This window comes from Micromonospora echinofusca (genome assembly GCF_900091445.1).
Taxonomy (GTDB): Bacteria; Actinomycetota; Actinomycetes; order Mycobacteriales; family Micromonosporaceae; genus Micromonospora; species Micromonospora echinofusca.
The window spans coordinates 3,235,629-3,292,308 of record NZ_LT607733.1; the positions used below are offsets into that span (position 1 = coordinate 3,235,629).

The 56,680-nt window shown below is 71.0% G+C and carries 51 protein-coding genes and 1 pseudogene (2 of these 52 only partly in view); 20 read left to right on the top strand and 32 right to left on the bottom strand.

The features are described 5' to 3' along the window. The 6 genes from GA0070610_RS14195 to GA0070610_RS14220 all read right to left on the bottom strand — a co-directional run. Positions 1 to 547, bottom strand: partial view of an aminopeptidase P family protein gene (locus GA0070610_RS14195; protein ID WP_089003494.1) — the 5' end (the start) only. Its footprint begins 803 nt before the window's first position; 547 of the gene's 1,350 nt are visible here — the first part of the coding sequence; its start codon is at positions 545 to 547; its stop codon lies off the left edge, out of view. Positions 548 to 646: 99 nt separating this feature from the next. After that, entirely contained in the window at positions 647 to 2,044 is a 1,398-nt protein-coding gene (locus GA0070610_RS14200; RefSeq protein ID WP_089000480.1) for an aldehyde dehydrogenase family protein, read from the bottom strand. A 5-nt stretch (positions 2,045 to 2,049) separates the two neighbouring features. Next, positions 2,050 to 3,051 (bottom strand): proline racemase family protein, encoded by a 1,002-nt coding sequence (locus GA0070610_RS14205; protein ID WP_089000481.1) that lies wholly within the window; start codon positions 3,049 to 3,051, stop codon positions 2,050 to 2,052. Then, entirely contained in the window at positions 3,051 to 3,944 is an 894-nt protein-coding gene (locus GA0070610_RS14210) for a dihydrodipicolinate synthase family protein (protein ID WP_089000482.1), read from the bottom strand. The genes GA0070610_RS14205 and GA0070610_RS14210 overlap by 1 nt, the downstream gene beginning before the upstream one ends. Before the next feature lie 142 nt (positions 3,945 to 4,086). Beyond that, positions 4,087 to 4,794: a GntR family transcriptional regulator gene (locus GA0070610_RS14215; RefSeq protein ID WP_197697851.1), complete on the bottom strand. Its 708-nt coding sequence runs from the start codon at positions 4,792 to 4,794 to the stop codon at positions 4,087 to 4,089. Positions 4,795 to 4,921: 127 nt separating this feature from the next. Further along, on the bottom strand, positions 4,922 to 6,247 hold the full coding sequence (locus tag GA0070610_RS14220; protein WP_089000483.1) for a flavin monoamine oxidase family protein: 1,326 nt from the start codon (positions 6,245 to 6,247) through the stop codon (positions 4,922 to 4,924). A gap of 167 nt (positions 6,248 to 6,414) precedes the next feature. Here GA0070610_RS14220 and GA0070610_RS14225 point away from each other — a divergent pair, with 167 nt between their 5' ends. Beyond that, the gene (locus GA0070610_RS14225; RefSeq protein WP_197697852.1) at positions 6,415 to 6,969 is read left to right on the top strand and encodes an SRPBCC family protein; all 555 of its coding nucleotides are present in this window, start codon (positions 6,415 to 6,417) and stop codon (positions 6,967 to 6,969) included. A gap of 138 nt (positions 6,970 to 7,107) precedes the next feature. Here GA0070610_RS14225 and GA0070610_RS14230 read toward each other — a convergent pair whose 3' ends face one another. Then, complete coding sequence (locus GA0070610_RS14230) at positions 7,108 to 8,331, bottom strand: multidrug effflux MFS transporter (RefSeq protein ID WP_089003496.1); 1,224 nt, start codon at positions 8,329 to 8,331, stop codon at positions 7,108 to 7,110. A 493-nt stretch (positions 8,332 to 8,824) separates the two neighbouring features. Here GA0070610_RS14230 and GA0070610_RS14235 point away from each other — a divergent pair, with 493 nt between their 5' ends. Further along, positions 8,825 to 14,278, top strand: coding sequence for an ATP-binding protein (locus GA0070610_RS14235; protein WP_089000485.1), 5,454 nt, complete (start codon positions 8,825 to 8,827; stop codon positions 14,276 to 14,278). A 141-nt stretch (positions 14,279 to 14,419) separates the two neighbouring features. On the opposite strand, the gene GA0070610_RS14240 is transcribed toward GA0070610_RS14235, so the two are convergent. The 4 genes from GA0070610_RS14240 to GA0070610_RS14255 form a co-directional block, all read right to left on the bottom strand. Further along, entirely contained in the window at positions 14,420 to 15,784 is a 1,365-nt protein-coding gene (locus GA0070610_RS14240; protein WP_157747154.1) for an outer membrane protein assembly factor BamB family protein, read from the bottom strand. 173 nt (positions 15,785 to 15,957) lie between these two features. After that, positions 15,958 to 17,367, bottom strand: a complete 1,410-nt coding sequence (locus GA0070610_RS14245; protein ID WP_089000487.1) for an ABC transporter substrate-binding protein — start codon at positions 17,365 to 17,367, stop codon at positions 15,958 to 15,960. A gap of 20 nt (positions 17,368 to 17,387) precedes the next feature. Then, a complete protein-coding gene (locus tag GA0070610_RS14250; protein ID WP_089000488.1) occupies positions 17,388 to 18,218 on the bottom strand; it encodes a carbohydrate ABC transporter permease in 831 nt (276 codons plus the stop codon). Further along, positions 18,215 to 19,180 (bottom strand): carbohydrate ABC transporter permease, encoded by a 966-nt coding sequence (locus GA0070610_RS14255; protein WP_197697853.1) that lies wholly within the window; start codon positions 19,178 to 19,180, stop codon positions 18,215 to 18,217. Before GA0070610_RS14255 ends, GA0070610_RS14250 begins: the two co-directional genes overlap by 4 nt. A 293-nt stretch (positions 19,181 to 19,473) precedes the next feature. Here GA0070610_RS14255 and GA0070610_RS14260 point away from each other — a divergent pair, with 293 nt between their 5' ends. The 6 genes from GA0070610_RS14260 (at position 19,474) to GA0070610_RS14285 (ending at position 24,927) form a co-directional block, all read left to right on the top strand. Further along, complete coding sequence (locus GA0070610_RS14260) at positions 19,474 to 20,223, top strand: hypothetical protein (RefSeq protein WP_197697854.1); 750 nt, start codon at positions 19,474 to 19,476, stop codon at positions 20,221 to 20,223. Positions 20,224 to 20,325: 102 nt separating this feature from the next. Beyond that, positions 20,326 to 20,892 carry an SDR family NAD(P)-dependent oxidoreductase gene (locus GA0070610_RS14265; RefSeq protein ID WP_197697855.1) on the top strand — a complete coding sequence of 189 codons (567 nt, stop codon included), beginning with the start codon at positions 20,326 to 20,328 and terminating at the stop codon, positions 20,890 to 20,892. Further along, positions 20,882 to 21,466 carry an RNA polymerase sigma factor gene (locus GA0070610_RS14270; protein WP_231926117.1) on the top strand — a complete coding sequence of 195 codons (585 nt, stop codon included), beginning with the start codon at positions 20,882 to 20,884 and terminating at the stop codon, positions 21,464 to 21,466. Before GA0070610_RS14265 ends, GA0070610_RS14270 begins: the two co-directional genes overlap by 11 nt. Beyond that, positions 21,463 to 22,395 carry a CU044_5270 family protein gene (locus tag GA0070610_RS14275; RefSeq protein WP_089000489.1) on the top strand — a complete coding sequence of 311 codons (933 nt, stop codon included), beginning with the start codon at positions 21,463 to 21,465 and terminating at the stop codon, positions 22,393 to 22,395. The genes GA0070610_RS14270 and GA0070610_RS14275 overlap by 4 nt, the downstream gene beginning before the upstream one ends. A 162-nt stretch (positions 22,396 to 22,557) precedes the next feature. Next, positions 22,558 to 23,313, top strand: a complete 756-nt coding sequence (locus tag GA0070610_RS14280) for a formylglycine-generating enzyme family protein (protein WP_089000490.1) — start codon at positions 22,558 to 22,560, stop codon at positions 23,311 to 23,313. 342 nt (positions 23,314 to 23,655) lie between these two features. Continuing rightward, entirely contained in the window at positions 23,656 to 24,927 is a 1,272-nt protein-coding gene (locus GA0070610_RS14285) for a hypothetical protein (RefSeq protein ID WP_089000491.1), read from the top strand. Between the two features lie 55 nt (positions 24,928 to 24,982). Here the strand turns inward: GA0070610_RS14285 and GA0070610_RS14290 are convergent, their stop codons facing one another. Next, positions 24,983 to 25,312, bottom strand: coding sequence for a hypothetical protein (locus GA0070610_RS14290; protein WP_089000492.1), 330 nt, complete (start codon positions 25,310 to 25,312; stop codon positions 24,983 to 24,985). A 279-nt stretch (positions 25,313 to 25,591) separates the two neighbouring features. Here GA0070610_RS14290 and GA0070610_RS14295 point away from each other — a divergent pair, with 279 nt between their 5' ends. Genes GA0070610_RS14295 through GA0070610_RS14310 form a run of 4 tightly spaced genes read left to right on the top strand, consistent with a single transcriptional unit; the run spans position 25,592 to position 27,767 of the window. Beyond that, positions 25,592 to 25,993 (top strand): hypothetical protein, encoded by a 402-nt coding sequence (locus tag GA0070610_RS14295; RefSeq protein WP_089000493.1) that lies wholly within the window; start codon positions 25,592 to 25,594, stop codon positions 25,991 to 25,993. Beyond that, entirely contained in the window at positions 25,980 to 26,300 is a 321-nt protein-coding gene (locus GA0070610_RS14300; protein ID WP_089000494.1) for a type VII secretion target, read from the top strand. The genes GA0070610_RS14295 and GA0070610_RS14300 overlap by 14 nt, the downstream gene beginning before the upstream one ends. Beyond that, a complete protein-coding gene (locus GA0070610_RS14305; protein WP_231926118.1) occupies positions 26,297 to 27,442 on the top strand; it encodes a WXG100-like domain-containing protein in 1,146 nt (381 codons plus the stop codon). Before GA0070610_RS14300 ends, GA0070610_RS14305 begins: the two co-directional genes overlap by 4 nt. Positions 27,443 to 27,461: 19 nt before the next feature. Continuing rightward, entirely contained in the window at positions 27,462 to 27,767 is a 306-nt protein-coding gene (locus GA0070610_RS14310) for a hypothetical protein (RefSeq protein WP_089000495.1), read from the top strand. 106 nt (positions 27,768 to 27,873) lie between these two features. On the opposite strand, the gene GA0070610_RS14315 is transcribed toward GA0070610_RS14310, so the two are convergent. Both GA0070610_RS14315 and GA0070610_RS14320 read right to left on the bottom strand, forming a co-directional pair. Then, the gene (locus GA0070610_RS14315; protein WP_089000496.1) at positions 27,874 to 28,125 is read right to left on the bottom strand and encodes a hypothetical protein; all 252 of its coding nucleotides are present in this window, start codon (positions 28,123 to 28,125) and stop codon (positions 27,874 to 27,876) included. After that, positions 28,122 to 28,409 (bottom strand): DivIVA domain-containing protein, encoded by a 288-nt coding sequence (locus GA0070610_RS14320; protein ID WP_089000497.1) that lies wholly within the window; start codon positions 28,407 to 28,409, stop codon positions 28,122 to 28,124. The genes GA0070610_RS14315 and GA0070610_RS14320 overlap by 4 nt, the downstream gene beginning before the upstream one ends. Before the next feature lie 262 nt (positions 28,410 to 28,671). Between GA0070610_RS14320 and GA0070610_RS14325 the strand changes: the two genes are divergently transcribed. Together GA0070610_RS14325 and GA0070610_RS14330 are read left to right on the top strand one after the other, a co-directional pair. Beyond that, a complete protein-coding gene (locus GA0070610_RS14325) occupies positions 28,672 to 29,559 on the top strand; it encodes a helix-turn-helix domain-containing protein (RefSeq protein ID WP_089000498.1) in 888 nt (295 codons plus the stop codon). Next, positions 29,552 to 29,755 carry a DUF397 domain-containing protein gene (locus tag GA0070610_RS14330; protein WP_089000499.1) on the top strand — a complete coding sequence of 68 codons (204 nt, stop codon included), beginning with the start codon at positions 29,552 to 29,554 and terminating at the stop codon, positions 29,753 to 29,755. Before GA0070610_RS14325 ends, GA0070610_RS14330 begins: the two co-directional genes overlap by 8 nt. Before the next feature lie 239 nt (positions 29,756 to 29,994). Here GA0070610_RS14330 and GA0070610_RS14335 read toward each other — a convergent pair whose 3' ends face one another. The 8 genes from GA0070610_RS14335 to GA0070610_RS14370 all read right to left on the bottom strand — a co-directional run bounded on the left by GA0070610_RS14335 (position 29,995) and on the right by GA0070610_RS14370 (position 42,642). Beyond that, positions 29,995 to 30,681, bottom strand: a complete 687-nt coding sequence (locus GA0070610_RS14335; protein WP_089000500.1) for a DUF6308 family protein — start codon at positions 30,679 to 30,681, stop codon at positions 29,995 to 29,997. Beyond that, entirely contained in the window at positions 30,678 to 31,835 is a 1,158-nt protein-coding gene (locus GA0070610_RS14340) for a restriction system modified-DNA reader domain-containing protein (protein WP_089003500.1), read from the bottom strand. The genes GA0070610_RS14335 and GA0070610_RS14340 overlap by 4 nt, the downstream gene beginning before the upstream one ends. Next, positions 31,835 to 33,445 carry a serine/threonine-protein kinase gene (locus GA0070610_RS14345; protein WP_089000501.1) on the bottom strand — a complete coding sequence of 537 codons (1,611 nt, stop codon included), beginning with the start codon at positions 33,443 to 33,445 and terminating at the stop codon, positions 31,835 to 31,837. Before GA0070610_RS14345 ends, GA0070610_RS14340 begins: the two co-directional genes overlap by 1 nt. Before the next feature lie 45 nt (positions 33,446 to 33,490). Continuing rightward, positions 33,491 to 34,381, bottom strand: a complete 891-nt coding sequence (locus GA0070610_RS14350; protein WP_089000502.1) for a hypothetical protein — start codon at positions 34,379 to 34,381, stop codon at positions 33,491 to 33,493. A gap of 58 nt (positions 34,382 to 34,439) precedes the next feature. Continuing rightward, positions 34,440 to 37,487 (bottom strand): type I restriction endonuclease subunit R, encoded by a 3,048-nt coding sequence (locus GA0070610_RS14355; protein ID WP_089000503.1) that lies wholly within the window; start codon positions 37,485 to 37,487, stop codon positions 34,440 to 34,442. Continuing rightward, the gene (locus tag GA0070610_RS14360; RefSeq protein ID WP_089000504.1) at positions 37,484 to 38,626 is read right to left on the bottom strand and encodes a restriction endonuclease subunit S; all 1,143 of its coding nucleotides are present in this window, start codon (positions 38,624 to 38,626) and stop codon (positions 37,484 to 37,486) included. Before GA0070610_RS14360 ends, GA0070610_RS14355 begins: the two co-directional genes overlap by 4 nt. After that, positions 38,626 to 40,587: a type I restriction-modification system subunit M gene (locus GA0070610_RS14365; protein WP_231926119.1), complete on the bottom strand. Its 1,962-nt coding sequence runs from the start codon at positions 40,585 to 40,587 to the stop codon at positions 38,626 to 38,628. The genes GA0070610_RS14360 and GA0070610_RS14365 overlap by 1 nt, the downstream gene beginning before the upstream one ends. A gap of 117 nt (positions 40,588 to 40,704) precedes the next feature. Then, positions 40,705 to 42,642, bottom strand: a complete 1,938-nt coding sequence (locus GA0070610_RS14370; protein ID WP_231926120.1) for an N-6 DNA methylase — start codon at positions 42,640 to 42,642, stop codon at positions 40,705 to 40,707. Between the two features lie 108 nt (positions 42,643 to 42,750). Here GA0070610_RS14370 and GA0070610_RS14375 point away from each other — a divergent pair, with 108 nt between their 5' ends. The 6 genes from GA0070610_RS14375 to GA0070610_RS14400 all read left to right on the top strand — a co-directional run bounded on the left by GA0070610_RS14375 (position 42,751) and on the right by GA0070610_RS14400 (position 49,907). Continuing rightward, entirely contained in the window at positions 42,751 to 43,281 is a 531-nt protein-coding gene (locus GA0070610_RS14375; protein WP_089000507.1) for a DUF4352 domain-containing protein, read from the top strand. Between the two features lie 96 nt (positions 43,282 to 43,377). After that, positions 43,378 to 45,138, top strand: coding sequence for a DUF6119 family protein (locus GA0070610_RS14380; protein WP_089000508.1), 1,761 nt, complete (start codon positions 43,378 to 43,380; stop codon positions 45,136 to 45,138). A 74-nt stretch (positions 45,139 to 45,212) separates the two neighbouring features. Further along, the gene (locus GA0070610_RS30540; RefSeq protein WP_157747155.1) at positions 45,213 to 45,827 is read left to right on the top strand and encodes a hypothetical protein; all 615 of its coding nucleotides are present in this window, start codon (positions 45,213 to 45,215) and stop codon (positions 45,825 to 45,827) included. Positions 45,828 to 45,836: 9 nt separating this feature from the next. Further along, positions 45,837 to 46,655, top strand: coding sequence for a ribonuclease HI (locus GA0070610_RS14390; RefSeq protein WP_089000510.1), 819 nt, complete (start codon positions 45,837 to 45,839; stop codon positions 46,653 to 46,655). 226 nt (positions 46,656 to 46,881) lie between these two features. Beyond that, positions 46,882 to 49,431: an AAA family ATPase gene (locus GA0070610_RS14395; RefSeq protein WP_089000511.1), complete on the top strand. Its 2,550-nt coding sequence runs from the start codon at positions 46,882 to 46,884 to the stop codon at positions 49,429 to 49,431. Between the two features lie 41 nt (positions 49,432 to 49,472). Beyond that, positions 49,473 to 49,907, top strand: coding sequence for a hypothetical protein (locus tag GA0070610_RS14400; RefSeq protein WP_089000512.1), 435 nt, complete (start codon positions 49,473 to 49,475; stop codon positions 49,905 to 49,907). Here GA0070610_RS14400 and GA0070610_RS14405 read toward each other — a convergent pair. The 10 genes and pseudogenes from GA0070610_RS14405 to GA0070610_RS14450 all read right to left on the bottom strand — a co-directional run. Next, positions 49,899 to 50,312, bottom strand: coding sequence for a RidA family protein (locus tag GA0070610_RS14405; RefSeq protein WP_089000513.1), 414 nt, complete (start codon positions 50,310 to 50,312; stop codon positions 49,899 to 49,901). The two genes, GA0070610_RS14400 and GA0070610_RS14405, sit on opposite strands and share 9 nt — an antisense overlap. Then, on the bottom strand, positions 50,309 to 51,082 hold the full coding sequence (locus GA0070610_RS14410) for a 2-keto-4-pentenoate hydratase (RefSeq protein ID WP_088998795.1): 774 nt from the start codon (positions 51,080 to 51,082) through the stop codon (positions 50,309 to 50,311). The genes GA0070610_RS14405 and GA0070610_RS14410 overlap by 4 nt, the downstream gene beginning before the upstream one ends. Continuing rightward, positions 51,079 to 52,140, bottom strand: a complete 1,062-nt coding sequence (gene dmpG / locus GA0070610_RS14415) for a 4-hydroxy-2-oxovalerate aldolase (protein WP_089000514.1) — start codon at positions 52,138 to 52,140, stop codon at positions 51,079 to 51,081. The genes GA0070610_RS14410 and dmpG overlap by 4 nt, the downstream gene beginning before the upstream one ends. 110 nt (positions 52,141 to 52,250) lie before the next feature. Continuing rightward, positions 52,251 to 53,165 (bottom strand): annotated as a pseudogene (locus tag GA0070610_RS14420) (acetaldehyde dehydrogenase (acetylating)); the annotation flags it as partial. Between the two features lie 52 nt (positions 53,166 to 53,217). Beyond that, the gene (locus tag GA0070610_RS14425; RefSeq protein ID WP_089000515.1) at positions 53,218 to 54,009 is read right to left on the bottom strand and encodes a 2-keto-4-pentenoate hydratase; all 792 of its coding nucleotides are present in this window, start codon (positions 54,007 to 54,009) and stop codon (positions 53,218 to 53,220) included. Continuing rightward, positions 54,006 to 55,517 (bottom strand): 2-hydroxymuconic semialdehyde dehydrogenase, encoded by a 1,512-nt coding sequence (locus GA0070610_RS14430; protein WP_231926121.1) that lies wholly within the window; start codon positions 55,515 to 55,517, stop codon positions 54,006 to 54,008. The genes GA0070610_RS14425 and GA0070610_RS14430 overlap by 4 nt, the downstream gene beginning before the upstream one ends. Before the next feature lie 20 nt (positions 55,518 to 55,537). Further along, complete coding sequence (locus tag GA0070610_RS14435) at positions 55,538 to 55,801, bottom strand: EutN/CcmL family microcompartment protein (RefSeq protein WP_089000516.1); 264 nt, start codon at positions 55,799 to 55,801, stop codon at positions 55,538 to 55,540. Continuing rightward, a complete protein-coding gene (locus GA0070610_RS14440; RefSeq protein WP_089000517.1) occupies positions 55,788 to 56,126 on the bottom strand; it encodes a BMC domain-containing protein in 339 nt (112 codons plus the stop codon). Before GA0070610_RS14440 ends, GA0070610_RS14435 begins: the two co-directional genes overlap by 14 nt. A gap of 23 nt (positions 56,127 to 56,149) precedes the next feature. After that, positions 56,150 to 56,440 (bottom strand): BMC domain-containing protein, encoded by a 291-nt coding sequence (locus GA0070610_RS14445; RefSeq protein ID WP_089000518.1) that lies wholly within the window; start codon positions 56,438 to 56,440, stop codon positions 56,150 to 56,152. 35 nt (positions 56,441 to 56,475) lie between these two features. Further along, a protein-coding gene (locus tag GA0070610_RS14450) for a DODA-type extradiol aromatic ring-opening family dioxygenase (protein WP_089000519.1) crosses the window boundary here: on the bottom strand, positions 56,476 to 56,680 show its 3' end. It continues 635 nt past the right edge of the window; the window shows 205 of its 840 coding nt (coding positions 636–840); its start codon lies off the right edge, out of view; it ends in the stop codon at positions 56,476 to 56,478.

Consider the following 56,680-nt stretch of genomic DNA (forward strand, 5'->3'; position numbering starts at 1 on the left):
CCCAGGGATCCTTCACCAGGCGCAGCTCGGCCAGCACGGCGGCGAACTCGGCGTCGCCGGCGGTGGCCCCGCCACCGAGCAGCGCGTCGACACCTGCGTCGACGCCGCGCAGCACCCGCGTCGGCGTGTGCGCCCCGGCCAACGCCGGCGCCAGCTCGGCGACGTGGCGGGTCGGCAGGGCCAGCCGGCGGCTGCTCTCGCCGAGGGTGGGACGCCGGCCGGCCCACAGCTCGCCGTAGACCCGGTCCTGGAAGAACTCGCCGTCCTTGCGTCCCGAGCGGGGACGCAGGAACAGCGTGGCGTCCCCGTCGGGTTCGACCACCAGGACGCCGTCGGAGGACTGGTCGCCGGTCAGCCAGGTGTACGCCGAGTGGGGCCGGAAGCGGTGGTTCTGGTCGTTGGAGCGCTGCTGGTAGCCGCCGGCCGGTACCACCAGTCGCTGGCCGGCGAACAGTTCGTGCAGCCGCGCGCGCCGCCGCGCGGCCCAGCCGGCGACCTCGTCGACCGGCAGGTCGTACTGCTCGGTGTCCGCCCAGCCGGACAGCATGAACTCCTCGAGCGCGGGGCTGACGGGCAGGTCGTGGCTGCCGGTACGCAGGTCGCGGGTCACAGCGGCTCCTTGCCGTGGAGGGGTGGGTGGCGTGGGTCAGTGGGGTCGCGGCGGTGCCGCGAAGGTGACGGTGCGGACCGAGGTGTAGAAGTGCAGGGCGGCGGTGCCCTGTTCGCGCGGGCCGTAGCTGGAAGCCTTCTCGCCGCCGAACGGGGCGTGGAAGTCCACTCCGGTCGTCGGCGCGTTGACCCGGATCAGGCCGGTGTCGATCCGCCGGGCGGCGTCGAGCAGCGCGCCGACGTCGTGGCCGTGCACCGAGGTGACGAGCCCGTACCGCACGTCGTTGACCAGGTCGACGGCGCCGGCCAGGTCCGGCACGGACAGGATCGCCGCCAGCGGCCCGAAGGTCTCCTCCCGGGCCACGGGGTGTGCCGGGTCGAGCCCGTCGATCAGCACCGGCGCGACGTAGTAGCCGTCGTCGGCGGCGGTCGGGCCGCCCGTACCGCCGGTGAGCAGCCGCGCCCCGCTGGCCCGCGCGGCCCCGGCGGCGTCGAGGACCCGCTCGCGCGCCGCCGCGTCGATCACCGGGCCGGCGACCACGCTCGTCTCGGCCGGATCGCCGAACCGCAGCGACGTCACGGCGGCCACCAGCGCCTCGGTGAACTCCCGGGCGTCGCCCACCACGACGATCCGCCTGGTCGCGGTGCACTTCTGTCCGGCGTACCCCATCGCGGCGTTGGCCAGCAGCGCGGCGGTCTGCCCGAGGTCCGCGTCGGGCAGCACGACGGCCGCGTTCTGGCCGCCCATCTCCGCCTGGACCGGCAGTCCGGCGCGGGCGGCCGCGACCGCGACCTGCGCGCCGACCGCCGCGGACCCGGTGAACGAGACGACGTCGCTCGCCTCGACGACCGCCTGGCCCGTCGCCGGTCCGCCCGGCACGACGTGCAGCAGCCCGCTCGGCAGCAGGCCCTCGAAGAGCCCGGCCACGGCCTCGCCGCAGGCGAGCGCTTCCGGGGAGGGCTTGAGCAGCACGGCGTTGCCGGTGGCGAGCGCCGGTGCGGCCTTCCACAGTGGGATGGCCAGCGGGAAGTTCCACGGCGTGACCAGCCCGGCGACGCCGCGCGGGCGGCGTTCGGTGAAGAGCAGGCCGGGCTGGTGCGCAGGTAGCGAGGGCGCCAGCACGTCACCGGTCGCGGCGTAGCAGGCCTGCGCGTAGTAGTCCAGGATGGCCGCCCCGCGGTCCACCTCGGCGCGGGCCTCCCCCGCCGGCTTGCCGACCTCGCGGACGATGAGGTCGGCGACCGCGTCGGCCCGCTCGCGCAGCCGGTCCGCCGCCGCGCGCAGGGCCGAGGCACGGCCGGCGGGCCCTTCCCGGCACCAGCCGGCCTGGGCGGTACGCGAGCGCGCGGCCAGTGCGCGCACCTCGTCGGGGGACACCGCGGCGCGCTCGGCGACCACGTCGCCGGGGCACTGCGGAGAACGACTCCGGATCATTTCGGTCACCACAGGAATCCTGCCGGGAAGGGGTCGTCGGGGTCGAGGAAGTGCTGGGCGGTGCCGGTCAGCCAGGCCCGCCCGGTGACCGTCGGCACCACGGCCGGGCGGCCCGCGACGGTGGTCGTGTCGACCAGCCGTCCGACGAACCGGGTGCCGAGCAGGGACTCGTTGACGAAGTCGCGGTCGAGCGGCAGCAGGCCCCGGGCGTGCAGCTGCGCCATCCGCGCCGACGTGCCCGTACCGCAGGGTGACCGGTCGAACCAGCCCGGGTGGATCACCATGGCGTGCCGGGAGTGGCGGGCGTCCGAGCCCTCGCCGGCCAGGTAGACGTGGTGGCAGCCGGAGATCTCCGGCTGCTCGGGATGCACGGGCCGGTCGGTGGCGTCGACCGCCGCCATGATGGCCAGCCCGGCCTCCAGCAGCCGCTGCTTGTGGGCCCGGTCGAGGGTCAGGCCCAACTCGGCGAGGTCCACCACCGCGTAGAAGTTCCCGCCGTAGGCCAGGTCGTAGCGGACCCGGCCCAGTCCGGGGACGTCGACCACGGCGTCCAGCGCGGCGACGAAGGACGGTACGTTGCGGATCGTGACGGCGGTGGCGCGGCCGTCGGCCACCGCGACCGACGCCACCACCAGTCCGGCGGGGGTGTCCAGGCGTACGGTGGTCACCGGCTCGGTGACCTCGACCATCCCGGTCTCGACGAGCACGGTCGCCACGCCGATGGTGCCGTGCCCGCACATCGGCAGGCAGCCGGACACCTCGATGTAGATCACGCCGAAGTCGGCGTCCGGCCGGGTCGGCGGTTGCAGGATCGCCCCCGACATCGCCGAGTGGCCCCGGGGCTCGTACATCAGGAAGGTGCGCAGGTGGTCGAGGTGGGTCATCAGGTGTTCGCGGCGCTGCGCCATGGTGGCGCCGGGGATCACCGGCACCCCGCCGGTCACCACCCGGGTGGGCATCCCCTCCGTGTGCGAGTCGACCACGTGGATGACGCGGTTGGTGCGCATCAGCGGTGACCCGCCGCGAGCAGCCGCTCGGTGGTCTCCCGGATCTCGGCGGCGACGGCCGGGGGCAGGGGCTGGCGCGGCTGGCGGGTGGGGCCGCCCGGCCGGCCGGCCACGTCCATGGAGAGCTTGATCGCCTGGACGAACTCCGAGCGGGAGTCCCAGCGCAGCAGCGGGTGCAGCGTCCGGTACAGCGGCACGGCGGTCGCCGGGTCCCCGGCGACGGCGGCCTGGTAGAGGCGGGCGCAGCTGTCCGGGATGGCGTTCTGGTAGCCGCCGATCCAGCCGACCGCCCCGGCCATCAGCAGTTCGAGGGCCACGTCGTCGGCGCCGGCCAACAGGTCGAGGCCGGGCGCGAGTTCGGCGATCTCGTACGCGCGGCGGACGTCGCCGCTGAACTCCTTGACCGCGACCACGAGCCCCTCCTCGAAGAGCCGGCGCAGCAGGGCAGGGGTGAGGTCGACGCGGGTGTCGAGCGGGTTGTTGTAGGCCACGATCGGCAGGCCGGCCCTGGCCACCTCGCGGTAGTGGGCCAGCACGGCCGCCTCGTCGGCGCGGTACGCGGTGGGCGGCAGCAGCATCACGGCCTGGCAGCCCGCCTCGGCCGCCTGCTCCGCCCAGCGCCGCGCCTCGTCCGCGCCGTACGCCGACACGCCGGGAACCACCGAGAAGCCGGTGGGGGCCGCCTGCACCGCGGTGCGCACGACGGCCTCGCGCTCCTCGGCGCTGAGCACCTGGTACTCCCCCAGCGAGCCGTTCGGGACGACCCCGCGGCAGCCGTTGTCGGCGAGCCACCGGACGTGCGTCGCGTAGGCGTCGAGGTCGACGCTCAGGTCACGGGGGTCGAACGGCAGGGCGGCGGCCGCCAGGACGCCCCGCCATGGAATCTGTTCCACGCCACCTCCAGTAAAATGTTACATGGCACCGTAGCACGGTCGTCGGGACGTCCACCAGATCCGAACGGTGTTCCTCTTGCCGGCACCCACGACCGCACCCGCGACCGTGGTCGGCGTTCCGGCCCGGCGCGACGCGCCCCGGCTAGCGCTCGGGCCGGTCGGCCCAGATGCCGCGCACGTGCCGCAGGTGACCGCGCATCAGGTTCACGACCCCGTCCCGGTCCCCCGCCGCGAACAGGTCCATGAGCTGGACGTGCTCGTCCGCCGAGTCGACCAGCCGGCCGTCCCTGACCAGCGCGTCGAGCCCGTACAGGCGGGTGCGGTTACGCAGGTCGGCGACCGTCTCCACCAGCCGCAGGTTGCCGCCCGCGCGCAGCAGGGTCAGGTGGAACTCGCTGTCCGCCTCGATGTACGCCACCACGTCGCCCCGGCTCGCCGCCTTGACGATGGCCTGCGCGAGCACCCGCAGCTCGCGCAGCTGCTCCGCCGAGAGCCGGCCCACCTGCTCGGCCACCACCGGGATCTCCAGCAGCTCCCGGATCTGCGTGATCTCGTCGAGTTCCCGCTCCGACAGGGACCTGATCCGGAAGCCCTTGTTCTTGACGATCGTGATCAGGCCCTCCTTGGCCAGATCGAGGATCGCCTCGCGCACGGGGGTCGGCGAGACCCCGAACTGCGTCGCCAGCGTGGGCGCCGAATAGATGGTGCCGGGCCTGATCTGGCCCGCCACGATCGCGGCGCGCAGCGCGTGCGCCACCTCCTCGCGCAGGCTCTGCCGCCCCGCGATGGCCGCCAGCGCCAGTACCGGCCCGGCGGCATCGGCGCCGCCCGCCTGCCAGTCGGCTGTCACCACCACGTCACCCCGCTCAGCCCGCGCCGTCACCCGTGGGTCGCTCGTCCGACGCCACGGCCCGCCCGAGCTTACCGGTCGGCCCGGCGCCCGCCGCCATCGTCGGCCGGCGCCGGGCCGCCGGTGCTCAGCGGCCCGCGCCCGCCAGGATCTCGGCGGCCGCCCGCTCGCCGGCCTCGATCGCCCCGTCCAGGTAGCCGGCCCACCGGGTGGCGGTCTCCGTGCCGGCCCAGTGCACCCGCCCCACCGGCCGACGCAGCTCCGGCCCGTACCCGCACCAGGAGCCGGGGGTCGGCGCCCCGCAGAAGCAGCCCCGCGTCCACTCGTCGGCCGACCAGTCGTACTCGACGAACTCCTCGGGCCGTCGGGCCGCCGGACCGACGACGGCGGCCAGGGCGTCCAGCAGTCCCGCCCGGCGCTCCCCCGGGGACATCCGCCGCAGCGCGTTCGCCTCCGGGCCGTAGCTGAACGCGGTCAGCACGCCGCGCGCGGAGTCCGGGGTGCCGTTGTCCACCGTCTCGGTGACCGGCCCGGCGAGGCAGACGGCGACACCGGAGCGGCCGTCCGCGCGCCAGAACGGCTCCGGGTAGACCGCGTGGACCTTGAACGCCGAGCCCATCGGCATCCGCTGGGTGAGCGCGTCGCGCAGGGCCGGCAGGGGCGGGTCGTAGCGGATGCGCCCGGCCAGCGTCGGCGGCACGGCGACCACCACCGCGTCCGCCTCGACGCGGTCGGTGTCGGTGTGCACGACCACGCCGGCGTGGTCCTGCGCGATCGCCCGTACCGGAGCACCCAGCCGCACGGCGTCCGGGCCGAGGGCGGCGGCCAGCGCCTCGGCCAGCACCGGCGGCCCGCCGACGACGCGGTCCTGCTGCGCGCCGCCGGCCATCGCGAGCAGCGCCCGGCTGCCGCCGCCGGAGCGCAGGTAGAAAGCCATCTGGAGCAGGGAGATCTCGTCCGGCCCGGCGGCCAGCAGGCCGCCGGCGAGCAGCCGGCCGAGGTAGCGGGCGGTCGCCGGGTCCGGCGCGGCCGTGCGCAGCCAGCCGGCCAGCGTCGTACGGTCCCACTCCACGGCCTGCGCCGCCGCCCACGGCGCGGCCGGGTCGACCCGCTCGGCGTACGCGTCGAGCAGGTCGAGGACCCTGCCGGCGGCCTCGGGCGCCCCGGCGTGCCGGCCGTCGGGGAACAGCACGGTCGACGGGCCGTACGCGGCGGACGCGAAGGTGCCGATCCCGTACCGGGCGAGGAGCCCGTTGACCCGCTCCTGGGTCGGGCCGACCCACTGGGCCCCCAGATCGAGCTGGGTGCCGTCGGCCAGCCACCGGGTGAGCACCCGCCCGCCCACCCGGTCGCGCGCCTCCAGCACCCGCGCGCGTACGCCGGCGCGGGCGAGCGTGAGCGCGGCGGCCAGCCCGGAGAAACCGGCGCCGACCACGACGACCTCGGTTGCCATGCGACGGCATACCCGTTCGCGTCGCCGCCATGACCCGGCCGCCGGTCCGACGTCCACGCAGGTGGCGCCCGGCGGGGCAGCGCGATCGGCCCGCAGGGGCCATCCTTGTCCGGTGCGGCTGCCGCCCGCCTTGCGACGGCGGGGTGCGGCCGGAGCGTCGGAGCACCGTGAAGGACACGAAGGAGGATGCCGTGCGCTACGTCGACGGCCCGGCGGTCGAATGCGACCTCCACCTGGCAGCCGATCCCGCCCGGGTGTGGGAGCTGGTCACGGACATCGAACTGCCCGCGCGGTTCAGTTCGGAGCTGCTGCGGGTGAGCTGGTTGGACGGCAGCCGGGGGCCGGCCCTCGGAGCCCGGTTCGAGGGGCACAACCAGCATCCCGCGCTGGGCGAGTGGCGCACCATCTCGCACGTCGTGCAGTTCGACCAGCCGCGGGTCTTCGGCTGGGTCGTCACCGACCCGGACAACCGCTTCGGCGGCGGCCCCGTCGACCTCACGCGCCCGGGGGCCACCTGGCAGTACCGCCTCACCCCCGAGGGCGACGGTTGCCGGCTGTCGCACTCGGTGCGCATCGGCCCCACCCGCACCGGGCTGAGCCTGGTCATCGACCAGGCCCCGGAGCACGAGGAGGAGATCATCGAACGCCGGCTGGACGCCCTGCGCGAAGCCATGACCGGCACCCTCGAGGGCATCCGGGGGCTCGCCGAGCAGCCCCGCTGACCTGTCGCGCGGCCACCGCCGGCACGAGCCTCGGCGCCCGGCCACGCTTCGACGATGGACGGCCCGCCGAGCCAGCCGCGGCGGGCCGTCCACTCGGCGACGCCGGCCGCCACCCGCACCGCTGCGGCGCGCACCCGCTCAGTGCGCCGCCAGGACCACCGCATCCGGTTCGAGGCCGGCGAGGCGGGCCGGACGCACCACGACGAGCAGGACCGCCGTCGCCGCCAGCATGCCGCCCGCGACGACGACGGCCATGGCGACCGCGCCGGTGCCGAGCACGCCCACCAGGGGCGCGGCCAGCGCGCCGACGCCGAACTGCACGGCGCCGAGCAGCGCGGAGGCCGTGCCGGCCGCCTCGCCGTGGCGGGACAGGGCCAGGGCCGGAGCGTTCGGCATCGCGAGGCCCGCCGCCGCGAGCACCACCCACAGCGACACGAGCAGGGTGGGCAACCCGCCGATCCCGGTCACGGCGAAGGCCAGCAGCGCCAGGCCGGCCACGCTCCCCGCGCCCAGGGCGACGACGAGGATCCGCTGCGGCGAGTGCCGACGCAGCAGCCGTACGTTGAACTGGGTGGCCGCGATCAGCCCGACGGCACCGGCTCCGAAGGCCAGCCCGAACTGCTGCTCGTCCAGGCCGTACTGCTGTTGCAGGACGAACGACGACCCGGCCACGTACGCGAACAGCGCCGCCATGGCCAGCCCGGCGACCAGGACCAGGCCCACGAACGTACGGTCGCGCAGCAGCGCGCCGTACACGGCCAGCGTCGCGACGGCCCCGCCGCGCCGGCGGCGCTCGGCGGGCAGCGTCTCGCGCAGGCCCAGCGCGGCGACCACGACGAGCACCACGCCGAAGGCGGCCAGGGCGATGAACACTCCACGCCAGTCCGTCCAGCGCAGCAGGCCGCCCCCGAGGGTCGGGGCGAGGATCGGCGCCGCCCCCATGACCAGCAGCAGCCGCGACAGCAGCTTGGCGAAGGCCGCGCCGTCGAACAGGTCGCGGACCACGGCCATGGCGACCACCGAGGCGGCGGCGACGCCGAGGCCCTGCACCACCCGCAGGCCGCCGAGGACGGCGACGCTCGGTGCGACGGCGCAGAGCAGTGACGCCACGACGTACAGCGCGACGCCGGCGATCAGCGGCGCGCGCCGGCCGACGGCGTCGGACAGCGGGCCGATCAGCAACTGGCCGATGGCGAGGCCCGCCAGGGTGCCGGTGAGGGTCAGTTGGACCGCCGCCGACGTGGTCTGGAAGTCGGCGACGATGGCCGGCAGCGCGGGCAGGTACATGTCGATGGTCAGCGGGCCCACCGCAGTCAGCGACCCGAGGACGAGGACGAGCCGCAGGCGTTGCCGGGGGCTCATCAGCTCGCCCGGCGTCGGCCGGGCCGCCGGAGCCTCGCCGGTGTCGACGGTGGCGGTCAACGGATCGTCTCCGGCCGGTCGTCGCGCGGCCGGCCCGTCAGCGGTGTAGGAGTCACACCTGGCTGCAAATCCGGATCCGACGATCCCATTCCCGTCCGACGGCGAGGTAACGCAGTTCACAGCCCACCTGACCACGGTGCGCCACGACCCGGTGACCGACCCCAGTGCCGCGCCGGCCCCCGTCGCGGCGGTAGGGGTTCCGGGGACGCCTGCCGGCCCGGCGTCCCAGCAAATGGAAGATCCCGCCACGCATCAGGAAGAAGCTCCCAGCGGAGGCTGCGTTTCCGCTGGTCAGGCACGTGCTGTCGCGCCACGCGCGAAGGGAGGCGGACCCCTGGGGTTCTGATCCCGGGATGCAAGGGTGGACACTGCCGAAGGTGCCGCGGCGTGGCGGCATGGCACATCATGGGTTTCTACAGGAGGGCTTGGTCGAGTGTTCAAACGTGTCGCCATCGTCAACCGCGGTGAGGCCGCCATGCGGCTCATCCACGCCGTACGGGACATCGCCGCGGAGACCGGGACACGGATCGAGACCGTAGCCCTGCACACCGACGTCGACCGTACGGCCACCTTCGTCCGCGAGGCGGACCTGTCCTACGACCTCGGTCCCGCGTCCGCGCGCCCGTACCTCGACCTGAAGGTGCTGGAGCGCGCGCTGGTCGAGACCGGGGCCGACGCCGCGTGGGTCGGCTGGGGCTTCGTCGCCGAGGACCCGGCGTTCGCGGAGCTGTGCGAGAAGGTCGGTGTCACCTTCGTCGGGCCGAGCCCGGAGGCCATGCGCAAGCTCGGCGACAAGATCGGCGCGAAGCTGATCGCCGAGGAGGTCGGCGTGCCGGTCGCGCCGTGGAGCCGCGGCGCGGTCGAGACCCTCGACGCCGCCCTGGCGGCGGCCGCCGAGATCGGCTACCCGCTGATGCTCAAGGCGACCGCCGGCGGCGGCGGGCGCGGCATCCGTGTCATCACCAGCGAGGCGGAGCTCGCCGACGCCTACGAGCGCACCAGCCAGGAGGCCGCCCGGGCGTTCGGCAGCGGCGTCGTCTTCCTGGAGCGCCTCGTCACCGGCGCCCGCCACGTCGAGGTCCAGGTGATCGCCGACGGCCAGGGCACCGCGTGGGCGCTCGGCGTCCGCGACTGCTCCGTGCAGCGGCGCAACCAGAAGGTCATCGAGGAGTCGGCGTCGCCGGTGCTCGGTCCTGAGCAGACGGCCGAGCTGAAGGCGTCGGCCGAGCGGCTGGCCGTCGCGGTCGCCTACCGGGGCGCGGCGACCGTGGAGTTCCTCTACCACCCCGGCGACCGGCTGTTCGCGTTCCTGGAGGTCAACACCCGCCTTCAGGTCGAGCACCCGATCACCGAGTCCACCACCGGCTTCGACCTGGTCAAGGCGCAGCTGCACGTGGCCTCGGGCGGGCGGCTCGAAGGCGGGCCGCCGGTGGAGCGCGGGCACGCCATCGAGGCCCGGCTCAACGCGGAGGACCCCGACCGCGACTTCGCGCCCTCCCCCGGCCGCATCGCGCGCCTCGACCTGCCCGCCGGCCCGGGCATCCGCGTCGACACCGGCGTCAGCGAGGGCGACACCATCCCCGCCGACTTCGACTCGATGATCGCGAAGATCATCGCGTACGGCCGCGACCGCGACGAGGCGCTCGGCCGGCTGCGCCGCGCGATGGCGCAGACCACGGTGATCATCGAGGGTGGCGCGACGAACAAGAGCTTCGTGCTCGACCTGCTCGACCAGCCGGAGGTGATCGACGCCAGCGCGGACACCGGCTGGATCGACCGTGTCCGGGGCGAGGGCAGGCTCGTCACGCACCGGCACTCCGCCGTCGCGCTGGCGGCCGCCGCCATCGAGGCGTACGAGGAGGAGGAACGCGTCGAGCGCCAGCGGCTGCTGTCGACGGCGTTCGGCGGGCGCCCGCAGGTGCAGCACGAGAGCGGCCGGCCGCTGGACCTCAAGCTTCGCGGCGCCGGCTACCGCGTACGCGTCGCGCGGGTCGGCGCGCACCGCTTCCGCGTCGGCATCGAGGCCGGTGGCGCCGTGCGCACCGCCGACGTCGAGCTGGACCGCTTCGACCGGCACTCCGGGCAGATCGTCGTCAACGGCGCCCGTTACCGCCTGCTCATCGGCACCCACGGGCCGATCCACCTGGTCGAGGTGGACGGCGTGGCGCACCGGGTCAGCCGCGACGAGGGCGGCGTGCTGCGCTCGCCGATGCCGGCGCTGGTCGTCGCGACGCCGCTGCTGGTCGGCGCCGAGGTCGAGGCGGGCGCGCCCGTGCTGGTGCTGGAGAGCATGAAGATGGAGACGGTGCTGCGCGCGCCGTTCCGGGCGCGGCTGCGGGAATGCGTCGTGTCGGTGGGCACCCAGGTCGAGGCGGGCGCGCCGCTGCTGCGGCTGGAGCCGCTCGGCGACGACGCCGAGGCCGCGGAGACCTCGGCCGAGTCCGTCGAGCTGGACCTGCCCGTCGCCGCCGAGGCGGTCCCGGCGCGGGAGCGCGCCACGCGCGGGCAGGAGGACCTGCGCAGCCTGCTGCTGGGCTTCGACGTCGACCCGCACGACGAGCGTCGGCTGCTCGACGACTACCTCGCCGCGCGCCAGGGCGCCACCGAGGCGGGTCACCGGCCGCTGGCCGAGGAGCTCGACCTCATCGAGGTGTTCGCCGACCTCACCGAGCTGAGCCGCAACCGGCCGACGGGCGAGGACGGCGGCGGCCACGTGCCCAGCGCCCGCGAGTACTTCCACACCTACCTGCAGTACCTCGACGTCGAGCGGGCCGGCCTACCGGAGACCTTCCAGGCCAAGCTCGCCAAGGCCCTCGGCCACTACGGCGTCACCGAGCTGGAGCGCTCCCCCGAGCTGGAAGCCGCCGTCTTCCGGATCTTCCTCGCCCTGCAACGCGCGTCCGCCGACGCCACGGTCGTCGCGACGCTGCTGCGCGCCTGGCTGCGGGAGCCGCCGCCGGACGAGTCGCTTCGTGAGCCCGCCGGTCTCGCGCTGGAGCGGCTGGTGGCCGCGACGCAGGTGCGCTTCCCGGTGGTCTCCGACCTCGCGCGCGGCGTCGTGTTCGCCTGGTTCGCCCAGCCGCTGCTGCGCCGCAACCGCGCCCGCGTCTACGCCGACGTCCGCCGGCACCTGCGCCACCTGGACGCGCACCCCGACGCGCCGGACCGGGCGGAGCGCATCGCCGAGATGGTGCGCTCCACCGAGCCGCTGGTGCGGCTGCTCGGCCAGCGGCTCGTCCGCGACCACCTGGACAACGCGGTCATGCTGGAGGTGCTGACCCGGCGCTACTACGGCAACAAGGGCCTCACCGGCGTACGCACCAGCAAGGTCGAGGGCTGCACGTTCGTGGTCGCCGAGCGGGCCGACTCGTGCGTGGTCTCCTCGGCCGTGCGCTTCGAGGCGCTGGGCAGCGCGCTGCGCGGCCTCACGGAGCTGGCGGGCGGCCACGACGCCATCGACGTCGACATCTACCTGGCGTGGGAGGGGCAGCCGGAGGACTTCGACGCGATGGCCGCGGCGCTGCACGAGGTCGTCAACGCGCACCCGCTGCCGAACCAGGTCCGCCGCCTCACCACCACCGTCGCGGGCCGCAGCGGCGCGGTGATGCACCACCACTTCACGTTCCGCCCGTCGACCATGGGGATGAGCGAGGAGCGGCTGATCCGCGGCCTGCACCCGTACATCGCGCAGCGCATGCAGATGGAGCGGCTGAGCAGGTTCGACCTCACCCGGCTGCCGTCGTCGGACGAGGAGGTCTACCTCTACCAGTGCGTCGCGCGGGAGAACCCGTCGGACGACCGCCTCGTCGCGTTCGCGCAGGTGCGCGACCTGGCCGAGCTGCGCGAGCACGACGGCCGGCTGGTGGCGCTGCCGACGGCCGAGGACGTGCTCGCCACCTGTCTCGACTCGATCCGCCGCGCGCAGTCGCGGCGCCCGTCGCGCAAGCGCTTCAGCACCAACCGGATCGTCGTCTACGTCTGGCCGCCGAGCGACCTCACCCGCGCCGAGCTGAAGATGATCGCCCAGCGCGTGCTGCCGACGACCGCGGGCGCCGGGCTGGAGGAGATCCTGTTCATCGCGCGGCAGCGCGACGCCAGGACCGGCGAGCTGACGAAGATCGCCGTACGCATCGCGTTCGACGCCACCGGCGGCACGAAGCTGACCGTCGGCGAGCCGTCGGAGGAGCCGGTCGAGCCGCTCGACGACTACCGGCAGAAGGTGCTGCGCGCGAGCAGCCGCAACGCCGTGTACCCGTACGAGCTGACCGACCTGCTCGGCACCTTCGTCGAGCACGACCTCGACGAGAACCACGCGCTGGTGCCGGTCGACCGGCCGAAGGGGCGCAACAGCGCGGCGATCGTCGCCGGTGTGGTGAGCACCCCGACCCGCCGGCACCCGCAGGGCGTCACCCGGGTCGTGCTGCTCGGCGACCCGACGAAGGCGCTCGGCGCGCTGTCGGAGCCGGAGTGCTGCCGCGTGATCGCCGCGCTGGACCTGGCCGAGCGGATGCAGGTGCCGCTGGAGTGGTACGCGCTGTCCGCGGGCGCCCGGATCTCCATGGAGTCGGGCACCGAGAACATGGACTGGGTGGCCGCGGCGCTCAAGCGGATCGTCGAGTTCACCCAGGACGGCGGCGAGATCAACATCGTGGTAGCGGGCATCACCGTCGGCGCGCAGCCGTACTGGAACGCCGAGGCGACGATGCTCATGCACACCAAGGGCATCCTGGTGATGACGCCGGACTCGGCGATGGTGCTCACCGGCAAGCAGTCGCTCGACTTCTCCGGCGGGGTGTCGGCCGAGGACAACTTCGGCATCGGCGGCTACGACCGGGTGATGGGCCCGAACGGGCAGGCGCAGTACTGGGCGCCGAACCTGGCCGCCGCCCGCGACGTGCTGATGGCCCACTACCAGCACACGTACGTCGTGCCGGGCGAGCAGCGGCCACGGCGGGCGCGTACGAGCGACCCCGTCGACCGCGACATCTCCGGCTTCCCGCACATCGTGGCGGGCAGCGACTTCACCACCGTCGGCGAGATCTTCTCCGCCGGCGCCAACCCGGACCGCAAGAAGCCGTTCGACATCCGGACCGTGATGCGCGCGCTGTCCGACCAGGACCGCCCGGTGCTGGAAAGGTGGGCGGGCATGGCCGACGCGGAGACCGTGGCGGTGCAGGACGTACACCTCGGCGGCATGCCGGTGTGCCTCATCGGCATCGAGTCGCGGGCGGTGCCGCGGCGCGGCTTCCCGCCCACCGACGGCCCGGACACCTACACCGCGGGCACCCTGTTCCCGCGCTCGTCGAAGAAGGCCGCGCGGGCGATCAACGCGGCCAGCGGCAACCGGCCGCTGGTGGTGCTGGCGAACCTGTCCGGCTTCGACGGCTCGCCGGAGTCGATGCGCAACCTGCAACTGGAGTACGGCGCGGAGATCGGCCGGGCCATCGTGAACTTCCGCGGGCCCATCGTGTTCTGCGTGATCTCGCGCTACCACGGGGGCGCGTTCGTGGTCTTCTCCAAGGCGCTGAACCCGAACATGACCGTGCTCGCCCTGGAAGGCTCGTTCGCCTCGGTGCTCGGCGGCGCCCCCGCCGCCGCCGTGGTGTTCTCCGGCGACGTCAACGCCCGTACCGCCGCCGACCCGCGCGTGCGGGAGCTGGAGGCCCGCGTCGCGGCCGCCTCCGGCACCGACCGCGCGGCGCTGACGGCGGAGCTCGACGAGCTGCGCTCCTCGGTACGCGTGGAGAAGCTGGGCGAGGTGGCGGCCGAGTTCGACCGGGTGCACAACATCCAGCGCGCGGTCGAGGTCGGTTCCGTCGACGCCGTCATCCGCGCGGCGGAGCTGCGCCCGCGCGTCATCGAGGCCATCGAGGCCCGCCTGCGCTGAGGTGGCGTGCCGCAGCGACGGCATCCGTCGATGGTCCCCGGCCCGGGCGGGCCGGGGACCATCGCCTCCGCGTCGCGCGGGCGGCGCTGCCCGGTCCACCGGGAGCGGCGGCCGGCCGACCGCCGCTCCCGGTGGACCGGTTCAGAAGACGTACAGGTCCAGGGCGATCCCGTCCGGTCCCCCGGAGTGGCTGACCGCCACCCAGTCGTCCCCGGCGCCGGCGAGCCAACCGGGATACCGGCCCAGCTGGCGGCCGGTCGACACGTCGTGGACGAGCACGACCGGCCGCTGCTCGACCGCGCCGCTGACCGCCACGAGGCGTCGGGTCACGCTCGACCGCCAGCTCGCCGAGCTGCCGGCCAACCCCGGATCCGGCGCGCTCCACCGCGTCGCGCCGGTCGCCGCGTCGAGCAGGGCCAGCTCGCCGCCGTCGGCGGTGCGCCGCACCAGCACCGACCGGTCGTCCCCGTCGACCGGCACACCGGGGGTGGCGGCCTCCCACTGCGTCTTTCCGGTGCGCAGGTCCACCGCCTGGGGCCGGCCGGCGGCGGTGACCGCGACGAGCCGGGTACCGGCCCCGATCATGGTCAGGCCGCTGCGGTCGTGCGCCAGCCGCTTGACACACTCGCCGTCCTCGCGACGCCCGCTGAAGACCTCGCCGGACCAGCCCCCGGCGCCGGTGGCCGCGTCGACGGTGGCGATGTCGACCGTGCACCGCCGGTCGTCGCGGGGCGGATCGTGGTCGGTGGTCACCAGCAGGCCACCGGCGACGAAGCCGTGCCAGGCGCGGCTCGGCAACCGGCCGGCACCGGCTTTGCCGGTGGTGGCCGCGACGGTGGTGTAGGTGCGCCCGTCCAGCCGCACCGCCACGTACCGCCCGGTGGGCGCGGCATGCGGCGCGCGGACGCCGATCGCCTCGTCGGTCACCCGGGCGAACCGGTCGGCGGGCAGCTTCCACAGTTGACGACCGTCGCGCACGTCCCGGGCGACGACCACACACTTCGCGGACCGTCCGGTGCCGACGCACGCCCGGTTGTAGACGTTCTGCTGCTGGACGACGACGTCCTGGGTGTCCTCCGCCCGCCAGCGGGTGGCCCCGGTGGCCGCGTCGAGCACCTCCAGCGGCCCGCCGTTGTTGGCGCTGACGACGATCAGGTCGCCCGCGACCGCGTACCGGTAGCTCACCGGGAACGGGTGACGCCACCGGTCCTGCCCCGTGGAGCGGTCCACCGCGCGCAGTTCCCGCCCGTCGGGCACGACGACGACCTGGCCGAGCTGCGTCAGCGGCTGGTCGATCCGCCGGGCAGTCACCGACCAGACCGGCGGCCGGCTCTCCTGTTCCGCCTGGCCCTCGCTTCCGCGCAGGCTCTCCTGGGTCACCTCGACGCGCGGCGAAGGCCGCTCGGGCGGCTCCGCCCGGGGGCCGGTGCAGGCGGCGAGCCCGACGAGCAGACCCAGGGCTGCCCCTGCCAGGCTCCAACGGGGTGGGCGGTGCGACGGCGCCAACGGTCTCTCCCTCGATCGACGGACGAGCCCCACCCTAGGAACCGCCCGCACGCCCGCCCCTACGAGGTGCGCGATCGGCGGCCGGCCGGGCGCCGGTGGGAGGGCGGGCGGGCAGCGGGAAGGGCCAGTCCCGGCGGAACTGGCCCTTCCCGACGATCAGCGCGGTGCGGTGGTCAGCCGACCGACTTGTTGTAGCTGTCGATGGCGCCCTGCACGCTCGCCGCCGCGTCCTTCATGGCCTGCTCGGCCGGCTTGCTGCCGACGATGGCCGCCTCGAGGCCGTCCTCGGACGCCTTGCGGGCCTGCGGCATCACGCCCAGCAGGCAGCCGGCCGACGCGACCGACGGCGGCAGCGCGTGCAGCTGGTCGACGGCGGTGCGGAACTGGGGGAACTTCGCCATCCAGTCCTTGTCGATCTGCTCGTCGAGCGCCTTGGCGTTGATCGGCACGTACCCGGTGCTGGTGTGCCACTTGGCCTGCTCGACGGGCCCGGAGGCGAACTTCACGAACTCCCAGGCGGCCCGCTTCTCCTTGTCACTGTGGCCAACTCCGTTGATCCACAGCGAGGCGCCACCGATGATCGGTCCGCCCGTGGAGGAGGCGCTCACCTTCGGGTACGGGGCGGTGAGCACGGTGAACTTGCCCTTCGCGGCGTCGACGTAGCCGCGCAGCACGCTGGTGGACTCCAGGTGCATGGCGACGGTGCCCGACTTGAAGGCGGCCTGGGCGTCGTCGGTCTTGCGGCCGGTGTTGGTCGCGTAGCCGCCCTTCACCAGGTCCGTCCACCACTGCGCGACGCGTACGGCCGTCTCCTGGTCGAACTGCACCTTCGTGGCCAGGCCCTTGCGCCCGTTGCCGTTGTCGCAGTACTCCTTGCCGTCGGTGGCGAGCAACTGCTCCACCAGCCAGCCGTAGATGGCGGCGTTGAAGCCGTACTGGACCGTCTTGCCGCTGGCGTCCTTGACGGTGAGCTTCTTCGCCAGCTCGCCGATCTCGGTGAGGTCCTTCGGCGGCTTCGTCGGGTCGAGGCCGGCCCGCTCGAACGCTTCCTTGTTGATGTAGAGCAGGGGCGTCGAGGAGTTGAACGGCATCGACCAGAGCTTGCCGTCGACCGAGTAGTAGCTGGCGATGTTGGGCTCGATGTCGCCGGCGTTGAAGCCGTCCTTCTCGATGAACTTGTGCATCGGCACGACCTGCTTCGAGTCGACCATGAAGCGGCTGCCGATGTCGTAGATCTGCACCAGGGCCGGCGTGCTCTTCTGCTGCACCGACGCCTTGTACTTCGCGATCGTCTCGTCGTAGCTTCCCTGGAAGACCGCCTTGACCTCGACCTTGCCGCCGCTCTGGGCGTTGAAGTCGGCCACCAACTGGTCGACGGCGGTGGCGTTGGCACCCTTCATCGCGTGCCAGAACTCGATCGTGGTCTTGTCCGTGGCCTTCTCCAGCACCTCGGCGCCGGGCGCGTCGAGCGCGCCACTGCCGCCGTCGGTGCCGGAGCCGGAGTCGCCGCAGGCGGTGAGCGCGGCGGCGGCCACGACGGCGACGATCGCCGCCGCGCTACGGCGGAGCCGAGGTCTTCTCATGGGTTCTCCTTTTCGATGGTTCAACGCAGCGCCCCGGCGGTCAGCCCGCGGACGATGTAGCGCTGGCCGAAGATGACGACGGCCAGTGTGGGTAGCAGCGACAACGCGACGCCGGCGAGGACGAGACCCGGCTGCGCCGCCTCGGCGTCGTTGAGCTGGGAGATGCCGATCTGCAGCGTCTGGAACTCGGTGTCGCGGATGAGGATCAGCGGCCAGAAGTACTGGTTCCACGCCGAGAGGAAGACGTAGACCCCGACCGCCGCGATGGAGGGCTTGGACAGCGGCACGATGACCCGCCACAGCAAGCGCCAGTGGCCGCACCCGTCGATCACGGCGGCGTCGCGCAGCTCGGTCGGGAACTGAAGGAACGCCTGCCGCAGCAGGAACGTGCCGAACGCCGAGGCGAGGAACGGCAGCACCAGGCCGAGGTAGGTCAGCCCGCCGCGCGTCAGGCCCCAGTCGGAGATGGCCAGGTAGTTGGGGATGATGATCGCTTCCCACGGCACCATGAGGGTGGCGAGGAAGAGGCTGAACGTCGCCGCCTTCGCCGGCAGGCGGAGGAACGCGAAGGCGTACGCGGCGAAGATGCTGGTGACGACCTGCGCCACCGTGATGACGCCGGCCTGCACGGCGGAGTTGGCGTAGAAGCGGCCGAGCGGCACCGAGCTGAACACGTCGGTGACGTTCTGCCAGTGCAGCGCGCTCGGCACCAGCGCGGGCGGGTAGGTCGCCAGGTCGCCGGGGCCCATCACGGCGCCGACGAAGCCGTAGTAGACCGGGAAGAGCACGGGGATCGCCGCCAGGCCGAGCACGACGTAGACGGCGATCCGCCCGAGGTTGAGCTTTTTCATCGGTAGTGGACCCGCCGTTCGAGGACGCCGAATTGGACGGCCGTGCAGCCGAGCATGATGACCAGCAGCACGACGGCCTGCGCGCTGGCCGCGCCGAAGTCGGAGGAGCCGAAGGCGAACGCCTTCTCGTAGATCGAGTAGACCAGGGTCGTCGTGGCCTGGTCCGGCCCGCCCTTGGTCAGGATGTGGATCTGCCCGAAGCTCTGCAGCGCGTGGATCGTGGAGACCACGACGAGGAAGAACAGCTGCGGGGAGAGCAGCGGCACGGTGATCCGTGTCGCCAGCCGCCAGCCGGTCGCGCCGTCCAGCCGCGCCGCCTCGACCACCTCGGGCGAGATCGCCGAAACCCCGGCGGAGAGCACGAGGATGTTGTAGCCGAAGTTCATCCACACCGTCGCGGCGCAGACGGCGGGCAGCGCGATCGACGGGTCGGTGAGCCAGTTGACCCGGTCGATGCCGAGGGAGCCGAGCAGGCCGTTCGCCACCCCGATCGCCGGGTTGTAGATGACGGCGAAGATGACCGACGCGGTCGCCACCGAGAACGCGAACGGCAGCGCGAACGCGGTGCGCAGCGCCCGTACGCCCCGGATGCGCGCCTCCAGCAGCAGCACCACGAACAGCGCGCCCAGCACGGCCGGCACCACCGAGAAGAGCGTGAACAGCGCCGTCGTGGCCAACACCCCGCCGAACTCCCCGGACAGCATGTCCCGGTAGTGCGCCGCGCCGACGTACTCGGACGCGGCACCGAAGATGTCGTTGCCGTGCACCGACAGGTACAGGGTCCGCCCGAGCGGCCAGAACACGAACAGGGCGAAGACCCCCACCGAGGGCAGCAGCATCAGCCACGCGAGACCGGACTCGCTGAAGCGGGCGCGCCGCACCTGTCGGGCGGTGGAGGGCGTGGATTCGGAGGTCAGGGAGCGTTCGCCCGGTGGCGCGCTGACGGTGGAAGGGGGAGGCACCGCAGCACCCTACCAACGGCATTGAGGGATAGACATCATTTGGGGCGTGATGTGCCGTCAGCGCGGGAGCGGGAGCCGCCGAAGATTCGGCACTTGACGCAAACGGGCGGTCAGGGCGCGACCGAGCCCCTACGGTCGGTTGTCGACAACGTCGCGACCACCGGCCCGAGGAGCCAGATCATGCGGACGATCGTGACCAGTGGGAGGCAAGGGTACGGTGCCCGCTGCCGGCGGGACGCGTCGCGGGCGGTCCGGCCCGCTCCCGCCGTTGCCGAGACCCATCCCTGTGGTGCGTGAGCGTGTCGGCCGGGCACTCCGACGGAGACGGCGACCGCCCCCAGCGTGAGGGCGGACGTGCCGCCCGGGCGCACAACCGTCGAGAGGACGGTTCCCGTCTCGACGATCTCACCGACCGGCTCGACAAGCCGATGGGGATCCTCGGCCTCCTGTTCCTGCTGTTGGTGCTCGTGCAGGCGTTCACCCGCGACGAGCCGCTCAGCACCATCCTCACCATCATCAGTTGGATCCTGTGGGCCGTGTTCGTGGCGGAGTTCGCCCTGCGTGCCTGGCTGTACCGACACCGCGCCCGACAGTTCTGGCAGCGGAACTGGTGGCAGGTGATCTTCCTCGCCGTACCCTTCCTGCGGTTCGCCCGCGCGGCCATCGCGCTTCGCGCCGCCCGGGGAGCCGGAGTGGTCGCCGCCGCCGTACGCGGCTCCCGCTCGGCGGGCCGACTGCTCACCGACCGGCTGGCCTGGCTCGCCGTCGTGACGGTGACGGTCATCCTGGCCGCCGGGCAGTTGCTGACGCTCACCGGCTCCTACCCGACCCACGGGCGGGCCCTGCACGCTGCCGCGCTCACCACCATCACCGGCGTGCCGCTCGGCGCCACCGACACGTTCGCGCAGATACTCGAACTGGTGCTGGCCGTCTATTCCGTGGTGGTGTTCGGCACCCTCGCCGGCGCCGTCGGGGCGTACTTCCTCAGCCACGGGCGCACCGCCGACGAGCCCGTACGGCAGGACCCCGAGCCGGAGCGGTGAGCGGCCCGGAACCTTCAGTGCCGAGCACCGACGCCGATGTCACTGCGCGGGCAGTTCCGGGCCTCGCGCGTTCGTCCATCGTGAGATATCTATAATTCCGCCATGAGTGGTGGTTCCCGGTCGCTGGCCGGCAGACGGGTCCTCGTCACCGGTGGCGCCCGCGGGATCGGTGCCGCGCTGGCCCGTCGGTTGCACCAGCGGGGCGCCAGGGTCGCCGTCGTCGGGTTGGAGCCCGAGTTGCTGGCCGACGTGTCGGCGGCGTGCGGCGACGCCCCGTGGAGCAGCTGCGACGTCCGCTCCCGAGCCCAGGTCGACGCTGCGGTCGAGATGGCGGTGGACCGGCTCGGCGGGCTCGACGTCGTCGTGGCCAACGCCGGGGTCGCCGCCCAACTGCCGCTGGTCGGCGGCGACCCGGACGTGTTCGAGCGGACAAACGGCGTCAACGTCCTCGGCACCTACCACACCCTGCGCGCCGCAGCCCCGCACATCAGCCACCCGAACGGCTACGCGCTGGTGATCGCGTCACTCGCCGCGGCGGTGCACGCGCCGCAGCTCGGTGCGTACCGCGCCCGGCACTGCCGGGCTCGACGCACGACCTCACCGCCTGGGGAATGTCCCCGATGGTGGAACTCGGGGGCGGCTGCGGACAGGTACAGATGTGACAGCTGAGATGCGGGTCCGGATCCGGGCCGGAGACACCGATGCGTTCGGTGAGCTCTTCGATGAGCATGCCGATGCGGTCTATCGGCATGCGGTGTGGAGTGGGGATGATCCGGTTCAGGCCGAGGATGTGGTGTCGCTGACCTTCCTTGAGGCGTGGCGAATTCGCGAATCCTTGCATCCGGATGGAGACAGCCTGCGGCCGTGGCTGCTCGGGATCGCCACCAATGTACTGCGCAATCGCAGGCGGGCTGCGCGCCGGCACCGGGAGGCATTGCGGCGATTGCCCGTACGCGACACCGTCCCGGACTTCGCTGACGAGGTGGTCGCCCGGATGCACGATGCCGGCCAGGTGGCTGCGGTCATGGCGGGACTGCGGGCGCTGCGCCGGGCGGACCGGGAGGTGTTCCTGCTCTGCGTGTGGTCGCAACTGGACTACGCGGCGGCGGCCGAGGCGCTGGGTGTACCCGTCGGGACCGTGCGTTCGCGGCTGTCGCGGGCCCGGACCCGGCTGCGGGTGCTGGCACAGCAGGAGATGGCGCGTACCCGAATGATCCCCGTCGAGCAGGGAGAGTACCGATGAGTGAGCCCACCGCCCCCCAGGTGCCGGCCATGTCGGCGCTGCGCCGGCAGGCACTGCGGCATCATCTGATGAACGAGATCGAGCGGCCGGCCCGGCGGCCACGGCGGATGCTGGTGCTCGCGCCCGCGGCCGGCGTGCTGGCGGTCGCGGTTGCGGCCGGGGCGATCGCCCAGCCGTGGGCGCCAGACAGCGCGCCGCTGATCGTGACGGTAGAGCAGGGCGATCGCAGCGGCGCGACGTTGTTGCTCAACCGGATGGCCGCAGCGGCCGCCGACACGCCAGACCCAACATCCGGCGAGGGAGAGTACGTCTACATCAGGAGCCGGGGTGCGTTCGCCGAACTGGGTGACGGCCCGGCGCGGCTGCAGCCGGTGCACGAACGGGAGATTTGGATCCCGCGGAACGAGCGCGGTGACGGCTTGCTCCGCCAGCCGTTCCTCAACGTACCGATCATCGGTGTGATCCCGGAGCGGGAGACGCTCACGGACGTGACGCCGAACGCGGCACTCGTAGATTTGCCCAGCAATCCGGACGCCCTGTTGGAAAAGCTCTACCGGGAGCGCGACGAGCGTGGCAGAGGCAACAGCCGCGACGGCGCGGCGTTTACCGCGATCGGCGACATCCTGCGTGAGTCGCTGGTACCGCCACAGACGACTGTCGCGCTCTACCAGGCCGCGGCGAAGATTCCGGGGGTCGAGGTGGTCCGCGGGGTCACGGACGCGGCCGGGCGGCGGGGGGTGGCTGTCGCGCACACCGAGCGGAGCCAGCGCAAAGAGTGGATCTTCGATGAACAAACGTACGAATACCTCGGTGAGCGCAGTTACCTCGTGGCGGACACCGCCGACGGGCCGGCGGGGACGGTGCTGGGCACGACTGCGGTGCTGCAGCGAGCCGTGGTGTCGAACCTCGGACAGCGCCCAGAGAGGTAGCTGCCCAGCAAACCGGCGCAATCGATGCTCTTGCGAGCCGCTCACGAATTGCAGGACCGGCTCGCACCATGTTGCGAAACGTCCTACTCGTGGTTTAGATCGCCTTGCCTGGCTCCTTATCCCTGCCCCGGCACAACGCCTCGGCTGCTAGCGTTCGGCGCCATGTGGACCGAGGAGATCGTGGCCGGGCGTCCGGCCTGGCGGCACACCGCATCGGGCGTGGTGTTCCGGGAGGTGCCCGGCGGCACGTTCCGCATGGGTCTGTCCGACGCGGAACTGGAGGCCGTACGCGCCATCGAGCGCAGCGGCGAAGTCGAAGACACGATCGAGCCCTTCTTCGCCGCCGCCAAGGACGCCCAGCCCGTGCGGGAGGTGCGGGTCGCACCGTTCCTGATCGCCCGGCACCCGCTGACGGTCGCGCAGGTCCGGCACTGGCTGCCCGACTACGAGGACGACTACGCCGACGAGGACACGACCACCGCCCGCCTCGAGGACGACCTGGACGACCTGCTCGACGCCCTGCCGTTCCGGCTGCCCAGCGAGGCCGAGTGGGAGTACGCGGCCCGCGCCGGCACCACCACCCTGACGTTCCGCGGTGACGGCAAACCCGACGAGGATCAGGTCCTCGACGACTTCGGCGACGAGGAGCGCACGGCCGCCGGGGAGAACGCCTTCGGCCTGGCCGCGATGGGCTCGGCTGGCGAGATCTGCGCCGACGTGTGGATCCCCGGCTTCGCGGACGCACCGACGGACGCCCGGCCACGCACCGGCGACGGGCCCCGCACCGTACGCGGCGGCGCCGCCGACCTCTACCCGTGGCAGGGCTGCGACGAGTGGCTACTGCTGCTTTCCGCCACCCGGTACGAGCACTCGCAGTTCGCCGCGGTCCGCCCGGTCGCACCGCTGCCGTCCCGGTAGGCCGCCTCCTGGCTGGTCGACGGATTTGCGGAGAAGCCCACAGCCGTACGCCCGTCGACCGCCGCCGTCGGCCTGCGAGCCACGGGCGTCGTTCAGCGCGGCCCTGTCGACGACCCAGTTCAGGCGCCCGTCCGCAATCGTCCTGCGCCGCTCCGCGTGCACGGTGGTCGTCGTGGACGGATGGCGAGTCGCATTCACGACAGGACGAAGCCGCGATGCTCGGCGCACAGCCTCCCACCTGCCCACTACGCTGACCGCCGCCGGCCGATGGACGAGTCGCTGCGGTCCCTCGACGCGCGCCGTCCTGTGCCGCTTTCCCCGCCCACACTTCAGGAGCCGACGATGGACGACGAGATCCAGCTGATCAGTGACGGCGATGGCTTCGCGGTCATCGGGAATCCGGCGGCCGTCGACCGGTTCCTCACCGCTGAGCGGCTGCCGTCGAAGGATCTCGGGCTGAAGCGGCTCCGGTCCGCCCTCGGTGCCGGATCCAGCGTCGCGAGGGCGGGGGCCGAGATCTCCGCCAACTCGGGCCGCTGGGTGAAGTTGACCGAAGAGTCCGCGCGAGCGATGAAGCAGTTCCCCCTCATGAAGGGTTCGGAGTCGGATTTCAGCCGGGCGGTGCTGACCGAGAACGGCAAGATCAAGGGGCTTCTGGAGATCGTCACGACTCCAGGGGCGCTGTTGAGCAACCCGGCGCTGCTGACCGGTGCGGCGGGGCTCATGGCGCAGCTCGCGATGAAGCAGAGCATGGAGGAGATCACCGAGTATCTGGCGTTGATCGACGAGAAGGTCGACGACGTGCTCCGCGCCCAGAAGGATGCCGTGCTGGCGGACATGATCGGGGTGGACCTCGTGATCGGGGAGGCCATGACGATCCGGGACCGGGTGGGCCGGGTCTCCGAGGTCACCTGGTCGAAGGTCCAGGCCACGCCGGTGACGATCGCCCGCACCCAGGCGTACGCGCTGCGTCAGCTCGACGCGCTCGCGGAGAAGATGGAGCGAAAGACCAAGGTCGCCGACCTCGCCAAGACCTGCAGGGAAGCCGAGTTGAGGGTTCAGGAGTGGCTCGCCGTGCTGGCTCGCTGCTTCCAGCTTCAGGACGCGGTCGCCGTGCTCGAACTCGACCGGGTGCTGGACGCGTCTCCGGAGGAGATGGACGAGCATCTGCTCGCGCTCCGGGCGGCACGGCAGAACCGGCTGGAACTCATCTCACGCAGCACCGAGCGGCTGATGGCCCGGATGGACGCGGCTGCCGGCACGGCCAACACGAAGGTGCTGTTGAACCCCACCTCGTCCCGGGCGACGGTGCAGTCGAGGAACCATGTCGCGACCGTCGTCGTCGACTTCCACGGCAGGCTCGGCATCGCGCGCGACCGGCAGTCGCTGGACGCGCGACGGTGGCTGGACGCGGCCGTGGAGGTGCGGGACAAGGTCCTCGATACGGGCGTGGAGGTGCGGGACAAGATGCTCGTGACCGGCACGGAGGGCGTCGACGCCGCCAAGCACTTCGGCGTGGAGACCTTCGGCCGGACCAGGTCGGTGGTGGGCAGGCTCTCCAGCGGAATCGCCGAGCGTACGCAACGCCAGCGCGGGAACGACGAGAAGGGCTGAGTGCGCCGCCGACAACACCCCGAGATGTACGCGAGCCCGCGCAGGCAGCTCGCCGTCAGTCCTCGGCGTCAGACGTCTCCTCGTCGGGCGGCAGCACCGACGCGTCCGGGCGCAGCGGGGCGGGCGTGGGCAGGGCGCCGAGGCCGACACGCTCCAACTCCCTGTGCAGGCTGCCGCGAAGTTCCTTGACCACGTCCTCCCGGGCCTGCCGATAGGCCAACTGGGCAGCCGCACGGGCCGCGTGACCGGCATGCCGGTAGCCGCCCCACCACTGCAACCGCCGATAGGTCCCGTTCTCGTTCCTGATACGTACGACCCAGAAGGTCGAGCCGTGCTTGCGCACCGTCCAGTAGCTGCCGTCGGCGGTGTAGCTCCCGTGTGCCATGCCCCAAACCTAGCCAGCGTCCCCACCTCAGGCCTCAGCCGTCCGTCTACAATGGATCCCTGACGCGCCGGTCGGGCTGAGGGAGCGCTCGTGGGTGCGATGCCGAGGTTGGTCAACACGGCCCACCTTGAGCAGATCGCGGCCATCGCAGGGCCGTCGAGCGCCGCACCGGTCCAGGCCGTAGTCGGCACCGCCAGCGGCACACCACGCAGCGCCACCGGTTGGTAACGTGTCGGCGACGCGGACCGGTCGGCGTCGATGCCCTGGGGAGGGTCAGGCATGTGGGCGGACGAAGCCGCGCTGGACGAGGCGACGCACCGGCTCGACGACTGGGAAGCGTCCATCGCGGACCGGGCGGCCCGAGCCAAGGAGCTGGCTTCGCAGGTACAGACGATGCGGGGCACAGCGACCAACCCTGATCGCACCATCCAGGTCACCGTCGACTCGTCGGGCCTGCTGGTCGACCTGCGGCTGGACGAACGCATCCGACAACACTCCGCAGTGCACACCGCCCGGCAGATCCTGGACACCACCCGGGCCGCGCACGCCGACCTCCTGTCCAGCCTCACCAAGGCAACCACGGGCATCCTCGGCGCCGGGGATCCGACCGCAGCGGCGCTGGTCGAGTCGTACCGCCGCCGGCTGGATCCCGACCAGGGCACACCGGATGCCCGGCGGTGACGGCATCCAGGTCGACCCCGACGGCCTGATCCACCACGCCGCACGCCTCGATCGCCGCGCCGACAGTCTCGACACCGCCCGCCAGGCCGGCCAGCACGTCCGCCTGGGCGCCGAGGCGTACGGGCGGCTCTGCGCGATCATGCCGGCGCTGCTCGACGGCCTTCAGCAGACCCTGGTCCAGGGCATCGGCACGGCGGCCGGCTCGGTACGCGACACGGCCGACCGGCTGAGAACGAGCGCCGACCGCTACCGGGCCTCCGACGCGCGGGCCGAGCAGTCGCTACAGCGGATACGGCACAAGGAGTGACCACCAACCCGCTCGTCGCCACGGCCGCCGAGACCCCGCCCAGCGCCTGGGCCGGCATCTGGATCTGCGAGGACATCGAGCTCATCGCGCAGGGCGTCCGCAACGGCAGCTGGATCGACGGCACCCTCGGCGTCGTCAGTGCCGGCCTGGACGCCCTCGCCTTTGTCTCCGATCCGGTCGGCGTGCTGCTCCAGTACGGCATCGCCTGGCTGATCGAGCACGTCAAGCCGCTCAGCGAGGCACTGGACTGGCTCGCGGGCGACCCGGCGCAGATCACCGCCCACGCCCAGACCTGGCGCAACGTCGCCGCGTCGCTGCGCAAGGAAGCCGCCGACCTGGCCGCCGCCGCCCGCACCGACGTCGCAGGCTGGGGTGGCGGCGGCGGCCCCGCCTACCGCGCCTGGGCCGCCGAGCAGCAGCAGGCCATCGGCGGGCTGGCCCAGGGCGCCGACACCCTCGCTGCCATCACCGAAGGGGCCGCCGGCCTGGTCGCCGCCGTCCGGCTGCTGGTCCGCGACGCCATCGCCACCTGCGTCTCCCGGCTCATCGTGTACGCCGGCGAACTGGTCGTCACCGGCGGGCTCGCCGCGCCGCTGGTGGTGGAGCAGGTGACGACGTTGGTGGCGTCGTGGGCGGCGCGGATCGCACGGCTGCTGCGGGCACTGCTGGCGAGCCTACGGCGGCTGATGCCGGAGGTTCGGCGGCTCGGCGAGCTGATCGAGAAGCTTAAGCAGGCGCTGGGGCGGTTGAGCACAGGTAGTGGTCCGCCAAGTCCCCGAGGTGGCCGCAACCAAAGGCAGGAACTGCTGGCCGAGCTGAGCCAGCAGGGCGTGAAGCACAATCCGGAAAAGATAGTCGCCATCGGCCGAGATCCGAACGGGCAGATCATCTTCCTAGAAACGGGGAACGAGCGTGCTGGCCTTACCCACATCCTGCGACACGCTGGCGATTTCGCGAAGGCCGGCGTACCGGAGGAGAAGGTGCCGAATCTCGTGTTCGCCGCCGTCACCGAGGGGAAGGTGGTCGGGATGCAGCGGACGCGCCCGATCTACGAGGTGATGTTCGAGGGTAGGGTGCACAAGGTCGCCGTCTCCGTCGGCAACAACGGATTCATCGTGGGGGCGAACCCAGTTGGACGCTAGCGCTTCGACCGTGCGGGTCATGGCGGACTACGAGTGTTATCCGACGTGGCTGACTGGAGTCGCCGGGGCCGACAACGTCGATCCCGGCGGGCTGCCGATCTCAGACGAACTGGCGGCGTCGCTGTTGCAGTGGGCACAGACATACGACGGCACGCTGGATCGGGATGATCCAGCCTCGTCCGGATTCCCCGACGCGGACCAAGAGGCGGACTTCTACGCCGCCGGCCACGAGCTGGCCCGACGTCTCGCCGCCGAACTCTCAGGCCGGTACACCGTCGAGTACTTCGACGGACGGTTCGGACGCCTGGTCCCCGCTGGTTCGTAGGACGATCGCGGACTCACGGAGCCAGTCGCGGCGGGGACCGGAGCTGGCGGTTCCTCGGCTACCACTGGGCGTCAGGGCCGGTCCCGCAGCCAGTGCTCGTCCGCCCTCACCGGGGCAGGCGGCGGGAGCAGGCGCCGTCGTGGTCGGCGCGGAGCAGGCAGCGCCGGCCGCCGGGCATCCGCAGGTCACAGAAGATCCGGTGACGTACGTGCTGGTTGTCCTCTTCCGAAACGGTGATCTCCCCTGGGTCGGTCTGCGGCAGCACCAGCAGCCAACGGCTGATCACCCGGGCCAGCCGCTGTGCGGCCGGCAGGTCGGCGGCGGCGACGGGCAGGTGCACGACGTACCGCTGGGTCATGCCTGGCTTCCCCGGTCGGCGCGGGCGCGGGCCTGCTCGGACTGCCAGCGGCGCAGCGCGTCCTTGATGACGGCGGTCTCCCGGCGGCTGGCGGCCAGTGCGGCGTAGACGTTGGCCATGTCGCCGGCGACGCGGTCGAGGAAGTCGTAGACGTCGGCCGGTTCCAGGCCGCGGCGTCCGAGCCCGACCGACTTGAAGCGGCGCTCACGCACCTGCCACGGCAGCAGACTGGTGTACGCCGAGGAGCGGTAGGTCGCTCCCGGTCGTTGGTTGCGGACGCTCATCTGCTGCCTGCCTCTCCCTCGTGGACTGGAAGGGGTGGCCCGTCCGCCCTCCCCGCACGCACGGGCCACCCCGCTCTGCCGCCGCAGCTTCGATCAGCGGTACGACACCAGGGCCTGTGGTCATCCTGTGACGGCGCGCAGCGCCGAAGCAACGTTCCACACCAGAATTCTTCCCAGAGGTATTGACTTTCTTTGCTGCTACCGATAGCTGTTACATGACCACGTGACGCAGTGTTGCGCGACGGAATCAGGGAGTGTTTGGGTGACCGAGGATGTCGGATCGACCGTGCCGCGCCGGCAACTCGGCCGGCTGCTACGCCAGTACCGCACCGAGGCGGGCGTGACCCTCGACGCCGCCGCCGAGGCCCTCGAATACAGCCGGCAGAAGATCTGGCGGATCGAATGCGGCATGGGCCCGGTCCGCGTGCTCGACGTCAAGGCGATGTGCGAGCTGTACGGGGTGTCCGCCGAAATGACCGAGGCGATGCGCGGGCTCGCCACGGAGACGAAGTCCAAGGGCTGGTGGCACGCGTACGGCGACGCGGTCCCGAGCTGGTTCGAGCTGTACGTCGGCCTGGAATCCGCCGCCGCGCACCTCCGCCGGTACGACGAGTCGCTGATCCCCGGAATCCTTCAGACCAAGGAGTACGCCCACGCCCTCTACCGTCTTGGCGGGCGGTTGAGCGACGAAGAACGCGAACGGGCGGTGCAGGTTCGGCTTCAGCGACAGGCACTTCTCGTCCGACGGCTACCGGCGGCACCCCGACTTGATGCCGTGCTGTCGGAGGCGGTGCTCCGGCGGGTTCTCGGCGGTCCCGAGGTGATGAGCCGCCAACTCGACCAGCTCATCAAACTCTCGGGCCTCCCAAACGTGTCGGTCAGGGTGCTGCCGCTGGCAGCGGGGCCTCAGCCCGGCGCGGTAGCCGGGTCCTTCGTCATCCTCGACTTTCCACCGACCAAGGGTGGTCGCGCCGCCCCAGAACCATCCGTCGTCCACAGCGAGTCCCTGACAGGAGCGCTCTACCTCGACAAGCCCGACGAGATGGCCGCCTACGACCGAATCTGGAGGGGCCTGGATGCACTCGCCCTCGGCGAGGCAGAATCGAGAGACATGATCAAGCGGCTCATCGGGGAGATGCGACATGACTGACCTGACCGGCGCCGTCTGGCGCAAGAGCACCCGCAGCGGCGACAACGGCGGCGACTGCGTCGAGGTCGCCACCAACCTCCCTGGCATCGTCGCCGTCCGCGACTCGAAGAACAGCTCGGGGCCAGCATTGACCTTCGCTCCGGATGCCTGGGAGACCTTCGTCAGCAGAGTGAAGGGCGGGCACCTGACGTCCTGAACCAACGCCCACCGAATCACTGCTGTCCGAATGCCACCGCAAGCTACATGATGGCGCTATGACACCGCGGAGTTGGACGACCGACGAACTTCGGCAGGAACTGGCCAAGTATCACCAAGCACTCCTCGCCGCCGGCAACCACAGGCCGTCCACGATCAGCACCTACATTCAACATCCAGAACGCTTCATCGCGTATCTGGAGGGCCGCTACGACCCCCGACAGCCCCAGGGGCGCAACGCTAACGGCCGCTCGTAGGAAGCCGCCCGCCCGGGCATCGGTAGCCGGTGTGCTCGTCGCGGTGACGCATCCACATGACCACGTCGAGGATCCGGAGCAGGGAGATGGTGTCCGGCAGTTCGGCTTGCCGCCGGAGATCGGCGAGCCGTTCGGCGAGGATCCCGTCCCGCTCCCCCAGACGGCCGTGCAGCCAGCGCCAGAAGTCCTTCCTCGTACGGAAGGCGCAGGCGACAACCTCGTCGTAGACCGGTACGAGGTGAGGCCGCTTGCGGGCGAGCAGCTTCCCTGCCACCACCCAGCCGATCCCGTCGGCCTTCCGCAGCAACCGCCACGCCCTGTAGGCGCCTTGCCCCTTCTCGACGAGAGGCAAGGCGCCGGGGTGGCCCAGCGCAACGGTCGTCGGTATCTCGCCCAGTTCCGCCGACACCGCCTCTCCGAGCGCGCCCTGCAACAGGTCCAAGGCGGTGCGCGGCGGCACCCGGACACTGAGCAGCTCGACCGCGATCAGGTCCTCCGCCGTGACGAGGTTGCAGGTCTCCGGCCGGTCGCCACCGCCTCCGAGTCGTTCGAACTGTCCACCAGTGAAAGCCGATTCGCCTGCGTGCCCGAAGTACCGCTTCAGGTCGGTGACGGACTGCGGATCGCTCAGGACCGCGAGGATCTCCGCGAGGGTCAGCGGCTGTTTCATGCCTCCCCCTCAGTCGCGAGGCGTCGCCGGATCTCCTTGAGCGACACCACGTCACCGGCACGGGCGTCCTCCGCAGACCAGAAGTCGAGCCCGTCGGTGGCTCGGCGGGTGGCTGTGATCGAAGGGCCGTGCACCTCGATCTTCACTGCCTCGCCGGCCGCACTCGGGGAGCCGAGGGTCCGCCCGCCGTAGCGGATGCTGCCATCCGCCAGCAGTTCGGCAACGTACTGCTTGCCGAGGTACTTCCCGTAAAGTCTGCTGCCCGGGCGTAACCGACCGGCCCTGATCAGGTCGATCACCTTCAGCGCGCGTTCCCCCTCCGACACCGGCCGCTTGTGCGAACGGCTCTTGGCAGGGCGGACCGGAGTTTGCTGCTGAGGCAGCACGGGGGCCACCGTCGGAGGCACAACGGGCACCGTCTCGACATGTTCCATAGCACCAAGAGGGCTGACAGACGCGACGCCGGTGGAGGCAGCCGACGACGGGAAGTCGAAGGTGGCACGAACGCGGATGAGGCTGGCACGTATCTCGTCCCGAGTAAGTCTCGACAAACGACGGTCCAACATCGTCACCAACTCCGCCGCCGGCTCTCCATCCCCGAACAGTTCGAGCAGCTCACCATGGACCTGTCGGTCGACGAAGTAGCCCTTCCAAAGCTCTTCAATACGGTTGTCCCGCATGTTGTCCTTGCTCAGCAGTGACAGCAACTCCGCAGTGTCGTCGAGGCTGTCCTCCAATCGGACGGCGCGGAACAGCTTGTGCTCGATGGGTACGGGCGCATGGGCGTTGTAGATCCGCCACTCCGCGCCATCAGTCAACGCCACCCACTCGACACCGGCCACCGCGGCGTAGCTGATGGTCTGATTGGCCCACCGTGGATCGTCGAGATTCTCCCCGAGGCCCTTGGCTTCGACGAACAGCCGTGGCGTACGAAGAAGGAGCAGGGCGTAGTCGACGGGGTTGTCCGGGCCGCGTCGCCGGTATTCCCGGTGTACCTCGTCCGGGTCGAACAGGTCCCACCCGAGCGCTCCGATGACGGGTTCGATGAGCCCCGCCTTGGTGTTCTGTTCACCGATGCGCTGGTGTTGACGGCGGAAGCGCGCCACCCGCTCGACGCACTGCTTGAGGGCGTCCTCCAGCTCGACCGTGCTCATCACTCCTCGCTCCGTCCGTTCGTGCCATCGAGCAGGTTCTCGCCCAACCGGTGGAGATGGCTGAGCAGCGCCGCGATCTCGCCAGCGGCGGACGACTCTGGCCCGTACCGGCCGGTGACGTCCCGCAGCAGGCCCGTCAGCTGATGCCGAGCATCTGTCACCTCGCCGAGACCGGCGGCGAGCATGGCGATCTGCTGCCGCAACGGGAACAGTTCCGTCGCGCCCGGAGAACCGACCCTCTGTTCCTCGGCGAGCAGGGCGCGCAGCTCAGCCATTGCGGCGGCAGCCTCGCCCAGTTCCGCCTGGCAGACGGCGGCCTGTTGCCGGCAGTGCCAGATCAGCTCCTGGTCCGGCACCGGTCGCGCGGCCAGGTCGGGGATCAGCCGCTGAAACTCGGGCAGCGCCTGCCGGAACGCGCCAGCGAGCACGTAGAGGTTGGCCAGGTTGACACGCAGCTCCAGGATCCTCGGCTGCTTGGCTGCGCCGTGTGCCTTGCGGATCGGGCGCAGTGCGGTCTCCAGCAGCTCGGCCGCCTGGGTGAACCGCTCCTCCTCTGCCAGCTCCCAGGCCCGCTCCTCGACCTCCGCCAGCTCGTCGGCAGAGGGGACGGGGATGACCTCCGGCGCGCTGCGAGGCCGCACCACGTCGATCTTCGTGGGGGCAAGGGGCGCCCGGGGTGGCAGCGGACCGAAGGGGTACCGGTAGGGCATCGTCGGATCGACCCGCTGGCCGTCCGCCACTGTCGTTGCCCGGTCGGCGGCAAGGTCCGGCTCGACGGCACCGAGCGGCATCAGAATCCCGTACACCTCGGCGGCGGACCCCGGACGGTGCTGCGGATCCTTGGCGAGCATCCGCACCACCAGCTGCGCCAGCACGTCCGGCACGCCGGCGCGGTGGTCCGTCACCGAGGGGACCGGGTCGTTCATGTGCCGATGCAGCATGCCGAGCGGGTTGTCCGCCCGGTAGGGCGGGTTGCCGGTCAGCAGTTCGAACAGCACACAGCCGAGCGCATACAGATCCGCCTTCGGGCCCACCGTACTGTTCAACGCCTGCTCGGGCGCCATGTAGGTGGGCGTGCCGAGGGTGTGGCCGGTGGCGGTCAGTCGGGGTACATCTGCCGGGCCGAGCAGCGCAGCCACCCCGAAGTCGAGGACCTTGACCGAGCCGGTGGGTGTGACCATCAGGTTCTGCGGCTTGAGGTCACGGTGCACCAGCGAGGCCGCGTGCGCCGTCGCCAGGACGGAGCAGATCTGCGCCCCGATCGCCGCGGCCCACGGCACCGAGAGCCAGCCGCGTTCCGCGACCAGGTCGGAGAGGAGCATGCCGGGTACGAGCTGCATGACGATGTAGATGTCGTCGCCCTGAACGCCGACGTCATACACGCTGGGTACCCCGGGATGGTCGAGCCGGGCGGTGACCCGTGCCTCCCGCATGAACCGCTCGACCGCGTTCTCCCGCTCGCCGTCCGGAATGGAGAGCTTGCGGAGGAACTTGATCGCGACGGGCCGGTCGAGCTTCTCGTCGAAGCCGGCCCACACCTCTCCCATGCCACCGCGACCGACCGCGTACGTGAGTTCGTAGCGGTCGGCCACGCGGTCCTGCGCCCGCATCAAACCCCCAGGTCAATCGGTCTACTGGCCTCGTCGTCGATACCGTCAGTGCTTGCCGCCGTACAAGTCGTTGAGTTCGCGGTAGGCGTCGAGCACAGCCGTCGTCTCGTCCGCGAGCTGTTCGCTCGCACCCGACGGTCCCGACATGGGGTCGACCACAAGCTCAGCGAGCGCCTTCTCGGTCCGCTGAAGCGTCTCGTCCAGCTCACGGTCACGGATGAACCGCTCTCCGGCCTCAGCGGCGGCGGTCAGTTGCCCGACGAGCGTCGCCAGTTCGCCGTTGACTTCCTTCCACAGTGCGTCGGCCTGCTGCCGCTGGTGTTTCAAGTCCCGGTACGCGCGGCTCGACTCGTCCGTGGTGTCCTTCTCGTGCCGCCGCAGGTCGTCGCGGACCGCCCGGATGTCCTGCTTGCGCGCCAGGTTCTTGGCACCGTCCCAGAGCGCCTGCGCCAGGAGCTCACCGGCCTCGCTGGGCTCGACGAGCTCGTCGAGTGCAGGGAGCGTCCGACCCACCCGCTCGGCGAGCGTGACCAGTGCCCGGAAGGAGCGCTGTTCCTGCGGCGTGGTCAGCAGTCGGTGGATGTCGGGGAAACTGCGAAGGTCCGGCGTGCGGACTGTGCCCTGCTGCTCGGCCCTGATCGCGCCGACGATGGCTGCGGCGCCAAGAACGAAGGCGACCACGAAGATCACCCCGGCGTACGGCGCTCCTCCCGCCAGGCAGATACCGATCGAGACGACGGCGATCAGGATCATCTGCTGGGTCGCCCGCCGGTTCGCCGCTTCCCGACTCATGGGGGCGTCGGGGCTGACGTCGGTGACGCTGCCCCATTCGTGCACCCGGGCCCGCCCGCTGACCCCCACCTCGGTCAACGCGACCGCAGTGGTCTTCGCGTCACTGGCGATCCACAGGTGGACGTAGTTCTCCGACGACGTCACGAGACGTTGCCTTTCTCCGAGGGGTTCGACTCACCGCTTGTCCGGCGCGGGTGACCGCTCAGGCGATGCCCTTGCGGCGGCGGATCATCTGGTACGCCTGCCGGCGCGCGAACTGGTTGAGCTGCGACCGCAAAGCGTCGTCGTCGAGGTAGCGCTGCATGAGCTTGCCGTTGTCGTCGTGCCGGGACAGGATCACGTCCTCGATCCGCTTGTCGCAGACGACACCGAAGTTGCTCTCGTCGTTGACCATCGCGGCGGCTTCGAGGGTGCCGTCCTCGGCGAGGGCGACGATCTGCTGCTCGACCCAGACCTTGTCCGACTCGCCAAGCCCGATGCCGAACTTGTCGTTGAACGCGTCGATCAGCTCGGACAGGGCCACCTTCTCCGGGTCGTGCTGCCGGCCCGCCGCCCCGCCCACGAAGCCGGGCAGCATCTGCTCGCCCTCGGGCGTCAGCGACGCGTCGTGCTCGCCGGTCTTGCTGACCCGCAGGTGGGTCAGCTGCACCTCGCCGATGTCGACGGACGGATCCTGCCGGCGAGGCAGCCGGTTGAGCAGCGCCCGCCCGTACAGGTAGAGACGTTCCAGGTCCTCGTCGTGGTAGGGCACGACCTGGCTGAGGAACGCGTACATCCGGGTGTAGTCGCGCAGCGCGGACCGGAAGCCGTCGGCGGCCTCCGGGTCGTCGGCAGCGAGGGCCTTGTAGCGATCGACGGCCGGCTCGGTGAAGCGGTAGAGCGCGGCGTGCGCCCGCTGCAGGCCGGTGTCGCTGGTCGCCTTGCGTTCCGCGGCGAGCAGCGCCTCGGCGTACGCCTGCATCTCCGAGTCGACCAGCACCGGATACCCGGTGACCGCGTTCTGCGCCGTGTAGAGCAGGTTCGGGTCGGTGGGGGTGGTGGCGGCGGTCTCGAAGTACGGCTTGAACTGCTCGGCGATGTCGCCGGCCTCGTTGACGAAGTCGAGGACGAAGATGTCGCCCTGGGCCTTGAGCGGGTGGGTCCGGTTGAGCCGGGACAGGGTCTGCACGGCGGCGACGCTCTTGAGGAGCTTGTCGACATACATCGTGGTGAGCAGCGGCTGGTCGAAGCCGGTCTGGTACTTCTCGGCGACGACCAGGATCCGGTACTCGGTGTCCTGCTTGGCCCTCGGCGTGCCAGCGTGCTTGTCGTCGGCGGCGGTGTAGGCGAACTTCTCGGGCAGCTCGCCCTCGCTGAACCCGTTGACCCGCGCCTCGGTGTGCTCGACGCCGTCGACCTCCAGCTCACCCGAGAAGGCGACCAGGGAGTCGCAGCCGACGTAGCCCTGCAGGCCGACGTACTTCTTGATGGCGGTGTGCAGACGGACGGCAGCCTCGCGGGAGCCGGTGACCACCATGGCCTTGGCGCGACCGCCGAGGCGCGGCGCAGTGTGCTTGCGGAAGTGCTCGACGATGATCTCGGCCTTCTGCGCCTGCATCGTCGGGTGCAGGCTGGCGAAGCGGGCAAGCTGCGCGCCGGCCTTCTTCGGGTCGACGTCCGGGTCGTCGGGGTTGGCGTTGGCCAGCTTCCAGTACGACTTGTAGGTCACGTAGTTGCGCAGCACGTCGAGGATGAAGCCCTCCTCGATGGCCTGCCGCATCGAGTACGTGTGGAACGGCTGCGGGTTGCCGGTGACCGGGTGCGGCGTGCCGAACAACTCCAGGGTCTTCGGCTTCGGCGTGGCGGTGAAGGCGAAGTACGATAGCGTCTCGTGCCGGCCCCGGGCCAGCGCGGAGGCGGTGAGCAGGTCACCCGACTCGTCGACGTCGTCGCTGCCGAGCTTGAGCAGCACCTTCTTCAGCGCGGCGGCCGAGTCGCCGGACTGCGACGAGTGCGCCTCGTCGACGATGACGGCGAACCGCTTGCCCTTGAGCCCCTGCACCTTGTCGAGGATGTAGGGGAACTTCTGCATGGTGGTGATGACCACCTTGGCGGTCTCGCCCTGGAGGGCGGCGGCGAGCTGTGCGGAGTCCTTGTCGATCCGCTGCACCACGCCCGGCACGTGCTCGAACTGGAAGACGGTGTCCTGCAACTGCCGGTCCAGCACCACCCGGTCGGTGATGATGATGACCTTGTCGAAGACCGGCTCGTTGGGGCGCAGCCGTTCGTCGTCGACCACGGGCGCGGTGTGCAGGCTGGACAGCCGGTGCGCCAGCCAGGCGATGGTGTTCGACTTGCCCGACCCGGCCGAGTGCATGACCAGGTAGTTGTGGCCGGAACCGTGGCGGGCCGCGTGGTCGGTGAGCTGGGTGACCGCGTGCCACTGGTGGTAGCGCGGGAAGATCAGGCTCCGCGACTCCTTGTCGGTGTGCAGGAACCGCCGCACCAGGTCCATCCAGGTGTCCGGGTGCCAGATCTGCTCCCACAGGTAGGAGCTGCGGTAACCGGACGCGCCGACCGGCGGGTTGCCGGCGCCGCCGGAGACACCCGGCCCGTCCGAGCCGGTGTTGAAGGGCAGAAACCGCGTCTTCTCCCCCGCCAGCTTCGTCGTCACGAAGACCAGGTCGGGATCCACGGCGAAGTGCACGAGAGTACGCCGAGCGAAGAGCAGTTCCTTCGGGTCACGGGTCTTGCGGTACTGCTCCTTGGCGTCCTCGACGGTCTGGCCGGTCAGCGGGTTCTTCAGTTCGGCCGTGGCGAGCGGGATGCCGTTGACGAAGAGCACCAGGTCGAGAGTGTTGTTGTTGCTGGTCGAGTAGGCGAGCTGGCGGGTGACGGTGAGGCGGTTAGCGCGGTAGAGCTTGAGCGCGTCGTCGGTGATGGCATGAGCGGGCTTGAAGTAGGCAAGCCGGATCAGGACGCCCTTGTCCTTGACGCCTCGGCGGAGGACGTCGAGGGGGCCGCGTTCGTCGATCTGCCTGGCGAGATGCTGGGCGAATTGCCGCTGCGCCTCGTCTGGGTTATTGCCGTGGTATGCCAGCAACTTCGCCCACTCGTCCGGCTGGGTAGCGCCAATGAAGGCGAGAAGTTCGGCGGTATCGAGCCCGAGTTGCCGAGCGTAATCGCTCGCGGCGCCGCGCAGCCACCCCGAGCCCAGCAGCGCCGCCTTGATCGCCACCTCGAACATCTGCTCTTGATTTGCCAGGCTCATACGTCAACCCCCCGCGCCGTCGTCACGTCGATCTGACCCGTTACGGCAGCTGTGATCAGCGCCTTCCGCCGCTCATTAAGCAGGGAAACCTGCTGTCGCGCCAACGTTTGGATGCTCCGTGTAATTTTCTCCGCAGCAGACAGGTTTGCGACCAGCCGAGACTGCTGTTCGACAGGTACGTATGGAACCCTAAGATTGCCATACCGCTCGGCGTTGAAATTCTGAATTGTCGCACTGACAGATTCGAGTTGAATCTGCTGCCAGTAGGTGGCCGACTGACAAAAGAAGGCAACATACTCCGGCAGTACCAAATCTTTTCGGAAGCGGGCCCGGATCAGATATCCGGCGAATGCCGCAGGACCCCAATCCGCCTTGTAGAGAAAGGTCTTGCCAACGGTAGCACCGCTTCGGGTGAATAGGAGATCGCCGTCTGCAAGCATGTATCGCCGTGCAATCTCTGGCGGCAACGAAACGAACGTCTCGTCTCTCAGATTCCCATCGGGTGCGACATCCGTCGTCCTGATGTACCGCGGCCAGTTTCGCTCCTGATGCTGCGCCGCTTCTGCGGCTCCATACTCGAGCGGACGCGCTAGCAAGAACTTTAGTCGTGTTGATGTCGCAGCAGGTCCCACTAGCTGCCACTCGATGAGGGACGAGAAACGCTCTCCATTTAGATGGATAGCCCGCTGCCTAGCCTCCACGGCACGATTAACTCGCGAGCACTCAATGTCGAGGAAGTGGGCGATCCGACGCTGCTCCTCCACAGAAGGAGGCGTCGGAACGAGTACCCCATGTGCGGTTTCGCGAGAAAGCCCGGGAACACCTACATCCTGCGATGAACCCTTAAGGTTCACCATTTGCAACACATAGTACAGCCACCGGAGATCCACCGTCGAAGTGCGGCCATCGATTGCATATGCAGTATCGATGACGAAGGCGCCCCGTTGAGCCCAATGGACAGTGCCGTAACTTCCCTTCCTGCCCACCACGATCGCGGGTGCATCAGTGTTCCCCACATGATGGCTGCCGCTAACTCCACCAGAACCATAGACGGGAACTTCGCCGGGGCTGCGCAGTTCAGCTGAAAGAGCGTCACCGTATCGCAGCTGAGCGATGCGCTTCAGAGGAATCAATTCCATTATGAGGTTACCTGACCAAGGAGCGCCCGGATCTCTGCCTCAAGCGCGTTGATCTCTGCGTCAATCTCCGTCAATGGTCTCGGAGAGCCATAGAGGTAGAAGTGACGGGTGAACGGGATCTCATACCCAATTTTGGCCTTGGTCTCGTCGATCCAGGCATCCGGAACGTGGGGCAGCACCTCGCGCTTGAGGTAGGCGTGGATGTCCTCGTCCAGCGGTACGTTCTCATTGTCGCGCAGGTCAGAGTCCGGCAACGGCTTGCCCTTGCGGTCAGTCTGCACCTCCCCCTCAGGGTCGCTGACCGAGAACGCCTCCCACACCGCCTTCTCCACCGCCGCCGGCAGCTTGCCCAGCCCGTTCAGCTTCATGGCGAACTCGGCACGGGTCGCGGACGACGTACCGATGAGCGACTTCGTCGCCGCCAGCAGCGACTCCCGCTCGGCGTACTTGAGCACCGCCTTCGCCTCCGCGAGCAGCGCGACCGTCTCCTCGGTGACCTCGAAGCGCAGCCGCAACGGGCGCTCGACGGTGATCCGCTGGTAGCCGAAGTCGGTGGTCTTGAAGACCTTCACCTTGGCGTGCTGCGGGTGCTCGGGGTCGTCCGCGATGGACAGCGCGTCGACGTACGCTCGGGTCAGCTCGGCGATGTGCTCGTCGGTGAGCATCTTGCGCTTGTCGCCGAGGCTCTTGCGCATCTTGGTCCAGTAGTCGCGGCCGTCAAGCAGCACGACCTTGCGCGCACGGGCCGGGTCCTTGCGGTTGCTGAGGATCCAGAAGTACGTCGAGATGCCGGTGTTGTAGAAGAGCTGGTCGGGCAGGGCGACGATGCCTTCGAGGAGGTCGTTCTCCAGGATCCAGCGACGGATCTCCGACTCGCCCGACCCGGCCGCGCCCGTGAACAGCGGTGAGCCGTTGAAGACGATCGCCAGGCGGCTACCGCCGTCCTCGGGGCGCTTCATCTTCGAGACCATGTGCTGGAGGAAGAGCAGCGAGCCGTCGTTGATCCGGGGCAGGCCGGCGCCGAAGCGGCCGGCGTGGCCGCGCGCGGCCTCCGCCTTGATGTAGTTCTCGACCTTTTTCCACTCCACGCCGAACGGCGGGTTGGCGAGCATGTAGTCGAAGCGCTCGCCCTCGTGGCCGTCCTGGCTGAACGAGTTGCCGTAGGCGATCTTCGTCGGGTCGCCGCCTTTGAGCATCATGTCGGAGCGGCAGATCGCGTACGTCTCGCCGTTGAGCTCCTGCCCGTACACCTCGACGGTGGCGTGCGGGTTGTGCTCCTGGATGTGGTCCTGGGCCTCGCTGAGCATGCCGCCGGTGCCGCAGGCTGGGTCGTAGATCTTGCGGACGATGCCGGGGGTGACCAGGTCGTCCTCGTCGGGGGCGAGCAGCAGGTTGACCATCAGCTTGATGACCTCGCGCGGGGTGAAGTGCTCACCGGCGGTCTCGTTGCTGATTTCGGAGAAGCGTCGGATCAGGTCCTCGAAGACGTAGCCCATCTGGTGGTTGGAGACCACGTCGGGATGCAGGTCGACCTCGCCGAACTTGGCCACGACCTGGTAGAGCAGTCCGGCCTCGGCGAGCCGGCTGATCTGGGTGTCGAAGCCGTACTTGTCCAGCACGTCAACGGCACCTGGCGAAAATCCGCCGATGTAGGCGCGCAGGTTGACTGCTACCTGGTCATGGTCGCCGAACGACGTCTTGAAGGACAGCTTGCTGGTGTTGTAGAACGGCAGCCCAGCAGCCCGACGCAGCACCGGCTCCATGTTCTGCACGCCCGCATCCTTGAGCTGTTGGTAGCGGGCAAGCACCGCGTCCTTCGTCGGCTCCAGCACACAGTCCAGCCGGCGCAGCACGGTCAGGGGCAGGATCACCCGGCCGTACTCGGACTGCTTGTAGTCGCCGCGCAGCAGGTCGGCCACCGACCAGATGAAGTTTGCGAGCTCTTGGTGCTTGGTACTCACCAGGTTCCTTTCGATTGCCTTAAGTGAAGGAGTATGGCCGCTGCCCTGAAGCGGTGCAGTCCCCCACCCGGTGCGGATGAGGAGCCCGTTTCGTCAGCAGGGGCGGCGATTGGTCCCTTACCGGCTCGGTCGCTTACCGCTCGGTCGCTGCTCAGCCTGGAGTGATCCCCGCGCGAGGCCGTCCGCGGTGAGCTGGACCAGCTCGGCCCCCAGCGACGCCGCCTGTCGGATTGCCGACTCGAAGGCGTCGAGGCGTCGGAATGCCTCACCGTGTGCCCGCTGCTCGTCGAGCGGCAGGCGCCGCACCTGGGCCCGCCGGATGTCGAAGCGGAGTGTGCCCGACAGGCTCGACGCCTGCTTCTCGTTGGCCGAGGTGCGCAGTTGTCCGGCGAGGAACCACGGGTCGAGCGCGGCCGGGTTGGGGCGCAGCAGGTAGAGGTTGCGGCCGAGGAGGGCTCCCTCGGCGATGATCACCCGAGGCGTGAGCGTGCGGGCGATCATCGGCACCACGACATCGCCCACCGCCAGGGGGATCTCTTGGCCCAGGCGGTCGTCGGCCTGGCCGGAGGCGTCGACGCCGGCCAGCACGTCCTGCACGGTGAGCATCGGCGGCCCGCCGGTCGATCCGCCACCTTCTGAGGATGAGTTGGCCCGGATGGGGCCGATCAGCTGCAATGCGCCGCTGCGGGCCAGCTCGGCGACCGTGACGAAAAGCGGTGTCGCCCCGTCGGGCGCGGGCGTTACCTGCGGCATCAGCGCCGGCAGGTCGCCGACGATGGCGGCCAGCCGCTCTCTGGTGCGTACCAGATGCTCGCCGCTCTGCTCGCCCCCGACGGCGGGTTGCCGACGGGCGGGGGTGAGGTCGACCTCCTCGTCGAGCAGCTCGATGACCGGCACCGCCCGGGCGAAGCCGGTCTCCTCGACCTCGGCGTCGGGTGCGGCGGTGAAGGTCCGCCAGGCGGCCAGGACCCGCGCCGAGAGTTCAGGTAGGTCGCCCTCTGCGGCGTCGACCAGCAGCGCCCGCGCCGGTGCGGGCGCGTCGGCCGTGGGCCGCCGCAACACCCACAGATGCAGCGGTACGCCGTGCGGCGCGGCCACCCCGCTCGGGAGTGCGATGACGGCGCGCAGCGCGCCGCGGCGCAGCAGCTCGGCGCGGATCCGCCGGCCCGCACGACGCCCGGCAGCCGCCGGCGGCATCAGGATCACGGCGTGCCCGCCGGGGCGCAGGTGGGCCAGCGCGTGCTGCACCCAGGCCAGCTCCGGCTCGGTACGCGGCGGGACGCCGAACTCCCAGCGGGGGTCGTAGCCGAGTTCCTCGTTGCCCCAGTTCGTGACGCCGAACGGCGGGTGGCAGATGACGGCGTCGACGGTGCGGCCGACAAAGGCGTCGGCGCGCAGTGAGTCGCCGGGGCACACCTCGCCGGGCACCTCACGCAGGGCAAGCCACAGCCCGGCCAGCCGGGCGAGGTCGTCGTCGAGCTCCTGCCCGTACGCCGCGACACAGCCGGCCCGGACGGCGGCCCGCAGCGTGGCACCGGACCCGGCGGCAGGGTCGAGGACGGAGCCGCCGCCGACGCCCGACAGCCCGACCATCAGGTCGGCCAGCTCGTCGGGGGTGGCCCAGGGGCGACCCGGGCCGGGCGCGGAGAAGCGCTGCCACAGCTCGTCGAAGGCGACCTGCGGCCCCAGTTCGTCGGCGAGCGCCTCGATTTCCGGTCGCAGGTCGGCGATGACGGGCGTGTCGGTGTGGCCACGGCGCGGTCGTCCGCCGCGCTGCCGGGCGAGCAGCAGCGCGCCGACGGCGGCCAGCCCGGTCGAGGGGGTCTCCCCCGCGGTGGCGAGGTGGCGCCAGAGCCGGTCGACCCGGGACAGCTCGGGGAGCTTGCCCTGCCGGCGCAGCCACTGCTCGACCTCTGTGAGGTCGAACTCGGGGCTGGCCGAGGTGCCACCCACCGGAGTCGGGAAGTCGGGATGGCGTTTCCGCCAGTTGCTGACCGCGGCGCGACCCACCCCGGCGAGCCGGGCGATCTCCGCTGCCGTAATGGTCGGGTTCACCTGCACCTCCGAAGTGTGTCACACCCGTCAAGCGTCATGTCCGTTGACACCGTTCACAGATGGTGCTCTCATTGACGCCGCCACCGTTCACACATCAGGAGGACCTCGATGCGCAAGACCACGACCCTCGCCCTGGCCGCCACCGCCCTCATCGCGCTCGGCTGCGGCGCCGGCTCCACCGACGAGACCAGCAGCTCGGGTGGCGACAGCGCCGCCAAGGTCGAGGAGAAGGCGGCGAAGACCGGCAAGATCGGCCAGCCGGCCCGGGACGGGAAGTTCGAGTTCACGGTGAAGTCGTCCAAGTGCGGCGTCGCCAAGGTCGGCGACAGCGTGCTCGGCGAGAAGGCGCAGGGCCAGTTCTGCCTGGTCACGATCAACGTCAAGAACGTCGGCAAGGAGTCGCAGATGTTCGACGGCAGCAGCCAGAAGGCGTACGCGGCCGACGGCACCGAGTACTCCGCCGACACCGGCGCCGCCATCTACGCCAACAAGAACGCCGAGACGTTCCTCAACGACATCAACCCCGGCAACCAGGTCACCGGTGTCGTGGTCTTCGACATCCCGAAGAACGTCAAGCTCACCAAGCTCGAGCTGCACGACTCGCCGTTCTCCGGCGGCGTCACCGTCGCCCTGAGCTGACTCCTCGCGCCGGGGGCAGGCCCCGCGAAGCCCGCCCTCGGCGCACCACGCATCCCCGCCAACTGCAAACACAGGTCTCTACGCGAGGAGATTGAGATGCGCAGTGCGACGGGCCGGATCTCATCCGGCTCCATCACCCGCCCCGCAGGTCGAAAGGACCGCCGTCGGCCCGGCCCGGAGCAGCCCACCCTGTTCGACGCCCCTGACCCACCCGCCCCGCCCGGTACCTACCCCACCACCATCTATCGCCTTCGAGTTCCCGCCAAACCTGAGGGCCTGCAGGAGGCACTCAACGTTCGCTACCTGACCGAGAACGGCTTCGAGCCATCGCCGGGACAGGTCGCCGGTGCACCCGCGCTGCTGGTGCACGGCACGGTGCCCCGCCTGCGTGCCGAGTGGTGCGACATCCTCGCCCGACTGACCGGCGGGGAAGTCGAACTCGGCTACAGCAGCGGTGGCGGGGCACTACTGCTGGCCGTCGACGACCGTGCGTACGCGCTGACCTACGGGACCCTCGGTCGCCACATGGTCGAGCAGGAGGTGATCGACCGGACGTTCGGCGTGTCGTTCGCCGTACGGGCGCTGGTGCCGAGCGACATCCGGCAGGTCCGCCGGCGGGTCGTAGGTGCCAGCGGGCGGGTCGACCGCAGCTTCGTCCCCACCGGCCAGCCCATCTGGAAGTACGGCATCGACAAGTGGGGCGAGATCGTCGGGCAGGTTTGCGGCTACACGGACAATCCGCGGCTGACCGTCTGCCGGCGCAGCGGCAAGCCCGCCCGGATCGACGGTGGCGACGCCCTGCACATCCACGTCTGTGTCGAGCCCGCCGGGCTCCTCGCGGACCTGCGGGAGATCGAGCGAGTCTGCCAGGAGGAGTCGCCCCTGGCCGACCTGGAGTTCATCACGCAGATCCGACCGGTGCCGCCATCGGACGCGCGCATGCCGGACCTCATCGGCGCCCTGGACGAGCGGTTGGCGCTCGTCGATCCGCCTGCCCTCGGCGTGGCGGTGCCCGGCAACCTGATCAGCGACATCGAACACGCCGCGTCGTACCTGATCCAGGTTCCGAAGTCCGGCCTGGCCCCGACCTTGACCGACGAGCTGGACCTGCCTGCCATCCTCGCCCACACCAACGGCGCGCTGGACGGCGACCGGTGGAACGGACTGCGCAACGGAAGCGTCACGCTCTACGCCGACGCTCGCGGCGCCGAGGCGATGGTGAGGACCCGGGCTGCCCACTGGATCACGGCAGAGGTGGCCGTCGGCACCAGTCACCTGCTGCTCCACGAGGGCGACTGGTATGAGATCGGCGACCGGCACCGAGACTTCCTGCGCCGGGAGATCACCGAGATCCTGGCCCGTCCCTCCGACGTCGCGTTGCCGCCCTGGACCAGGGACCTCAAGGACGAGGACGCCTACAACCGGGCCGCAGCCCACCGTGACCCGAGGCTGGTGCTGCTGGACAAGAAACTGCTCCGGACGGCCCAACACCGGCGCGGCATCGAGGCGTGCGACCTGCTCGGCCCATCCGGCGAACTAATTCACGTCAAGCGTGCGAAGAGCAGCGCCCCGCTGAGCCACCTCTTCGCTCAGGGCATCGTCTCCTACGAGGCGCTGCGCTATCAGGACGACGCGCGCGCCAGGTTCCTCGACGTCGTGCGGCGACAGCCGAACGGGCGTGATCTGAGCCCGGACTTCCGCCCCACCAAGGTCGTCTACGCCATCGCGCTCGACGCCGGCCAGGCGGTCACCGTCGACTCGCTCTTCACCTTCGCCCAGGTCGCGCTCTATCAGGCGATGAAGACGCTGCGGAACGACGGTGTCGAGGTCGAGGTCGTCGGCATCCCGTCCGCCTGATCCGTCCACGACATCAGCTCCACAGCATCCCGCTGACGCAGCCGACCCACCACCGCCCTCGACGAGGAGAGACCATGACCGAGCCCAAGGCCCAGCCGGAACCGCAGCCCGTGCCCCAGACCCACCCCGAGACGACGGACACCGCCGGCCTGCAGCCGACCCCGCGGAAGAAGCCCCAGGTCCGATGGATCATCGCCGGCGTCGCCGTGCTGGTCCTGCTGCTCTGCTTCGGTGGCTGCCGCGCGCTGCTGGCCACGACCAGCGGTGAGGAGCCGGGCGACGGCAAGACCGCCACCTCCGCCGCACCGCAGGCGCACCCCGCCACGTCCGCCCCGACCACCGCCGCCCCAACCACCGCGCCCGCCACGACCGCACCGCCCGCTCCCACCTACGGCACTCCGACGAAGAACGACTTCAAGCTCAAGGTCAAGGTCCTGAGGAAGCAGTGCTTCGGCAGCGCCGGTTGCAACATCACCTACCGAATCGACGTGACGTACATCGGCGATGTCAGCCTGGACCCGTCCAAGACGTACGAGGTGACGTACCAGGTCAAGGGCGCCGAGGATCCGGTCATCAACACCTTCGAGGTGTCGGGCGACTCCGCATCGGTACAGCAGGAGGAGATGGCCAGCACGAAGCGTTCCGGCGACAAACTGACCGCCGTCGTCACCGACGTTTCCGAGTTCTAGGGAGGCGTCGTGCGTCCCGATGAGTTCCTGCGCGCCCTGGACCTGCTCCCCACTCCCCTGCACGAGCGCGCCGTCGCGCTACGCGCCTATGCCCGCGTCACCCGCTGCGAGGACTGTCAGCGCATCGGCGATGCCGTGCGGCTGGCCCTCACCGCCGCCCACTACGACGAGCTCGCCTCGGCCCGGCAGCTCCTCGACACGGCGGAGCAGCAGGCCGGCCGGCACGGGTCGACCTGCCGGTCGCAGCCGGACCAGCAGCACGGTCGCGGTCGGGTCGGTCGCTGGGCGGGGACGTCCGCGCCGCTCGTCGCCGCGACCGACGCGAGCTGGAAGGGACGCGGCGGCGGCATCGGGTACGTCGTCAGCGACGGCCACTGGGGCCTGCGCAGCCGGGGCACCGACCGGCTCGATCCGACGGGCCCGTCTCGCGTGCTGATCAACGAGCTGCGGGCGGTCGACTTCCTGCTGTCCGCGTACGACGAGGCACCGGCCGGCCTGACCGTGCTGCTGGACAGTCTGGCCGCCCTGCGGTACTTGCACCGCTGGCAGGCCGGCGAGGGCGACGTGATGCCGGCCGGCTACAGCCTGCGCCCGCGCAGTTCGTCGGCTCAGCCGACCCTGGTCCGGCTCGCCGAACTGGTGGGCCGGCGGCCGGATCTGTCCTTCGCACACGTGAAGGGGCACAGTGGCCACGCCCTCAACGAGGCCGCCGACGGCCTGTCCCACATGGCCCGCCGTCGGCTCGGCGAGCCCTTCGACGTACGCCCCCGCGCGCACGCCCTGGTCGACGCGTTCCTCCGCGACTGGCACACCACCGTCGCCAGCTGACCACACCGCTGACTTCTCACCCCGGGAGATGATCGTGGTTTCCGCTGCCCAGCCCACCGCCATTCTGTCCACGGGCTCGTCGATCACGTCCTGGGTCGGCCCCGGCTGATCCTTCCGCAGACCAGCACCCCGGCCACCTACCGCCTGCACACCACTTCCCCCGCTCCCCCCGCAGCGGGCCGGCACCCGCGTCGGCCCGCAGGGAGCACGCGCCTGGAGACGACCGATGCCCATCCCCCGCCAGCCCTCCCCCACGACGCCGGCCCTTCCCGCCCGCCGCACCGAGCCCCTGGTCGAGCTGATCTTCGAGCGGCTCGCCGCCGATGACGTGCCCGACCACACCGCCGAGCTGGTGCTCGCCGCGCTGAGTGGCCAGGACGACCTGACCGCCGCGCTCGACGGCGGGACGACCAGCCTGGACCTGGCCGTCCCGACCGACGAGGCGCTGGCGGGGCGGATCTGGCTCTCCTCGGTCACCGTCGCCGGGTTCCGGGGCGTCGGACCGGAACGCACCCTCCAGCTCGACCCCGGCCCGGGCCTCACCCTCGTGGTCGGGCGCAACGGCTCCGGCAAGTCGAGCTTCGCCGAGGCCGTCGAGCTGGCGCTGACCGGCGACAGCGCCCGCTGGGCGGAGCGCAACAGCGTCTGGCGTACGGGCTGGCGCAATCTGCACTCCCCCGACCCGTGCTGGATCGTGGCGCAGCTCCACGTCGACGGGGTCGTGAAGCCGGTGACGGTGACCCGGTCGTGGCCGCTCGGCGCGACGCTCGCCGACGCGGAGGTCACCGTCACCAGCGCGCACGGTCGGCACGCGAGCCTGGCGGAGCTGGGGCTGGCCCGCCCGCTGGAGCTGTACCGGCCGTTCCTCACCGCCGCCGAGCTGGGCCGACTCACCGCCGGCACGCAGAGCCAGCTCTTCGACGCGATCTCCGCGATCCTCGGCCTGGAGGCGATCACCGACGCCGACCAGCGGCTGATGGCCGCCGCCCGGCCCGTCGACGCGGCCATCAAGGGGGTACGCGCCCGGCGCGCCGCGCTCGCCGAGGAGCTGACCGGCGTCGCCGACGACCGGGCCCGCCGGGCGGCCGTACTGCTGAAGGGACGCGGCACCGTCGACCTAGCGGCGCTGGGCGCGATCCTCGACGAACCGGAGGAGGTCGCCGCAGACGGGCCCCTGCTGCTGTGCCGGCGACTGGTCGAGCTGCGCGTGCCGGCCGTGGCGGAGGTGGCGCGGCTGGCGGAACAGCTGCGTGAGGCGTCCGCCGAGGTGCAGCGGCACGACGGCGGGCGGAATCTGGCGGCGCTGCGCAGCGCGGAACTGCTCAGCCTCGCCATCGAGCACCACGAGGACGTCGGCGACGGCCCGTGCCCGGTCTGCGCCACCGGCAGCCTCGACGGGGACTGGCGCAGCGCCGCCGGCGCGTCGCTGGCGCAGCTACGGGACCGCAGTCTCGCCGCCCGGTCGGCGGCGGCGCGGCTGACCGCTCTGCTGCGGCAGGCGCACCACCTGATCGACGACATCGCCGTGCCGGAGGTCGACCCGACGGATTCGCCGCTGGGCGAGCCGCGTGACGTGGCGGAGGCGCCGCTGGACGGGCCGCGCAGTGGGGTGGAGGCGCCGCTGGACGGGCTGCGCACGGCGGTGGCGGCGCTGCGGCGCGTACCCGCGGAGCCGGCCGAACTGGCGGCGCACCTGGACGCGCGGTATCCGGCTGTCGTGGCCGCGGCGGGGGCGGCCCGCGCGTACGCCGAAGGGGTCCTGCGGCAGCGGGACACCGGGTGGCGGCGGGCGGCGGCCGAGCTGCGCGGCTGGGTCGACGCCGCGACGCGGCTGCCCGAGCGGGAGGCGACGTTGGCCCGGGTGAAGGCGGCGCGGGCCTGGTTGAAGTCCACCGCCGCGCGGCTGCGCAACGAGCGGGTGGCGCCGTTCGCGGAGCACTCGCAGCGGATCTGGGCGCAGCTGCGGCAGGAGAGCAACGTCGAGCTGGGCGCGATGACCCTGGAGGGGACGAACACGCGGCGGCGGGTGGCGTTCCCGGTCAGCGTGGACGGCGCCGACAACGGCACCGCGCTCGGGGTGATGAGCCAGGGCGAGATGCACGCGCTCGGGTTGGCGACGTTCCTGCCGCGCGGGTGCGCGCCCGAGAGCCCGTTCCGGTTCATCGTCGTCGACGATCCGGTGCAGAGCATGGACCCGGCCAAGGTGGACGGCCTGGCCCGGGTGCTCGCCGCGCTGGCCGAGCAGCGGCAGGTGGTGGTCTTCACCCACGACACCCGGCTGCCGGACGCGGTGCGCCGCCTGGAGGTGGGCGGGGCCCGGATCGTCGAGGTGACCCGCGCGGAGCGGTCCGTGGTGACGCTGCGGCCCGCCTCCGATCCGGTGACGCGCTACCTCGACGACGCGTACGCGCTGGCGCGCAACGAGGAGCTCGCCGCCGAGGTACGCGGGCCTGTGGTGGCGGAGCTGTGCCGCTCGGCGGTGGAGGCGGCCTGCCACCGCATGGTGTGGCGGCAGCGGGTGGCACGCGGCGTTCCGCACGACGACATCGAGGCGGCCATCGTGGACGCCTCCCGGCGGCTGACCACCACGCTCGCGTTGGCCCTGTTCGACGACGCCGAACGGGGCGGGGACGTGATCGGCTGCCTCAGTCGCCGGTACGGGGCGCGGGCGGTGGCCGCGTACAAGGCGTGTCGGGAGGGCGTGCACGGGTCGTACCTGGCGGACCTGCCGGGCCTGGTCGCGGACGCCCGCCTGCTGACGGAGGCGCTGCGGTGACCGCGCCGACGCCACAGCGCCGCACGGATGGAGCTGCCGCGGTGGCCACCCCGGAACCGCGGCGCTGCCTGGCGGCGGCCGAGGAGCTGCTGCGTGGTGCCGGCGCGTTCGGCGGGGCCGCCGTCGCCGGCGGTTGGTGGCCTCGGGCGTGCGCCTGCCTGATCCGGCTCGCCCTCGAGGGTGGCATCGACGCCTACTGGCGGCGGACCCGGCCGGCGGTGGCCGGGTGCCGGCAGGGCCGGGCGAAGCAGCTGATGCTGCGCGGCCGGCTCGGTCCCGGCGTCGCCGTCGCCCGCCGCGTCGCGTTCGCCTGGGCGACCCTGTCGGCCGCCGCCCACCACCACTGCTACGAGCTGGCGCCGACGGCCGCGGAACTGCGCCGCCTGCACACCGAGGTGAGCACTCTGCTCGCCCGACTCGATGATGACGTGCCCGCAGTCCCGCCAGAGTCCCTGCTCACCGGCAGGTCAGGGTAGTACGGCTACCGCCTGGATCTCGATCAACAGGTGCGGGTGGGGTAGTTGGTGTACGGCGACGGTGGTGCGGGTGGGGCCGGTGGCGTCGAAGTATTCGGCCCAGACCTGGTTGTAGCCGCCGAAGTCGTTCATGTTGACGAGGTAGGTGGTGACCTGCACGAGGTCGCTCAGGTCCGCGCCGACCGTCCGTAGCAGGTCTCGGATGTTGTCGATGACGGCTCGGGTCTGTGCGCGGATGTCGAGGTTGGTGGTGCCGTACTCGTCGACCTGCACGCCGGCGAAGGTGTTGTCCGGGCGGCGGCTGGAGGTGCCGGAGACGAAGACGAAGCCGCCGGCGACCTTGACGTGGGGGAACGCGCCACGTGGTGTGGCTTTGCCGGCGACGACGTGCGCCTGCGTGGTCATGCTGCTGCTCGCAGGGTGGTGGTGCCGAGGTGTTCGACGACGGCGCGGACGTGGGCGCCGGGTTTCAGGGGGACGGCGGCGGTGGCGGCGCCGGCGAGGAACACCCAGCCTTCGCGTAGGCGTACGCCGTGGCGGCCGGCGAGGCGGATGCCTTCGTCGAGTGCGCGGCGGGGGTCGCCGAGGATCGCGGCGGTCGAGCCGACCTGCGCGACGCGTCCGTCGATCTCCAGCAGCACACCCAGGTTGTCCAGGCCGTCGGGGACCGGCGACCAGGCGCCGATGACGAAGGCGGCGGCGGAGGTGTTGTCCGCGATCACGTCCGGCAGGGAGAAGCTGAAGTTCGCGTAGCGGGAGTCGATGACCTCGATCGCGGGTGCGACTGCCCGGACCGCGTCGGTGAAGTCCCCGACCGGCTCGCCGGGTTCGGGGAGGCGGTCGAGCAGGAACGCCACTTCGGGCTCGACGCGGGGGTGGATGAACGCGGTGGGGTCGAGGGTGCCGCCGTCGGGGATGCGCATGGTGTCGGTCAGGCGGCCCCAGATGACCTCGTCCACGCCGACCTGCGCCATCTTCGCCTTGCTGGTCAGGCCCATCTTCAACCCGACCACACGCTCGCCCCGGTCGAGGCGACGCTGGATCAACGCGGTCTGCACCGCGTACGCCGCATCCACGTCCAAGCCGGTCTCGGCGGCCAACTGTGCGATGGCGGTGGCGGTGTCGGCCGCCACGCCGAGGCGTTCGGCGATACCGGCGGTGTCCGGGCCGATCATGAGGTCTCCTTGCCGGCGAGGTCCAGTGCCACGTCCACGATCATGTCCTCCTGCCCGCCGACCATGCGGCGGCGGCCCAGCTCGACCAGGATCGAGCGCACGTCCACCCCGTACTTGTCCGAGGCCCGCTCGGCGTGGCGCAGGAAACTCGAATACACCCCGGCATAGCCGAGGGAGAGGGTTTCGCGGTCGACCTGCACGGGCCGGTCCTGCAACGGCCGCACGATGTCGTCGGCGGCATCCATCAGGGCGAACACGTCACAACCGTGCTCCCAGCCGTGCAACTCCGCGACCGCCACGAACACCTCCAACGGCGCGTTACCCGCCCCGGCACCCTGCCCGGCCAGGGAGGCGTCCACCCGCACCGTGCGCCCGTGCGGCGCCTGCGCCCCGGCCGCAGCATCGCCGAGGATGCGGCCGTGTTCGACGGCGACGACGCTGTTGGCGACGCCGAGGGACAGGTTGTGGTGGGCATGGATACCGATCTGCGTGCTCGGCTCCAACACCTGCCGGTACGCATCCACCCGCTGCGCCACATCCGACATCACCAACCGGCCTCCGGAGTCGGTGACGTAGACGCAGTGCGCCCCGTACGACTCCATCAACTTCGCCTGCCCCGCCAACCCGGCGGGATCGTTCATGTGCGACATCATCAGGAACCCGGAGACGTCCATGCCGTTCTCCCGCGCCCACGCGATGTGCTGCGCCGAAATATCGGCCTCCGTGCAATGCGTCGCGATGCGCACACTCGTCACCCCGAGCGCCTTCGCCGCCTTCAGATCCGCGATCGTGCCGATCCCCGGCAGCAGCAGAGTCGTCAGCTTCGCGTTCGTCATGACCTCGGCCGCCGCCGCGATCCAGTCGGCGTCGCTGGCCGCACCATGGCCGTAGTTCACGCTGGAGCCGGCCAGCCCGTCACCGTGGGCGACCTCGATCGCGGCCACCCCCGCCGCGTCGAGCGCAGCGGCGATGGTGCGGACCTGCTCCACCGTGTAGCGGTGCGCCACGGCGTGCATGCCGTCGCGCAACGTCACGTCCTGGATGTACAGATCAGTCACCGGGTCACCTCCACGACGTCCCGACCCACGCCATCGCCACCAGCGCCGTCATGGCCCGCGCTGTCGCCATCAGCGCCGTCGCGGCCCGCGCTGTCATTGCCGGTCGCTGCCGATCGCAGCCCGACCAGCCGCTCCGCCGTGCGCAGCGCCGCCGACGTCATGATGTCCAGGTTCCCCGCGTACGCCGGCAGATAATGGCCCGCGCCGGAGACCTCCAGGAACACCGACACCTGCAACCCGCGCAGATGCCGACCCAACGACGGCACAAAGGTGTCGACACGGTCGAACTGCACGTCCTGCTTGAGCCGGTATCCGGGCACGTACTCCTGCACCGCCGCCACCATCGCCGCCACCGACCCGGCGATCGCCGCCCGATCCGCGTCGGCGTCCTCACACAGGCAGTACACCGTGTCGCGCATCAACAGCGGCGGATCCGCCGGGTTCAACACGATGATCGCCTTACCCCGCTGCGCGCCACCGACGACCTCGATCGCCCGCGCCGTGGTCTCGGTGAACTCGTCGATGTTCGCCCGCGTACCCGGCCCCGCCGACCGCGACGCGATCGACGCCACGATCTCCCCGTACACCACCGGCGTCACCCGACCCACGGCGGCGACGATCGGCACCGTCGCCTGCCCACCACACGTCACCATGTTCACGTTGCGCTCGCCCAGATGCTCGTCCAGGTTCACCGGCGGCACCACATACGGACCGACCGCCGCCGGCGTCAAATCCACCACCAGCCGACCATGCGCCGCCAACACCGCGTCGTTGCGCCGATGCGCACCCGCCGACGTGGCATCGAACACCAACTCCACCTCCGCGAACTCCGGCATCGCGACGAGGCCGTCGACACCATCGGCGGTGGTCGCCACACCCAACCGGCGCGCCCGCGCCAACCCGTCGGACTCGGGGTCGATGCCCACCATCGCCACCATCCGCAGGCTGTCACTCAACCGCAGCACCTTGATCATCAGATCGGTACCGATGTTGCCCGACCCGATCACCGCCACACCGACGCTCATGCCACATCCCCCTCACCGAAGACCGCAACGGTCGCTAACCCACGCCGCGCACTCACGACGCCGCCCCCGAGAAACAGACGCGCACCGAACCCAGACCCGAGATCCGCGCCTCGTACGCCGCGCCCGCCGTTACCGACACCATCGGGCCGAGCGCCCCGGACAGCACCACGTCACCGACGCGCAGCGGATCACCGGAGCGGGCCATCGTCTGCGCCAGCCACTGCACCGCGTGCAACGGGTTACCCAGGCACGCCGCGCCCGCCCCCACCGACACCGGCTCACCAGCCCGCTCCAGGACCATCCCGCACAACCGCAGGTCCACATCCGCCAGCCGACGCGGCGCGGTACCGAGCACGAACAGACCGCTGGAGGCGTTGTCCGCCACCGTGTCCACGATCGAGATGTCCCAACCCGCCACCCGCGAATCCACGATCTCGATCGCCGGCAACACGTGATCCACCGCCCGAATCACATCCACGCCGGTAATCCGCTCATCCGGCAGATCCGCACCCAGCACGAAGGCCACCTCCGCCTCCACCCGAGGCTGCAACAACCGGTCGAGGTCGACCTCCGCGCCGTCGGGCACCGCCATGTCGTCCAGCAGCACACCGAAGTCCGGCTCGAACACACCGAAGCTCTCCTGCACCGCCCGCGACGTCAACCCGACCTTCGCACCCACCCGCCGATGGCCGGCGTCCAGCCACCCCCGGACCTGGAACTGCTGCACCTGATACGCCGTCTCGACGTCGCCCTCCGGCAGGAGCCGCCCGCGCAGCGGCGGGCACGGCGTGCCGGACTCCCGTGCCTGGCGCAGCTCGCCGGCCGCCAACTCGATGGCGGTCATGTCAGGTCCACGCAGACGTTGGTCAGCTCGGAATAGAAATCCAGGGAGTGCACGCCACCCTCACGCCCGATACCCGACGCCTTCACCCCACCAAACGGCGTCCGCAGATCCCGCAAGAACCACGTGTTCACCCACACGATCCCCGCATCCAACCGCATACCGGCCCGGTGCGCCCGACCCACATCCCGCGTCCACACCGCCGCCGCCAACCCATACTCCGTGCCGTTGGCCAACGCGAACGCCTCCTCCTCATCATCGAACGGCGCCACATGCACCACCGGCCCGAAGACCTCCTCCGTATTCGTCCGCGCACCCGCCCCCAACCCCGTCAACACCGTCGGCTGCACATACGCACCACCATCACGCGCATCACCAAACGCCGGCACCCCACCCCCGGCCAACACCTGCGCACCCTCACCCCGAGCCAGGTCGTAATAGCCCAGCACCTTGTCCCGATGCTGACGCGAAATCAACGGCATGTTCACCGTCGCCTCATCCGCAGGCCACCCGAACCGCAACCCGCCGGCCTCCCGCGCAAGCCGCGCCGTGAACTCCTCGAACACCGGCCGCTGCACATAAATCCGCTCCGTGCAGAGGCAGACTTGACCGCCGTTGGTGAAGCTGGAGCGCACCGAACCGGCCACCGCCACGTCCAGATCCGCGTCGGCAAACACCAGCCCCGCGTTCTTGCCACCCAACTCGAACGACACCGGCCGCACCCCATCAGCCGCCGCCCGCATAATCGTGCTGCCCGTCGACGACTCACCCGTGAACGTAATCGCGTCCACCCCCGGATGCCGGGTCAGGAACTCACCCGCCGAATCCGGGCCAAAACCGTGCACCAGATTGAACACACCCTCCGGCACACCGGCAGCCGCCATCACCTCCGCCAACAACGTCGCCGACGCCGGCGTCTCCTCACTCGGCTTCACCACCACCGCATTGCCACACGCCAACGCCGGAGCGACCTTCCACGTCAGCAACAGCAACGGCAGATTCCACGGCACGACCACCGCCACCACACCCACCGGCTTACGCACCGCATAGTTCAACGCCCGCCCACCCGACGGCGTCACCGTCGTGAACGACTCCGTCGACGCCGTCGCCACAATCTCCGCAAACGCCCGGAAATTCGCCGCACCACGCGGAACATCCAACGTCCGCGCCTGCGAAATCGACTTACCCGTATCCGCCACCTCAGCGGTCACCAGATCATCGAAACGACGCTCCAACTCCTCGGCGACCCGACGCAACACCTCCGCACGTTCCCGCTCCCCCATCCGACCCCACGGCCCCCGCAACGCCCCCCGCGCCGCCGCGACCGCATCGTCCACACACCCCCGATCCGCCTCCACCACCTCGAACACCGGCTCACCCGTCACCGGACTGCGCTTGACGAACCGCCGCCCACCCCCGACGAACTCACCACCGACGAAGTTGCGCAGGGTCGGCGGGTCGGCACCGGGGCGGCCGTCGCGCAGACTCACCGGCCAGGATGACTCGGGCATGGTCAGGTGTCCCTTCCGGTTCAGGTGGTGGGCTCGGGCCGCTCGCTGCCGGGCTCGGCGACGAGCGCGACCACGGCGGCGTCCACGGTGGGTTGGCCGGTCACGGCCGCCGCGGCCTCGTCGGTGACGACCAGGACGGTGGTGCCGACGCCGACGTTCAGGGGGTCGACGGCGACCAGGTCGGGCCCGTCGCCGCGCGGGCGGACCAGGACGAGCCGCCTGCCCTGCAACGCCGGCAGGATGCGGTCGGCCCACACCTTGCCGACGACCTCACCGAGCACCATCGGTTTCTCCCCGCAGGCCGGCGATGACCTCGCGGATGCGGGCCGGTTCGGGCGCGTCCAGCAGGGCCGCCGTGGTCGGGTGGGGCTTGGGGTAGACCTGGGAGCTGCGCAGCTCGCCGTGGGCGCGGATGGCGGCCTCCCCGGCGGAGACGGCCTGGCGTACGGCGGCGAGGGTGCCCCGGACGGCGACCGCGAGGTAGCCGCTGGTGACCCGCTCCACGGCCACGCACCGGACGTCGGCGGTCTTGATCATGGCTTCGATCCCCGCCGAGAGGGCCACCAGGCCGCGGGTCTCGACGATTCCGATCGCGATGTCGGAGGACATGTCTGATTCTCCTTACCCGGTTGTCAGTTGCCGACGAGGTCAGGCTCGGCGGCCAGCGCGCTCACCGCGTCGCAGGGGCTGGCGAAGACGATCGAGCGCACCGAGCGGCTGCGCGTACGGGCGGTCTCCTCGCCGATGTCCACCGCCTCCTCGACGGTGGCGAGGTCGCCGCGCACGGCGACCGCGACGATGCCGCCGCCGAGGCGTACGACCTTGGTCACCTCGACCTCGGTGGCCTTCACCATCGCGTCGACGGCGTCGAAGATCGGGGTGAAACCCTCGGCTTCGACGAAGCCCACGGCCACGTTTCGCATGTCTGCTCCTTGCTCTGGTTGCGGGTCGGCTTCGGTCAGGGACGCTCGGGCAGGTTCCAGGACAGGACGGCGGCGCCGGTGCCCCAGATCGGGCCGTACGCGTGCAGTTGCGCGGGGCCGCTCGCGGCGCCGGTCCCGGCGGCGAACGCGAGGGCCCGGAACTGGCTGTCCGCCTGCGCCTGCCGGGCGTAGTCCTCGCGGATCGCGAGCGCCTCGTCGACCTTGCCGGCGGTGAGCAGG

What these genes read in the sequence shown, in the direction of transcription:
- GA0070610_RS14280 (WP_089000490.1), top strand. Translation starts at nt 22,558, where the DNA reads ATGTGGACCGAGGAGATCGTGGCCGGGCGTCCGGCCTGGCGGCACACC.
- GA0070610_RS14300 (WP_089000494.1), top strand. Translation starts at nt 25,980, where the DNA reads ATGCCCGGCGGTGACGGCATCCAGGTCGACCCCGACGGCCTGATCCAC.
- GA0070610_RS14345 (WP_089000501.1), bottom strand. Translation starts at nt 33,445, where the DNA reads ATGCGGGCGCAGGACCGCGTGGCCGACCGCTACGAACTCACGTACGCG.
- GA0070610_RS14265 (WP_197697855.1), top strand. Translation starts at nt 20,326, where the DNA reads ATGAGTGGTGGTTCCCGGTCGCTGGCCGGCAGACGGGTCCTCGTCACC.
- GA0070610_RS14290 (WP_089000492.1), bottom strand. Translation starts at nt 25,312, where the DNA reads ATGGCACACGGGAGCTACACCGCCGACGGCAGCTACTGGACGGTGCGC.
- GA0070610_RS14335 (WP_089000500.1), bottom strand. Translation starts at nt 30,681, where the DNA reads ATGAAACAGCCGCTGACCCTCGCGGAGATCCTCGCGGTCCTGAGCGAT.
- GA0070610_RS14310 (WP_089000495.1), top strand. Translation starts at nt 27,462, where the DNA reads ATGGCGGACTACGAGTGTTATCCGACGTGGCTGACTGGAGTCGCCGGG.
- GA0070610_RS14295 (WP_089000493.1), top strand. Translation starts at nt 25,592, where the DNA reads ATGTGGGCGGACGAAGCCGCGCTGGACGAGGCGACGCACCGGCTCGAC.
- GA0070610_RS14330 (WP_089000499.1), top strand. Translation starts at nt 29,552, where the DNA reads ATGACTGACCTGACCGGCGCCGTCTGGCGCAAGAGCACCCGCAGCGGC.
- GA0070610_RS14275 (WP_089000489.1), top strand. Translation starts at nt 21,463, where the DNA reads ATGAGTGAGCCCACCGCCCCCCAGGTGCCGGCCATGTCGGCGCTGCGC.
- GA0070610_RS14200 (WP_089000480.1), bottom strand. Translation starts at nt 2,044, where the DNA reads ATGATCCGGAGTCGTTCTCCGCAGTGCCCCGGCGACGTGGTCGCCGAG.
- GA0070610_RS14220 (WP_089000483.1), bottom strand. Translation starts at nt 6,247, where the DNA reads ATGGCAACCGAGGTCGTCGTGGTCGGCGCCGGTTTCTCCGGGCTGGCC.
- GA0070610_RS14355 (WP_089000503.1), bottom strand. Translation starts at nt 37,487, where the DNA reads ATGAGCCTGGCAAATCAAGAGCAGATGTTCGAGGTGGCGATCAAGGCG.
- GA0070610_RS14440 (WP_089000517.1), bottom strand. Translation starts at nt 56,126, where the DNA reads ATGTCCTCCGACATCGCGATCGGAATCGTCGAGACCCGCGGCCTGGTG.
- GA0070610_RS14320 (WP_089000497.1), bottom strand. Translation starts at nt 28,409, where the DNA reads ATGAGCGTCCGCAACCAACGACCGGGAGCGACCTACCGCTCCTCGGCG.
- GA0070610_RS14250 (WP_089000488.1), bottom strand. Translation starts at nt 18,218, where the DNA reads ATGAAAAAGCTCAACCTCGGGCGGATCGCCGTCTACGTCGTGCTCGGC.
- GA0070610_RS14380 (WP_089000508.1), top strand. Translation starts at nt 43,378, where the DNA reads ATGCGCAGTGCGACGGGCCGGATCTCATCCGGCTCCATCACCCGCCCC.
- GA0070610_RS14230 (WP_089003496.1), bottom strand. Translation starts at nt 8,331, where the DNA reads ATGAGCCCCCGGCAACGCCTGCGGCTCGTCCTCGTCCTCGGGTCGCTG.
- GA0070610_RS14340 (WP_089003500.1), bottom strand. Translation starts at nt 31,835, where the DNA reads ATGAGCACGGTCGAGCTGGAGGACGCCCTCAAGCAGTGCGTCGAGCGG.
- GA0070610_RS14435 (WP_089000516.1), bottom strand. Translation starts at nt 55,801, where the DNA reads ATGGTGCTCGGTGAGGTCGTCGGCAAGGTGTGGGCCGACCGCATCCTG.
- GA0070610_RS14395 (WP_089000511.1), top strand. Translation starts at nt 46,882, where the DNA reads ATGCCCATCCCCCGCCAGCCCTCCCCCACGACGCCGGCCCTTCCCGCC.
- GA0070610_RS14410 (WP_088998795.1), bottom strand. Translation starts at nt 51,082, where the DNA reads ATGATCGGCCCGGACACCGCCGGTATCGCCGAACGCCTCGGCGTGGCG.
- GA0070610_RS14425 (WP_089000515.1), bottom strand. Translation starts at nt 54,009, where the DNA reads ATGACCGCCATCGAGTTGGCGGCCGGCGAGCTGCGCCAGGCACGGGAG.
- GA0070610_RS14245 (WP_089000487.1), bottom strand. Translation starts at nt 17,367, where the DNA reads ATGAGAAGACCTCGGCTCCGCCGTAGCGCGGCGGCGATCGTCGCCGTC.
- GA0070610_RS14205 (WP_089000481.1), bottom strand. Translation starts at nt 3,051, where the DNA reads ATGCGCACCAACCGCGTCATCCACGTGGTCGACTCGCACACGGAGGGG.
- GA0070610_RS30540 (WP_157747155.1), top strand. Translation starts at nt 45,213, where the DNA reads ATGACCGAGCCCAAGGCCCAGCCGGAACCGCAGCCCGTGCCCCAGACC.
- GA0070610_RS14375 (WP_089000507.1), top strand. Translation starts at nt 42,751, where the DNA reads ATGCGCAAGACCACGACCCTCGCCCTGGCCGCCACCGCCCTCATCGCG.
- GA0070610_RS14405 (WP_089000513.1), bottom strand. Translation starts at nt 50,312, where the DNA reads ATGACCACGCAGGCGCACGTCGTCGCCGGCAAAGCCACACCACGTGGC.
- GA0070610_RS14430 (WP_231926121.1), bottom strand. Translation starts at nt 55,517, where the DNA reads ATGCCCGAGTCATCCTGGCCGGTGAGTCTGCGCGACGGCCGCCCCGGT.
- GA0070610_RS14315 (WP_089000496.1), bottom strand. Translation starts at nt 28,125, where the DNA reads ATGACCCAGCGGTACGTCGTGCACCTGCCCGTCGCCGCCGCCGACCTG.
- GA0070610_RS14360 (WP_089000504.1), bottom strand. Translation starts at nt 38,626, where the DNA reads ATGGAATTGATTCCTCTGAAGCGCATCGCTCAGCTGCGATACGGTGAC.
- GA0070610_RS14445 (WP_089000518.1), bottom strand. Translation starts at nt 56,440, where the DNA reads ATGCGAAACGTGGCCGTGGGCTTCGTCGAAGCCGAGGGTTTCACCCCG.
- GA0070610_RS14285 (WP_089000491.1), top strand. Translation starts at nt 23,656, where the DNA reads ATGGACGACGAGATCCAGCTGATCAGTGACGGCGATGGCTTCGCGGTC.